This window comes from Peribacillus sp. N1 (genome assembly GCF_054600815.1).
The window spans coordinates 1,211,098-1,268,768 of record NZ_BAAHZO010000001.1 but is presented as its reverse complement, the minus strand read 5'-3'; the positions used below and the strand labels follow the sequence as shown (position 1 = coordinate 1,268,768).

The 57,671-nt window shown below is 40.7% G+C and carries 53 protein-coding genes, 1 pseudogene and 3 riboswitches (2 of these 57 only partly in view); of the genes and pseudogenes, 41 read left to right on the top strand and 13 right to left on the bottom strand.

Features of this window, described 5'->3' with window-relative positions; genetic code table 11:
- The 9 genes from kamA to ACYP5M_RS05980 form a co-directional block, all read left to right on the top strand.
- Positions 1-845 carry the 3' portion of a lysine 2,3-aminomutase gene (kamA, locus tag ACYP5M_RS06020; RefSeq protein ID WP_101225269.1) on the top strand. 559 nt of this gene lie to the left of the window's left edge, so 845 of the gene's 1,404 nt are visible here — the last part of the coding sequence; the start codon falls outside the window, past its left edge; the stop codon is at positions 843-845.
- A 1-nt stretch (position 846) separates the two neighbouring features.
- Complete coding sequence (locus ACYP5M_RS06015) at positions 847-1,122, top strand: YokU family protein (protein WP_434167173.1); 276 nt, start codon at positions 847-849, stop codon at positions 1,120-1,122.
- A 429-nt stretch (positions 1,123-1,551) separates the two neighbouring features.
- A complete protein-coding gene (locus tag ACYP5M_RS06010; RefSeq protein WP_101225334.1) occupies positions 1,552-1,794 on the top strand; it encodes a YozE family protein in 243 nt (80 codons plus the stop codon).
- A 15-nt stretch (positions 1,795-1,809) separates the two neighbouring features.
- Positions 1,810-3,576: an ATP-binding protein gene (locus tag ACYP5M_RS06005; RefSeq protein ID WP_434167172.1), complete on the top strand. Its 1,767-nt coding sequence runs from the start codon at positions 1,810-1,812 to the stop codon at positions 3,574-3,576.
- Between the two features lie 150 nt (positions 3,577-3,726).
- Positions 3,727-4,434: a hypothetical protein gene (locus tag ACYP5M_RS06000; protein ID WP_137017690.1), complete on the top strand. Its 708-nt coding sequence runs from the start codon at positions 3,727-3,729 to the stop codon at positions 4,432-4,434.
- 179 nt (positions 4,435-4,613) lie between these two features.
- Complete coding sequence (locus ACYP5M_RS05995; RefSeq protein ID WP_064505166.1) at positions 4,614-4,784, top strand: YozD family protein; 171 nt, start codon at positions 4,614-4,616, stop codon at positions 4,782-4,784.
- Positions 4,785-5,025: 241 nt separating this feature from the next.
- The gene (gene deoD / locus ACYP5M_RS05990) at positions 5,026-5,730 is read left to right on the top strand and encodes a purine-nucleoside phosphorylase (protein WP_034307509.1); all 705 of its coding nucleotides are present in this window, start codon (positions 5,026-5,028) and stop codon (positions 5,728-5,730) included.
- A gap of 277 nt (positions 5,731-6,007) precedes the next feature.
- Entirely contained in the window at positions 6,008-7,468 is a 1,461-nt protein-coding gene (locus tag ACYP5M_RS05985) for a lmo1851 family serine protease (RefSeq protein WP_452445250.1), read from the top strand.
- Positions 7,469-7,581: 113 nt separating this feature from the next.
- Positions 7,582-8,472, top strand: coding sequence for an LCP family protein (locus tag ACYP5M_RS05980; protein WP_452445249.1), 891 nt, complete (start codon positions 7,582-7,584; stop codon positions 8,470-8,472).
- Between the two features lie 91 nt (positions 8,473-8,563).
- On the opposite strand, the gene mtnA is transcribed toward ACYP5M_RS05980, so the two are convergent.
- The 3 genes from mtnA to ACYP5M_RS05965 all read right to left on the bottom strand — a co-directional run bounded on the left by mtnA (position 8,564) and on the right by ACYP5M_RS05965 (position 11,913).
- A complete protein-coding gene (gene mtnA, locus ACYP5M_RS05975; RefSeq protein WP_452445248.1) occupies positions 8,564-9,610 on the bottom strand; it encodes an S-methyl-5-thioribose-1-phosphate isomerase in 1,047 nt (348 codons plus the stop codon).
- A gap of 14 nt (positions 9,611-9,624) precedes the next feature.
- The gene (mtnK, locus tag ACYP5M_RS05970; RefSeq protein WP_452445247.1) at positions 9,625-10,827 is read right to left on the bottom strand and encodes an S-methyl-5-thioribose kinase; all 1,203 of its coding nucleotides are present in this window, start codon (positions 10,825-10,827) and stop codon (positions 9,625-9,627) included.
- A gap of 78 nt (positions 10,828-10,905) precedes the next feature.
- A riboswitch (SAM riboswitch) is annotated at positions 10,906-11,059 on the bottom strand.
- A gap of 71 nt (positions 11,060-11,130) precedes the next feature.
- Positions 11,131-11,913, bottom strand: coding sequence for a carbon-nitrogen family hydrolase (locus tag ACYP5M_RS05965; RefSeq protein WP_434167167.1), 783 nt, complete (start codon positions 11,911-11,913; stop codon positions 11,131-11,133).
- Positions 11,914-12,012: 99 nt separating this feature from the next.
- Here ACYP5M_RS05965 and ACYP5M_RS05960 point away from each other — a divergent pair, with 99 nt between their 5' ends.
- The 7 genes and pseudogenes from ACYP5M_RS05960 to ACYP5M_RS05930 all read left to right on the top strand — a co-directional run.
- A complete protein-coding gene (locus tag ACYP5M_RS05960; protein ID WP_452445246.1) occupies positions 12,013-13,185 on the top strand; it encodes a pyridoxal phosphate-dependent aminotransferase in 1,173 nt (390 codons plus the stop codon).
- 131 nt (positions 13,186-13,316) lie between these two features.
- Positions 13,317-13,470, top strand: a riboswitch (SAM riboswitch).
- 105 nt (positions 13,471-13,575) lie between these two features.
- Positions 13,576-14,808: a 2,3-diketo-5-methylthiopentyl-1-phosphate enolase gene (mtnW, locus tag ACYP5M_RS05955; protein ID WP_101225240.1), complete on the top strand. Its 1,233-nt coding sequence runs from the start codon at positions 13,576-13,578 to the stop codon at positions 14,806-14,808.
- Positions 14,809-14,814: 6 nt separating this feature from the next.
- A complete protein-coding gene (locus ACYP5M_RS05950; RefSeq protein ID WP_427572321.1) occupies positions 14,815-15,468 on the top strand; it encodes a 2-hydroxy-3-keto-5-methylthiopentenyl-1-phosphate phosphatase in 654 nt (217 codons plus the stop codon).
- A 3-nt stretch (positions 15,469-15,471) separates the two neighbouring features.
- Positions 15,472-16,101 (top strand): methylthioribulose 1-phosphate dehydratase, encoded by a 630-nt coding sequence (locus ACYP5M_RS05945; protein ID WP_434167164.1) that lies wholly within the window; start codon positions 15,472-15,474, stop codon positions 16,099-16,101.
- 24 nt (positions 16,102-16,125) lie between these two features.
- Complete coding sequence (locus ACYP5M_RS05940; protein WP_402937665.1) at positions 16,126-16,659, top strand: cupin domain-containing protein; 534 nt, start codon at positions 16,126-16,128, stop codon at positions 16,657-16,659.
- Between the two features lie 438 nt (positions 16,660-17,097).
- Positions 17,098-18,024 carry a CobW family GTP-binding protein gene (locus ACYP5M_RS05935; protein ID WP_402937663.1) on the top strand — a complete coding sequence of 309 codons (927 nt, stop codon included), beginning with the start codon at positions 17,098-17,100 and terminating at the stop codon, positions 18,022-18,024.
- Positions 18,025-18,089: 65 nt separating this feature from the next.
- Positions 18,090-18,236, top strand: a pseudogene (locus ACYP5M_RS05930) (DUF2188 domain-containing protein); the annotation flags it as partial.
- A gap of 57 nt (positions 18,237-18,293) precedes the next feature.
- Here the strand turns inward: ACYP5M_RS05930 and ACYP5M_RS05925 are convergent.
- Positions 18,294-18,536, bottom strand: coding sequence for a DNA alkylation repair protein (locus ACYP5M_RS05925; protein WP_101225235.1), 243 nt, complete (start codon positions 18,534-18,536; stop codon positions 18,294-18,296).
- Positions 18,537-18,645: 109 nt separating this feature from the next.
- Here ACYP5M_RS05925 and ACYP5M_RS05920 point away from each other — a divergent pair, with 109 nt between their 5' ends.
- The 6 genes from ACYP5M_RS05920 (at position 18,646) to ACYP5M_RS05895 (ending at position 23,759) form a co-directional block, all read left to right on the top strand.
- A complete protein-coding gene (locus ACYP5M_RS05920) occupies positions 18,646-18,912 on the top strand; it encodes a hypothetical protein (RefSeq protein WP_434167161.1) in 267 nt (88 codons plus the stop codon).
- A 118-nt stretch (positions 18,913-19,030) separates the two neighbouring features.
- Positions 19,031-19,993 (top strand): WD40 repeat domain-containing protein, encoded by a 963-nt coding sequence (locus tag ACYP5M_RS05915; RefSeq protein WP_434167160.1) that lies wholly within the window; start codon positions 19,031-19,033, stop codon positions 19,991-19,993.
- 5 nt (positions 19,994-19,998) lie between these two features.
- Positions 19,999-20,685, top strand: a complete 687-nt coding sequence (locus tag ACYP5M_RS05910) for a response regulator transcription factor (RefSeq protein WP_434167159.1) — start codon at positions 19,999-20,001, stop codon at positions 20,683-20,685.
- Positions 20,682-22,097 (top strand): sensor histidine kinase, encoded by a 1,416-nt coding sequence (locus tag ACYP5M_RS05905; RefSeq protein ID WP_459734780.1) that lies wholly within the window; start codon positions 20,682-20,684, stop codon positions 22,095-22,097. Before ACYP5M_RS05910 ends, ACYP5M_RS05905 begins: the two co-directional genes overlap by 4 nt.
- A gap of 19 nt (positions 22,098-22,116) precedes the next feature.
- On the top strand, positions 22,117-22,554 hold the full coding sequence (locus ACYP5M_RS05900; protein ID WP_434167157.1) for a FixH family protein: 438 nt from the start codon (positions 22,117-22,119) through the stop codon (positions 22,552-22,554).
- 458 nt (positions 22,555-23,012) lie between these two features.
- Entirely contained in the window at positions 23,013-23,759 is a 747-nt protein-coding gene (locus ACYP5M_RS05895) for a CAP domain-containing protein (protein WP_452445244.1), read from the top strand.
- A gap of 200 nt (positions 23,760-23,959) precedes the next feature.
- On the opposite strand, the gene ACYP5M_RS05890 is transcribed toward ACYP5M_RS05895, so the two are convergent.
- Positions 23,960-24,427 (bottom strand): Hsp20/alpha crystallin family protein, encoded by a 468-nt coding sequence (locus ACYP5M_RS05890; RefSeq protein WP_452445243.1) that lies wholly within the window; start codon positions 24,425-24,427, stop codon positions 23,960-23,962.
- 158 nt (positions 24,428-24,585) lie between these two features.
- Between ACYP5M_RS05890 and ACYP5M_RS05885 the strand changes: the two genes are divergently transcribed.
- Entirely contained in the window at positions 24,586-25,359 is a 774-nt protein-coding gene (locus ACYP5M_RS05885) for an SDR family oxidoreductase (protein ID WP_434167155.1), read from the top strand.
- Positions 25,360-25,407: 48 nt separating this feature from the next.
- Here the strand turns inward: ACYP5M_RS05885 and ACYP5M_RS05880 are convergent, their stop codons facing one another.
- Both ACYP5M_RS05880 and ACYP5M_RS05875 read right to left on the bottom strand, forming a co-directional pair.
- Positions 25,408-26,763, bottom strand: coding sequence for an MATE family efflux transporter (locus tag ACYP5M_RS05880; protein ID WP_101225226.1), 1,356 nt, complete (start codon positions 26,761-26,763; stop codon positions 25,408-25,410).
- A 609-nt stretch (positions 26,764-27,372) separates the two neighbouring features.
- The gene (locus ACYP5M_RS05875; protein WP_232783017.1) at positions 27,373-28,485 is read right to left on the bottom strand and encodes a mechanosensitive ion channel family protein; all 1,113 of its coding nucleotides are present in this window, start codon (positions 28,483-28,485) and stop codon (positions 27,373-27,375) included.
- 193 nt (positions 28,486-28,678) lie between these two features.
- Between ACYP5M_RS05875 and ACYP5M_RS05870 the strand changes: the two genes are divergently transcribed.
- Entirely contained in the window at positions 28,679-29,767 is a 1,089-nt protein-coding gene (locus ACYP5M_RS05870) for an undecaprenyldiphospho-muramoylpentapeptide beta-N-acetylglucosaminyltransferase (protein ID WP_459734779.1), read from the top strand.
- Positions 29,768-29,819: 52 nt separating this feature from the next.
- On the top strand, positions 29,820-29,963 hold the full coding sequence (locus ACYP5M_RS05865) for a DUF2639 domain-containing protein (RefSeq protein ID WP_101225224.1): 144 nt from the start codon (positions 29,820-29,822) through the stop codon (positions 29,961-29,963).
- Between the two features lie 43 nt (positions 29,964-30,006).
- On the opposite strand, the gene ACYP5M_RS05860 is transcribed toward ACYP5M_RS05865, so the two are convergent.
- The 4 genes from ACYP5M_RS05860 to ACYP5M_RS05845 all read right to left on the bottom strand — a co-directional run bounded on the left by ACYP5M_RS05860 (position 30,007) and on the right by ACYP5M_RS05845 (position 32,929).
- A complete protein-coding gene (locus tag ACYP5M_RS05860) occupies positions 30,007-30,690 on the bottom strand; it encodes an LrgB family protein (RefSeq protein ID WP_101225223.1) in 684 nt (227 codons plus the stop codon).
- Positions 30,665-31,057: a CidA/LrgA family protein gene (locus tag ACYP5M_RS05855; RefSeq protein WP_434167154.1), complete on the bottom strand. Its 393-nt coding sequence runs from the start codon at positions 31,055-31,057 to the stop codon at positions 30,665-30,667. Before ACYP5M_RS05855 ends, ACYP5M_RS05860 begins: the two co-directional genes overlap by 26 nt.
- A gap of 205 nt (positions 31,058-31,262) precedes the next feature.
- The gene (locus ACYP5M_RS05850; protein WP_101225221.1) at positions 31,263-31,817 is read right to left on the bottom strand and encodes a GNAT family N-acetyltransferase; all 555 of its coding nucleotides are present in this window, start codon (positions 31,815-31,817) and stop codon (positions 31,263-31,265) included.
- Between the two features lie 332 nt (positions 31,818-32,149).
- On the bottom strand, positions 32,150-32,929 hold the full coding sequence (locus ACYP5M_RS05845; RefSeq protein WP_101225332.1) for an undecaprenyl-diphosphate phosphatase: 780 nt from the start codon (positions 32,927-32,929) through the stop codon (positions 32,150-32,152).
- 207 nt (positions 32,930-33,136) lie between these two features.
- On the opposite strand from ACYP5M_RS05845, the gene ACYP5M_RS05840 reads away from it, so the two are divergent.
- Entirely contained in the window at positions 33,137-33,457 is a 321-nt protein-coding gene (locus ACYP5M_RS05840; protein WP_034311189.1) for a DUF4870 domain-containing protein, read from the top strand.
- An 87-nt stretch (positions 33,458-33,544) separates the two neighbouring features.
- Here the strand turns inward: ACYP5M_RS05840 and ACYP5M_RS05835 are convergent, their stop codons facing one another.
- The gene (locus tag ACYP5M_RS05835) at positions 33,545-33,673 is read right to left on the bottom strand and encodes a hypothetical protein (RefSeq protein ID WP_452445241.1); all 129 of its coding nucleotides are present in this window, start codon (positions 33,671-33,673) and stop codon (positions 33,545-33,547) included.
- A 288-nt stretch (positions 33,674-33,961) separates the two neighbouring features.
- Here ACYP5M_RS05835 and ACYP5M_RS05830 point away from each other — a divergent pair, with 288 nt between their 5' ends.
- From ACYP5M_RS05830 to dapF, 4 genes are all read left to right on the top strand, one after another.
- Entirely contained in the window at positions 33,962-34,756 is a 795-nt protein-coding gene (locus ACYP5M_RS05830) for a hypothetical protein (RefSeq protein WP_434167152.1), read from the top strand.
- Positions 34,757-34,845: 89 nt separating this feature from the next.
- A complete protein-coding gene (locus ACYP5M_RS05825) occupies positions 34,846-35,418 on the top strand; it encodes a beta-class carbonic anhydrase (RefSeq protein WP_101225218.1) in 573 nt (190 codons plus the stop codon).
- Between the two features lie 157 nt (positions 35,419-35,575).
- Complete coding sequence (locus ACYP5M_RS05820) at positions 35,576-36,877, top strand: NCS2 family permease (protein ID WP_101225217.1); 1,302 nt, start codon at positions 35,576-35,578, stop codon at positions 36,875-36,877.
- Positions 36,878-37,059: 182 nt separating this feature from the next.
- Positions 37,060-38,046 carry a diaminopimelate epimerase gene (gene dapF, locus ACYP5M_RS05815; protein WP_459734778.1) on the top strand — a complete coding sequence of 329 codons (987 nt, stop codon included), beginning with the start codon at positions 37,060-37,062 and terminating at the stop codon, positions 38,044-38,046.
- A gap of 417 nt (positions 38,047-38,463) precedes the next feature.
- Here the strand turns inward: dapF and ligD are convergent, their stop codons facing one another.
- Positions 38,464-40,311, bottom strand: a complete 1,848-nt coding sequence (ligD, locus tag ACYP5M_RS05810) for a DNA ligase D (RefSeq protein ID WP_459734777.1) — start codon at positions 40,309-40,311, stop codon at positions 38,464-38,466.
- A 150-nt stretch (positions 40,312-40,461) separates the two neighbouring features.
- Here ligD and ku point away from each other — a divergent pair, with 150 nt between their 5' ends.
- The 11 genes from ku to ACYP5M_RS05755 all read left to right on the top strand — a co-directional run.
- Positions 40,462-41,304 (top strand): non-homologous end joining protein Ku, encoded by an 843-nt coding sequence (gene ku / locus ACYP5M_RS05805; protein ID WP_101225214.1) that lies wholly within the window; start codon positions 40,462-40,464, stop codon positions 41,302-41,304.
- A gap of 505 nt (positions 41,305-41,809) precedes the next feature.
- Positions 41,810-42,460 carry an MOSC domain-containing protein gene (locus ACYP5M_RS05800; protein WP_452445237.1) on the top strand — a complete coding sequence of 217 codons (651 nt, stop codon included), beginning with the start codon at positions 41,810-41,812 and terminating at the stop codon, positions 42,458-42,460.
- A gap of 111 nt (positions 42,461-42,571) precedes the next feature.
- Positions 42,572-42,670, top strand: a riboswitch (SAM riboswitch).
- A gap of 105 nt (positions 42,671-42,775) precedes the next feature.
- Positions 42,776-44,623 carry a bifunctional homocysteine S-methyltransferase/methylenetetrahydrofolate reductase gene (locus tag ACYP5M_RS05795; protein WP_459734776.1) on the top strand — a complete coding sequence of 616 codons (1,848 nt, stop codon included), beginning with the start codon at positions 42,776-42,778 and terminating at the stop codon, positions 44,621-44,623.
- Positions 44,616-48,065, top strand: coding sequence for a methionine synthase (gene metH, locus ACYP5M_RS05790; RefSeq protein ID WP_459734775.1), 3,450 nt, complete (start codon positions 44,616-44,618; stop codon positions 48,063-48,065). Before ACYP5M_RS05795 ends, metH begins: the two co-directional genes overlap by 8 nt.
- Positions 48,066-48,167: 102 nt before the next feature.
- The gene (locus ACYP5M_RS05785; RefSeq protein ID WP_459734774.1) at positions 48,168-48,935 is read left to right on the top strand and encodes a polysaccharide deacetylase family protein; all 768 of its coding nucleotides are present in this window, start codon (positions 48,168-48,170) and stop codon (positions 48,933-48,935) included.
- Between the two features lie 75 nt (positions 48,936-49,010).
- Complete coding sequence (locus ACYP5M_RS05780) at positions 49,011-49,781, top strand: dioxygenase family protein (RefSeq protein WP_459734773.1); 771 nt, start codon at positions 49,011-49,013, stop codon at positions 49,779-49,781.
- Positions 49,782-50,157: 376 nt separating this feature from the next.
- The gene (locus ACYP5M_RS05775) at positions 50,158-53,010 is read left to right on the top strand and encodes a 2-oxoglutarate dehydrogenase E1 component (protein WP_459734772.1); all 2,853 of its coding nucleotides are present in this window, start codon (positions 50,158-50,160) and stop codon (positions 53,008-53,010) included.
- 1 nt (position 53,011) lies between these two features.
- Positions 53,012-54,289 carry a 2-oxoglutarate dehydrogenase complex dihydrolipoyllysine-residue succinyltransferase gene (gene odhB, locus ACYP5M_RS05770; RefSeq protein ID WP_459734771.1) on the top strand — a complete coding sequence of 426 codons (1,278 nt, stop codon included), beginning with the start codon at positions 53,012-53,014 and terminating at the stop codon, positions 54,287-54,289.
- A 230-nt stretch (positions 54,290-54,519) separates the two neighbouring features.
- Positions 54,520-55,272 (top strand): DeoR/GlpR family DNA-binding transcription regulator, encoded by a 753-nt coding sequence (locus ACYP5M_RS05765; RefSeq protein ID WP_459734770.1) that lies wholly within the window; start codon positions 54,520-54,522, stop codon positions 55,270-55,272.
- Positions 55,272-56,192 (top strand): 1-phosphofructokinase, encoded by a 921-nt coding sequence (gene pfkB, locus ACYP5M_RS05760; protein ID WP_230175707.1) that lies wholly within the window; start codon positions 55,272-55,274, stop codon positions 56,190-56,192. Before ACYP5M_RS05765 ends, pfkB begins: the two co-directional genes overlap by 1 nt.
- 4 nt (positions 56,193-56,196) lie before the next feature.
- Positions 56,197-57,671, top strand: partial view of a PTS fructose transporter subunit IIABC gene (locus ACYP5M_RS05755; protein WP_434167144.1) — the 5' portion only. The gene runs 418 nt beyond the window's last position; only the first 1,475 of its 1,893 coding nucleotides appear in the window; the start codon lies at positions 56,197-56,199; its stop codon lies beyond the right edge, outside the window.

Below are 57,671 nucleotides of genomic sequence, written 5' to 3'. Positions count from 1 at the left end.
ATACGATCCTTGAATATATCCTCAAAAACTTAAGGGAAATTCCTCATGTTGAGATAATCAGGATAGGTACGCGCGCTCCTGTTGTTTTTCCTCAAAGAATCACTGAAAATTTATGTGCCATTTTAAAAAAATATCATCCGGTTTGGCTGAATACTCATTTCAATACCTCGATAGAAATTACCGAGGAGTCAAAGAAGGCATGTGAGATGCTTGCTGATGCAGGTGTACCTGTGGGCAACCAGGCAGTTATTTTAGCGGGGATCAATGACAGTGTCGCAATCATGAAAAAGCTGATGCATGACCTTGTTAAGATTCGTGTCCGCCCTTACTATATTTATCAGTGCGATCTGTCGGAAGGCATCGGTCACTTCAGGGCTCCCATTTCAAAAGGCATTGAAATCATCGAGGGGCTCCGAGGCCATACATCCGGGTATGCTGTTCCTACCTTCGTCGTCGATGCTCCTGGAGGGGGAGGGAAAATCACGCTTCAGCCGAACTATATCCTTTCACAATCTCCAACCAAAACGGTGCTGCGCAATTTTGAAGGTGTGATAACCACATATCCCGAACCTGAGCAATATACACCAGGACTTGCAGATGAGTACTTCAAAGGGGTATATCCTGATATGGAAGAAAAACAATCAGATATAGGTGTATCTGGTTTAATGACCGACAAGCAATTCAATTTAGTGCCTGAGGGACTGAAGCGAATGAATCGACGGGAAAATTACGTGACCAACCCAGAGCATGCTTCATTGAAAAACCAACGTGAAAAGCGGGATTTGTTAAAAGAAAAGAAATTTCAGGCACAGCAAAAAAAGAGCACGCCTAAGGGAGATGAATAGCATGGAGACGTGTCCATGGTGTGAGAAAGGGAAGCTTGCATCAGTGAATGGAACTGTGTATTGGGAACTGCCGGATGGTACGAGGGCAGTTGAAATTACGGAGACCCCTTCATCTCATTGTGGGAGTTGCGATGCATTTTTTCAAAGTGATGAAATAGTGAAGGAAATTGAAAATCAACTATTTTTAATTGATACTAAACAGCTTGAAAAACAAACGACGTACAGTGAGCTAATGAACATGAAGAGGCTATTGAAACGTAATTACTTTGACTTTTAGCGGCTGGATGCATGTACGTTTCCATATATGAATGTATAAATCCCCTCATTTGGACAGAATTAGTGCAAACCACTATTTCCATCTTAGATGAAGGGGATTTTCCTTTTCAGATAATGAAAATAATAAGGTTTTTGAAGTGCATTTGATTGAAAGATTGGGTTAAGCCAGAATTAAGCACTTCGTTCCTTTCTTCATGAAAAAAGTATAAAAAAAGATTTTCCATCTTAAAAGGATGGGGATTAATATGGAAGGGAGTGCGATATTTAATTGTAATTCCGTAAGAAAATGAATGCATTTTTTGTTGAAAAATCGTGGATTTCTATAAAGTGGTGAAGAATAGACCAAATTCTATTTAAAAAAGTGGACGGAAGCGGAAGTTTCCGATATATTAAAGCAGAAATCATAGTTATTTTAGGGGGGCTCAACATCATGAGACCATTTTATTTATATTTAATGAAATTTCGACAACCAAAGGAAATTGATGCAATCACTAAATTTGCCAATCATGCCTATGAGGATCATGGCTTCCCAAAACAATCGACTGATTATAATGAACTGAGCAGTTATTTAGAATTGAATGCAGACTATCTCGATAGTATGTCACTATTCGATCAAGCTTGGGAACAGTATGTCCAAATAGAAGAAGGGCTCTTATTAGGAGATCAGGAATAGGGGAGGATCGGAAGGATGCTTAAAAGCCTTCAAACCCGAATTTTGCTTTATTCATTACTTATTGCAAGTGTTCCTCTTCTGATATTGGGGATCATATCCTATGGATCACAACGGTCCCTGCTTGAGAAGGAAGCAAAAAATGCCCTGAATGCGGGTTCACTGAATATTGTAAATGAAACATATAGCTATTTGAACGAACGGATCAGTGATGTGAAGTTAATGAGCGCAAATTCGGTAATCAACAATCCTGGCCATTCAAAAGAAGAGAAGTCAGAGGAACTAAAAAGGTTTATCGATGCAAAAGGAAATTATTACGGTGTCTTGCATTTGGATATGGAAGGCAATGTCATTGCAGATACATCCAATAAAATGATCGGGGACAACCTCGCGCAGAGGATATGGTTCAAAGAGGCCATAGAAGGTCATGAATTCCTTTCTGACATTTATAAAACCCGGGCATACCCAGAACCGATAATAGCTCTGAGTGCTCCGGTATATGATAATGCAGGGAAAATGATCGGTGTCGTATCTCCAGCTTTCCGATTGGAAGGACTTTGGGAGCTGATGGAGAAAAAGGCTAACGAAATTAGCGATAAATACCCCGTGAACTTTTTCATGATCAATCAAGAAGGCATCATGATTTCGAAAAAAGACCCGCATGGAGTCATGCATGCTTCTGCCTTGAAAGAAATGGGATTAACGAAAGGTAAGCTGATGGAAGCTTCGTTATCGGATGAATTGTACAGCGCAGAGAACGGGGAAAAAATATATTCCATCCAGCCTGTCCAAACGATTGCAAAAACGGAGAATAAATGGTTTGTTGTTGTGGGTGCAGATAAGAAACAAGTGTTTCAGCCTTTGAATGACCTTTTAACACGGTATCTGACAATCTACAGCATCGTTTTTGTTTCTATCATTCTGGCTGTCTATTTACTAACAAAGACCCTTGTACGGCCAGTTCAAGAACTTGTCGAAGCGACAGAGGATTTCATTGGAGGAAAGGAATTCATCATTTCCGATAAAAGAAGCTTCGAGGAAATGGAAAAATTGAACCTTGCCTTTCTAAGAATGATGGAAACGATAGAAGATCGTGAGAAGGAAATCGTCCGAACTGAAAAATTGAAATATGTCGGCCAGCTTGCTGCCGGTGTCGCACATGAAATCAGGAACCCACTAACGACGATAAAGGGCTTTTTCCAATTATTGAAGAGCCAGGATCATGATAAAACATTAATAGAAAAATATAGTGATGTCATGCTTCATGAAGTGGACCGGGTTAATGTATTCGTGACACAACTTCTTGATTTGGCAAAACCGCATCAGCTGGAATGGGAGAAAATCGATTTAAAGGATTTCCTTGAAGAAATAATAGATACCTATATCCCTTCAATTCCGAGTTCTCATGTAAGACTAATTAATGGAGTGACACACTCTGTCGTTGTTTATTCAGACAGGAACCGGTTAAGGCAGGTTCTCTTGAATGTCTTGAATAATTCTTGTGAAGCCATCGAAGCTAGGGGGCAGATTGAATTGCATCATACTTCCGAGTCCCATTATGTAAGATTAGTGATCAGCGATGATGGGAAAGGCATCAGTCCCGAAAATTTAAAAAATATCGGCATGCCCTTTTATACCACTAAACCGGATGGAAACGGATTAGGTGTGGCGACGTGCATTCAGATAATGGAGGAATTAAAAGGGAAATTCCAAATTGAAAGCGTCCACGACGAAGGAACGAAAGTGACGCTCATCATTCCCACTGCGAACCGTCTCATTAAATGAGGCGGTTTTTGGCTTTAGTGCCATTTAATAAATGGGCCGGTTCCTTAGCTAAATGAGCAAAATGCCCTCTCTTTTCCATTAACCTCCATGTTTGTTTGTGCATATAATTTACTAATCAAACGATAAGGACCATATTGGGGGATGTCTCTTATGGGCAAAAAAAAACAGCCGAAATTTAAATTAGGCGATACAGTCGTAATAACAATGTATGGGACAGTCGGGAATATAACCGATGTAAAATTTCTCGATGGTGCTTATGTGTATGAAGTGAACTATAGTGAAGGTCTTTATATCGAAAAAACATTGCAATCGATAAATGAATATGAAGGTGAAATCCTTTATCAAAAAGAACAAATAGATATTGAATATAAATTTTTATTAGGTGACTTGGTCCAGGTGGATGGGTATGAACAGGATTATTTCAAGATTATCGGCTATCGAACGGAAATTTGGCGCTATAAGGAAAATGCCTGGGAGGATGTAATCTATGAGTTATCCAGAATCTCTGATGGTGAATGGCTTGAAGCGCATGAGGAAGAACTGACTTTGATAGCCGATGCTAAACGTGCAGATGGAATCATTAAAAAGTTGGGTCTGCTACTTCCTAAAAAGAAAAATGAGCTTGCTATCATTGCTAAACAAAACAACCCTGGTAAAGGTGAGCGAGAAATGACAATGACAAAAAATGAAAAAAAGGAAATGATTGATGGACTGTTGGATTTATATAATGATTATTGTAAGCTCTACGAACATTTTGGCGATGATGAATATCGCCACATCATGAAGATCGCCCTTGCTAAAATTGAAAAGGCGGCAGAGGAAATTTATCCAGATCATAAAAAGAAGCAAACGAAGTGAAAGGTATCCTGAATTTTTAAAGGAACAATTTCCAAATTCCCTATAGAAGCTTCCATTCAAATTGAACACGGATGGATCATGATAAATATAGGCCCTTCAAATGATTTTCCATAATGGGATGCCTTACTGGTATATTTGTCTCTACACATTCATAGACCTTTAAATAAGGGGGCGATGATTTGCGAGAAATTGAGGTTTTTATTGATACAGAAGAGATAGCGGAATTCTTTTTTCAAGAATTGATAAGACGGGGCTATCTTCCAACAGAAGCTGAAGTTGAAGATCTTGCTGACATCACATTCGAATATCTTCTTGAAAAGTGCATAATTGATGAAGAAGTCGATGAGTAACCTGTCATAAGACGGTTAACAGCTTCCTATCCCTTAATTTCATTAACCTTAAAAAAAAGACGGCGGACCTCCGCCGTTTTGTTGCGGTTCAAAGGAAGGGTGCCAAAGTCTTTTCATGACTTCCAGTTTCCTTATCTTTTTCAAGTTCTAGGATAAGGTTGGATTTTCCTAACTTGTGGTTGATATGGTATAGTAGTTTTTGAATATCATTTCAACCACAAGTTAAGGAGGACATAGTCGTATGAGCGTACATATTGGTGCAAAAGAAAATGAAATTGCGGAAACGGTCTTACTTCCTGGGGACCCGTTGCGTGCAAAATATATTGCTGAAACATTTTTAGAGGATGCTAAACTTTATAATGAAGTCCGTAACATGTTTGGATATACAGGGACATATAAAGGGAAACGAATTTCTGTACAAGGTACAGGCATGGGTGTCCCATCCATTTCGATTTACGTGAATGAATTGATGAATAGCTATAATGTCCAGAAGCTGATTCGTGTGGGAACTGCAGGAGCGATTCAGAAGGATGTAAAAGTCAGGGATGTTATCCTTGCAATGAGTGCTTCCACCGATTCCCAAATGAACCGCATGACTTTCGGCGGGGTGGACTTTGCCCCAACGGCGGATTTCGAATTACTAAGAAAAGCTTATGACGCCGGCACAGCTAAGGGATTGCAATTGAAGGTCGGTAATGTTTTTACGGCCGATCAGTTTTATAATGATAATAGTGAATTGGAAAAATGGGCAAAATACCAAATCCTTGCGATAGAAATGGAATCAGCAGCGCTTTACACGCTTGCTGCTAAATTTGGCCGCCAAGCATTATCTGTATTAACCATTTCCGATCACATTTTAACCGGTGAGGAAACGTCGGCGGATGAGCGCCAGTCAACCTTTAACGAAATGGTTGAAGTGGCTTTGGAAGCAGCTATCCAGGACTGATAATTGGATGTAAATGACAGGCGGGTGACCAGGAATAAGTGAAGCTGTATAATGACAGTTGGATACAGGCTCAGTTATTCCTTGGTAGCCCCATTTTTGTAATGTCAATAGATGCCTGTAGTCCATGGAGCGTTTAACGTTTGCGAAGGCGTAAAAAAATACATATGGGCATAAGTTGTTATTTTTGATAACAATTATTTTTCGATTGTCATGAAAGCTGTTAAAATAGATAGAAATCGTTTATATCGTCATGAAGAATGAAAGTGGTGAGGCTTCAGTGGAAGAAGAAAATCAAGGACAGCCAAAAGAGGCAGGGAAATTCATTAAAATAAAAAAGTTTACGTTCATTATGGGGATTTTCTTAGTCATATTTCTAACTGCAGGGATTACTACAATAGCCTTGACCTTTGGAGATGAAAAAGTAGAGTCATTAGCACCGGATAAGCATGCGGAATTTGAAAAGCTGTATACTACATACGATAAGATAAAAGATAACTATTATGAAGAGGTTGATGAAGAAAAGCTGGTTGACGGCGCAATTAATGGAATGATCAAATCATTGGATGATCCCTACTCTGCTTATATGGATAAAAAGGAAGCATCGAGTTTCCATGAAAGCATCTCTTCATCTTTTGAAGGAATCGGTGCCGAGATTCAGGAGCAGGATGGAAAAATCATGGTCGTCTCACCGATAAAAGGGTCCCCAGCAGAAAAAGCGGGGGTAAAGCCGAATGATATCATTTTAAGTGTGGACGGTAAAAGCGTTGAAGGGCTAAGCTCTTCTGAAGCTGTCCTGAAAATCAGGGGCGAGAAGGGCACGAAAGTGGATCTATCCATCTCAAGAGCTGGTGAGTCGGCACCGATTGAGCTCACCATTAAACGGGACACAATTCCGATTGAGACGGTTTATGCGGAAATGCTTGATGATGGAGTTGCCAAGATTCAAGTGACCAGTTTTTCCGAACATACAGTCCAAGAGCTGAAAACGGCGCTTGAAGAAATGTCCAAGAAGGATATGAAGGGTCTCGTATTGGATTTGCGGGGAAACCCGGGGGGACTGCTTGATCAAGCAATAGAAATGGCAAGCCTGTTCATACCTAATGGGGAAGTGGTCCTTCAAGTTGAGGATCGCAGCGGGGAAAAACTAGTCGAAAAATCGAAGAATGATGGAGAACTGAAAATCCCGGTAGTCGTGTTGATTGATGACGGAAGTGCCAGTGCTTCTGAAATCGTTGCAGCGGCTGTCAGTGAATCTGCGGACATCCCATTGATTGGGGTCAAGTCATTTGGGAAAGGGACAGTGCAGACTGCCGAAGACTTTAAAGATGGATCTAATTTCAAATATACGGCAGCTAAATGGTTGACTCCTGAAGGTAATTGGATTCATAAAAAAGGGATCAAGCCGGATATTACAGTGAAGCTTCCTGATTATGCCAGCCTTCCGTACATTTCGCCTGACAAGGAATTGAAAGCATCCGATTCTTCGAGTGAAGTGAAAGCTGCTGAAGAGATGCTGAAGGAAGCAGGCCATGATCCGGGTAAGATAGATGGATTCTTTGATGAAGCAACAACGAATGCTGTCACAGCTTTTCAAAGGGAACAAAAAATTAAAGAAACTGGCACCATTAAAGATGATACTACCGTGAAATTGATGCAGGTCATCCAGGAGAAAATCCTTAAGAATGACACACAAGTGAAAAAGGCGGTAGAAGTATTAAAGAAAGAAATCAATAAGTGATTTGCCCGAAAAGCCTGTCAGCGATTATCGTTGGCAGGCTTTTTTGTCGTTTAATGCATAATATTCCAATATTGGGAAGAGAATAAGGGGTAATTTTCCGATGAGGTGAGGTAATGAAAGAAAAGGTATTGTTCATATATCTATTGATCTTGATTCTGGCAGGCTGCACTTATGCCCCTTTACCCAAACAAAATGGAAATGCAGGTACGGAAAAAAAACTAACCAAAGAAGAGAACCAGGAAAGTGTGAAAACATTTCTGTTAATTGGTGTCGATACAAGGGGAGAGGGAAAATCTCGATCCGATGCGATTATTCTGGCAAAATACTTTCCTGAGCAGGAAAAATTGAAACTGGCTTCGATTATGCGTGATAGTTATGTTAAAATCCCTGGGAATAAAACAGGATATAACAAAATAAATGCAGCTTATTATTATGGTGGAAGGGAACTTCTCAAAAAAACCATACAGGAAAACTTCGGTGTCAAGGTCGATCATGTGGCGGTAATTGACTTTCAGGGATTCGTGAAGATGGTCGATTTACTTGCACCTGAGGGGGTAGCGGTGAATGTGGACCAGGAAATCATTGATGATATGAGCATTCAAGCAAGCGTCGGTAAAAATGTTTTACATGGCGAGGAAATATTGAAATATGTCCGTTTTAGACATGACGATGAAAGTGATTTTGGAAGGGTTGAGCGACAACAAGAAGTAATGGTTCAATTAAAAACAGCCTTTATAAATCAAATCTCGTCCTTCGAAGGGATGGCAGCCCTTCCTAGTATAATCGAACAAGGACTCTCGTACTTGGATACGGATATTGGACTGAAAACAATAATGGAAATGGGGCCAAAAGCCGTCTTCCATACACCGGACACCGTCGAAACCTTAAGGGTTCCAGTGGAAGGAAGCTTTAAAGATGAAATATATCCCCAGTCCGGAGCCGTTTTGGAAATAGACTACACTAAAAATAAGAAGGCACTTCAAGAATTCTTTTCAAAAAAATAAAAATTGTATTATGGACCTCGCAAGAATAATCACAAAAACGAGAGGGATAAGTAACCCTTCTCGTTTTTTATCATCAATAAAGCAACCTGGATCATTTAACAAAAAGCGGAATGTTTTTAATGAAATCCGGGGTTATGATGCCATTTTCGGTAATGATGCTTGTAATTAGATGATTCGGTGTAACATCAAAGGCTGGATTGAAAGTCTTCACGTTTTCAGGAGCGATCCTAACACCTTGAATGAAGGTGATTTCCGCTTCATTCCTTTCTTCGATCGGGATGGAAGTGCCGGACTCGAGAGTGAGGTCGAATGTGGTTGATGGAGCGGCCACGTAAAAAGGGATACCAAAGTGCTTGGCTAATATCGCCAATCCCAATGTCCCGATTTTATTGGCTGTATCTCCATTAGCCGCAATTCTGTCGGCACCGACGATGATTCCATTTATTCCTTTCTGATGAATCGTATGGGCAGCCATATTATCAGAAATTAATGTGACATCAACCCCCGCTTGCATCAATTCCCAAGCAGTCAAACGCGCCCCTTGCAGGACAGGCCTGGTTTCACATGCATACACTTTTAGCGGAAAGTCCTTTTCTTTTGCCAGGTGGAAGGGAGCCAAGGCTGTGCCATACCGAGCCGTGGCAATTCCCCCAGCGTTGCAATGCGTTAGAATGGAATCTCCTCTAGTGAATAAGGATAAACCATGTTCCCCGATTTTCCTGCACATTTCTTCATCTTCAGCAAAGATGGCTTTAGCCTCCGATATAAGTGCTTCCTTGGCAGTTGAAATGCTTTGCGCATCTTCCAGAGTATTTTCCATCCTCCTTAACGCCCAAAAAAGGTTGACAGCGGTTGGCCGTGATGATGCGAGTTTTTCAATATGCCTTGATACATTTTTCTTGAATTCGGCTAATTCAGCGGTTGTTTCCTGTTTCGCACCAAGTGCAACACCAAATGCTGCCGTCAGTCCAATTGCTGGGGCACCGCGAACTTTTAATGTCAAAATGCTGTCATACACATCATCAACAGAATGAAGTTCAATGAATTCTGTTATGGAAGGAAGGGCTTGTTGATTTAATAATGTAATATGGGTATCAGCCCATTGTACCGAATAAGGTAATGGTGCATGTGTTGTCATGTGCAGGTCTCCTTTTAAATGGTTGAATAAGATGGCAGTGTACGTTGCTTCAAGGCTTCAATGACAGCTGAAACATCCAATTCTTCCCGTTTTTTAATTAAAAAAACACCGATTTCCAATGTAGCCGTTTTGGCAGCGATCCTTGTTTCTTTATCTTCATTGACATTTAAATCGGCAACGTGGGAAAGTCCGATGGTTCGCCGAATCAGTTCACAGCCGGCAAAGCCGAATGCATCTTTTTTGAATTTTGTCAGTAAATAAGGCAGATAACCTTTCACATGACGAAATGGGCTTTTATTTTGACCTTCCCATAATTCGGAATAAGTTTCTTCAAAGGCATTCCAAAATTCATTAAGGTGTGTGAAAATCTCTTCCTTTCCAACGCTATTACGTGTGACTGCCTGAAAGAGAAGGTTGGCAGTGTATTGACCAAGGTCAAAACCAACTGGACCATAAAAAGCGAATTCTGGATCGATAACCTTTGTTTCAGTTTCACTTGCAAATATACTTCCAGTATGTAAATCTCCATGAAGCAAGGCTTCCTGCTCGGTTTCAAAGCTTTGTTTCAGCTTAGCGACCTCAAGGATCACTTCTTTATCATTCCATATATTTTTGGCGGCATCAGTCAATTCCACCTCGAAATCTCCCGGGAGTTCCTCAAAAAATGGATCCGTGAAAATGAAGACCTCAGTGATTTTGCAGAGTTCGGGATTCGTGAAATGTCGGGCAACTTCCTTTTTGGCAGAGGGTTCTAAATGATAATCGGATGTATAAAATGCCGTTTTCGCAACATATTCACCAATATGCTGTGAAAGCAATGGATATGAATCGCCTTCAATCAATCCTGTTCTAACGATTTTCAAATGGGATAAATCCTCCATGACCGTGATGGCAAGCTTTTCATCAGAATAATAGACTTGCGGTACGAATTCTGGGCAATAACTTCTGAAATGAATCAGCGCATTCGCTTCAATGGCAGCCCTTTTCAATGTCAGCGGCCAGCCTTCGCCAAGTACCTTGGCATAAGGAACCGCTTGTTTAATGATAATTCCTTTATTTGTGACTGTGTCTGTAATATGAAAAACATAATTTAAGTTTCCATCGCCGATTTCTTTACATGTTAAACTTGCATCCGCATTGACCAACCCAAGTTTTTTTGCAAGGGTTATAGCTGTTTCGTTTGTCAATCTCTTAAAATTTGAATGGTTTTGAGTCATTCTTTTCCCCTCCGGATTCAAAATAAGAATAAAAAAGCCTCTTTCATATAGAAAGAGGCAGAAGTTTTGGCTTCGGACCTCTTATCTTCCAGAATATGAATTCTGGTGGAATTAGCACCGTGCTCTGTGGATTTTATAATCCGGCGGTGAATCCGCCCCATTTCACAATGGTATTACAGTCGGTTGCTGGGCTTCATAGGGCCTTTATCCCTCAGCCTGCTCTTGATAAGAGTAAATGTTTTCTGAAATTTTAATCTTCGGGAAAATAATATCAACTTTTTAAATAGTTTGTCAATGGGTAATTTAATAAAAATCAGGACGGCGATCTTCGAATACAGGTATTTTGTTACGTGCTTCCGTAACTTTATTGAAGTCCAAGGTGCCTGTCAGGAGTTCGTTTCCTTCTCCGGCTTCACTTATGATATTTCCCCAAGGATCAATAATCAGGGAATGACCGGCAAATATATTATTGACATCAGAGCCTGAGCGATTAACGGCTACTACATAGGCTTGGTTCTCGATGGCACGGCTAATCAATAAGGCTCTCCAGTGATCGAGTCTCGGCTTTGGCCATTCAGCCGTAACGAATAGAACTTCGGCGCCTTTAGCGGTATGGGCTCGCTGCCATTCAGGAAAACGGATGTCATAACAAATGAAACCAGCACATATTTTTTCATCAAGAGTAAATAAACCATCCTTTTCTCCTGGCTTCAGGAAATGATGTTCATCCATTAACTGAAATAAGTGAAGCTTATCATATTCTTTTATGAGATTTCCCTGTTTATCGATGATGATCATGGTGTTATAGATTCCCTTGCCCGTTTTTTTCGCAATGGAACCGCCTACGATGTGAATCTCGTGTTTCCTTGCCTGTGTTTTAAGAAATTCAATCGTTTTTTCCGCCTCTTGATCAGCAATCTCATTTAACCTGCTTAAGTCGTATCCGGTTGTCCAAAGCTCTGGTAAAATGACGATATCGGGTTCTGACCGTGCTGCTTTTTCCAACCATTGTTCCGCAACCTGAAAATTGATATCCGGTTGCCCGAATGCTATATCCATTTGAATACAAGCTATTTTCCACTTCATCGTTTAAAACCCCCACATGTAAAAAATGCTTTACAAGACTATGATAAACATATATCATTTGTGTCTAGAATTTCAAGAAATTTCAGAGAAGGTGTATAAATGGTGCAATTCGAAAAATCCAGACAGCTTCAGGACCTGCCCAAGCAGTTTTTTGCCTCACTAGTCGCAAAAGTCAATGCCATCACGGAGCAAGGACATGATGTCATTAATTTAGGCCAGGGAAACCCTGATCAGCCGACACCAGACCATATCGTGAAAAGCTTGCAGTCTGCCGCTGAAAAAACGATTAATCATAAATATTCGCCATTCCGGGGGCATCAATATTTAAAAGATGCTGCTGCCGTCTTTTATGAACGTGAATTCGGTGTCAAGCTGGATCCGAACAGTGAAGTGGCGATTCTCTTCGGGGGAAAGGCAGGTCTTGTCGAACTGCCGCAGTGTTTATTGAATCCGGGTGATACGATCCTTGTTCCGGATCCCGGCTATCCGGATTATCTTTCCGGTGTTGTTTTAGCCCAGGCAAAGACCGAATTCATGCCCTTGACAGAAGAAAATGATTTTCTTCCAAAATACAGTGACATACATAAAGAAGTGCTTGATAAAGCCAAAATGATGTTCTTGAACTATCCGAACAATCCCACAGGTGCTTCTGCAACTGAAAGTTTCTTTGATGAGACCGTCTCTACTGCAAAAGAGCATTCAATTTGTGTGGTCCACGACTTCGCTTATGGGGCGATAGGATTCGACGGAAAAAAACCGATAAGCTTTCTCCAGTCAGAGGGAGCGAAGGAAATAGGAATAGAAATATACACACTATCGAAAACATACAATATGGCAGGGTGGAGAGTCGGCTTCGCAGTGGGGAATAAGAGTGTCATAGAAGCTCTTGAACTATTACAAGACCATCTTTATGTGAGTCTGTTCCCGGCGATACAAGAAGCTGCTGCAAGCGCTTTGCTTGACTCGCAGAGCTGTGTAGAGCAGTTAGTGCAGATGTACGAGGGACGAAGGAATGTTTTCATTGAGGGATTAAGGGCAATCGGCTGGGATGTCAAAGCTCCTGCGGCATCATTTTTTGCCTGGCTCAAGGTACCTAAAGGTTTTACGTCCGAGAGTTTTGCAGACTATTTATTAACGCATGCCCACGTTGCTGTTGCCGCAGGGAATGGATTTGGTGAATTTGGCGAAGGTTATGTCAGGGTAGGGCTGCTGACTTCGGAAGAACGGCTGAAAGAGGCTGTGGAACGGATAAGTAAATTAAAATTATTTTAACCACAATGATATATCCGATTAATTCACCCTTAAATAGTTAAAACTTATTGACAAAGTAGGGATTACCTGTCAGAATACAAAATAAATTCTTAATCTTTCGATACTTGGATGCAAATTTATATATCAGCGTTTTCTTATTTTGAGCAGGTGGAGGGACTAGCCCTATGAAGCCCAGCAACCGACCGTAATTCCATTGTAAAATGGGGCGGAATTCTTCGCCGGATTTTTCTTGAAATCCACAAGGCACGGTGCTAATTCTTGCAGCCAATGGCTGGGAGATAAGAAGATGGCTTATTAAAGCCTCTTCTTTATGAAGGGGCTTTTGCCATTTTGAGACCATTTCAGGTTAATGACATCGGGAGTTTACTAACGTGATATAGGAGTGATCAAATGAGCGAGATAGTCGCTACTTATTTAATTCATGATTCTAAGGGAAATCATGAGAAAAAAGCAGAGAGCATTGCCTTAGGTTTGACTGTCGGGACATGGACGGACCTGCCCCATTTAGTCCAGAAACAACTGGAAAAACATAAGGGACGCGTCGTATCGGTGACACCACTTTCCGAAGAAGAGAGGGCAAACAGCTACTTTAATCGTAAAGTATACCGTTCGCTTATTAAAATTGCCTATCCGGCAAGGAATTTCTCCAATGATTTACCTGCAATCCTAACGACGGTCTTCGGCAAACTTTCATTGGACGGGGAAATAAAACTTATCGACTTGGATTTTGTCGGTGATATTCAAAAAGCCTTTCCCGGGCCGCAATTTGGCATTGAAGGCATTAGGAAAAAGATTGGCGTATTTAACCGGCCCCTGGTGATGAGCATCTTTAAAGGTGTATTAGGAAGAGACCTAACATTCCATAATGAGCAACTGAGGCAACAAGCATTAGGAGGTGTCGACCTAGTTAAAGATGATGAGATCCTCTTTGACCAGGAACTGACTCCATTTTTCGATAGAATAAAAACGGGAAAAAGAATATTGAATGATGTCTATGAAACCACTGGCCACCGAACTTTATATGCAGTCAATCTATCAGGGAAAACATTTGAATTATTGGATAAGGCAGAGCAAGCGGCTGATGCAGGGGCAGATGCCTTGTTGTTCAACGTTCATACATATGGTTTGGATGTATTGCAGGCCTTGAGTGAACATGATCGTATCAAGCTGCCGATCATGGCGCACCCCGCATATAGCGGGGCATTGTCAGCTTCATCATTTTATGGGGTCGGCTATCCATTATTGCTTGGTAAATTAGTAAGGTTATCAGGTGCGGATTTATCCTTGTTCCCGTCCCCTTATGGAAGTGTCGCACTTGAAAAAAAGGAGACCTTGGCGATTGCTGAAGCTCTGACAAAAGATGAACTTTCATGGAAAAAAGCCTTCCCTGTTCCCTCTGCTGGCATTCATCCGGGCATGGTTCCGGATCTAATCAAGGATTTTGGAATCGATAGTGTGATTAATGCCGGAGGTGGAATTCACGGGCATCCTGATGGAGCAGATGGCGGGGCAAAGGCTTTCCGATCCGCTGTGGAAGCCGTACTTGCAGGAAAGGAACTATCTGAAGCGGCTGCTGAGGATGAAACACTAAAAAAAGCTCTTGTGTTATGGGGAGGCCTATAAGAAATAATGAAACCGATCATCTTTTGTGATTTTGACGGAACGATCACCAACTCGGATAATATCATTTCCATCATGAAGAAATTTGCGCCTCCGGAATGGGAAGCGTTGAAAGACGGTGTCCTTCAGCAAAAAATCAGTATATCTTCGGGAGTAGGGGATATGTTTTCCCTGCTTGATAGCGGCTTGAAGGATGACATCATCCAATATGTAAGAAAGACGGCCGGCATTCGTCCAGGGTTTTATGAATTCGTTGAGTATACGAAACAAGCCAACATCCCTTTATATATTGTAAGCGGGGGCATGGATTTTTTCATTGCACCGCTTTTGAATGATATCTTGCCAACAGAGTCCGTTTATTGCAACCGTGCATTTTTTGATAAGGAAAAGATTTATATTGAGTGGCCGCATTCCTGTGATGATCAATGTAATAATGGATGCGGTTGCTGCAAGCCATCCATTATGAGGGAAATTGCGGGTGCGGAAGATTTTAAATTCGTTATTGGAGATTCAGTAACGGATTTTGAAGCTGCAAAACAGGCGGATTTTGTCATAGCCCGTGACATACTGCTTGAAAAATGCGATAGCGAAGGGATTCCACATCAAGGTTTTGAAACGTTTTTTGATGTAATTGATATTATTAAGCAGCAGATGGGTGGGTAAAGCGTGAATAATCATTCTAAAGAATGGCAGGAGCTGGCAGATATTAAAGCTGAACTGGCCGAAAGGGATTGGTTTATGGGAACTAGCGGGAACTTGTCCATTCGGGAGCCCAAAAACCCTTTCTTTTATATTACGGCAAGCGGTAAGGATAAAAGGAAGCAATCGGATTCGGACTTTTTACTGGTGGATTTAAAAGGAAAGCCAGTTGAAGAAACGAACCTAAGACCATCGGCCGAAACTTTACTTCATACAGTCATTTACCGGAAAACGAATGCGAACTGTGTACTCCATGTCCATACAGTTGAAAATAATGTGATATCCGAATTGTACGGGGATGAAGGCCAAGTTTCTTTTCGTAATCATGAAATCATTAAAGCGACCGGTCGGTGGGATGAAGATTCGGAACTTCGGATTCCAATCATATATAATCATGCTGACATTCCGCTGTTATCCGATAAGTTCGAGCCACATGTCGAAGAAGACTCTGGCGCCGTGCTGATCCGCAATCATGGTATTACGGTTTGGGGTAAAAGCGGACTCGAAGCAAAGAGAATACTTGAAGCTTGCGAATTTTTATTTCAATATCAACTGTTGCTTAATCAACAAAAGGCATTTGCAGTTTCTTTAAGATAAACACTAATGAAGGAGGAATGAATGATGGCGACGATAAGATTCCAGGAAACAAACGAGGTTATTGAAAACGGTGAACAGGTAAAAGGATTTTTAGAAACACAAGGGGTTATTTATGAGCAATGGGACATTTCTAAATTACCGGCCCATCTCGTGGAAAAATACGATCTAACAGATGCTGAAAAGGAGGAAATCCTTGTAGCATTCCAATCAGAGATAGCGGAAATCTCCGAAAGAAGAGGCTATAAAGCGCATGATATCATCACATTATCCGATGCGAATCCGAACTTGGATCAAATGCTTGAAAACTTTAAGCAGGAACATCACCATGAAGATGATGAAGTGCGTTTCATAGCAGGCGGTACGAGTATCTTTGCGATTGAAGGCAAAGATAAACAGTGGTTTGACGTGCGCCTTAATCCAGGTGATCTTATTAGTGTACCAGAATCAACAAGACATTATTTCACGCTTGCAGAAGATAGGAAAACTGTTGCTGTCCGCATTTTCGTTACAGCGGCAGGATGGGTGCCGATTTACGAAAAAGACGAAGTTCAAGCATGAATCAATGTTAAAAAACCAGCTTACGGGCTGGTTTTTTTATGTAGAAAAAAGGGAAGTCGGAATGGTCTCACCTAACCTTGATTTTATAAAAAAACATGATTAATCCCTTTGTGTTTTTTCTATTTTATAGGAAAGAAATCTCGCAAGATTGAAGAAATTTGCGACACTCCTGCCGAATAACTGGCTAGCCGAGACCCCACAGACGCTTGCGTCGAGGAGGCTCGGGAGACAGTCGGATGAAAGGGAGCGGATTTCTGAAATCGACTGGACGTTTTTAAATAAAAAACTGCAGTCGAACTCGCATTTCTTCGAATTTGCCTAGTCTGAAACCAGCTTACGGGCTGGTTTTTTTATGTGAATCCGGCAAGTGCTTTAGTAAGGTAATTATGATAAAATTTAACGGAATCGAATTTAACCGGATCATAGGAGCAGATAAGAATGAAAACAACCGAAGTGTACATATTGGGCGGCTTTCTCGGCAGCGGGAAAACGACGCTTCTTCGAAATATATTAAAGCAGGAAAGTGACGCGGGCAGAAAAGTGGCCGTGCTTTTAAATGAGCTCGGCAGTGTATCGGTTGACAGCGGACTCATTGGTGATGGAGTGCCTCTGAAGGAGTTGTTTGACGGGTGCATCTGCTGCACAATTCAAGATAAACTGGAAGTTCAGCTTCATGAATTGCTAACCGAAAATGACTTGGATGCGGTTTATATTGAAACGACGGGCGCTGCTCATCCAGTTGAAGTATTGGATGGCATCATGTCCCCGATCTTCGCCAAAAGGCTGGAGTATAAAGGGATTATCACCGTGGTCGATTTATTAAGGTGGCGCGATCGCGAGGAACTGTCTCCGCAGCTTCGACAGCTGCTTGCCGAGCAAATCCACCATGCCGATTTCATACTATTGAATAAAGCGGATTTAGTAAGTGAGATGGAGGCCGCACAGCTGATATATACGATACAGGCACTGAATACGGATGCTGTATGTTTATTGACGGAGTATGCAGATGTTTCCTTGAAATCATTGCAAGGGATGCAAAGAAATCGGCAAAATAGCCATCAAAAGCTTGATGTACATGACAATTTGCATTTAACTGCAGTCGTTCATACCTTTGAAGGTGCGGTGGCACAAACCGACTTTGAAGAGTGGCTTAGGTCCCTGCCGGAAACGGTATATAGAATGAAAGGATACATTTCTTTTACACATTCACAATACCCCCATTTATTTCAATACTCATACGGAATGCCGATGTATATGAATGAAATGATGAAAATGCCATTGAATATCGTCATCATCGGGGAAAAGTTGGATGAGGAAATGTTGATCGGTCAGTTGAAAGCTTTGGAAGCGAGAGCGGTCCGATAAACGTTTACCGCCCATAAAAGAAGGGAAACATATAAGAAGACTTTCTTATCAAGGAGGCGGTATTAATGCCATGGAATAAGAACGATTACCCAAATTCGATGAAGAATCTAGATAAAGATGTCAGGGAAAAGGCTATAGAGATCGCGAATGCATTATTGGATGAAGGATATGAGGATGGAAAAGCCATTCCAATTGCCATAGACCGGGCTAAGATGTCGGTGGGAAAAGATTGAAAAAATGGTCAGACCCATTTGAGGGTCTGACCATTTTTATTCTTGCATTCCAAAGGCGGCAAATGTCTTTTCGTCTTCTATTAATCCGCACGCAGCACATTGCACCCGAACTTCAGGACCATTATATGCTAGATGGAACGGCTGAAGGGAATCGTTCGAATATTGTTCAACAATCTCACCGGATTGCGGATCCTTTTTAACGGGGGTTGCTACTTGCTGAATGAGATTGAAGCGAGATTTATTTGTCCGGCAATTCGGACAGCGGTATACTTGAGACACTGTACTCACTCCTTTTTTGAATTTTAAAAAGCGTAATCGTATTATTAAGATAGTCTTTACGAACTTGATCAATAATATGTATGAATTAGTAATGGATGGAAGGGATACTATGAAGGAAAATATCAGGCAAGAAGAATTACTGGTGGCTTATTTAAGCATATGGAACAATCGTAAGGTGACCGATGGAGGTGGAAGGGAAGTTTTGCCGGAACTCATCCGCCGTGAGCTTTTGGATGAAAATGCCCATCCCCGTGCCCGAAAACCAGTATTGGAGAAATTTTACCTCTCCATTAAACGCGTGATGGAATCTTCGCTTTCGGAAGAAATGAAAAATGCAATCGTCATGCTCTATATTACTGAATTGGAAAGATTATGATTCCAGATTGTGATACGGGTGCTTGTTAGCAAATATTCTTATCCGCTTCATACTTTTTTCACAAATCATTGTTAAAATTTTAAAAAAATAGATATTTAATGAATAAGGAGCTTAAAATATGAAGTGGGGCATTGGGCTTTTTCTTGCCATCGTACTGCTTACTGGGTGTATTAGCGGTAATGCATTTACTAAAATCAATAAAAGTGAATCTTTCCTGGCGACTGTCAATATCAAGGATACTTCTCTGACTTTTATAGATGAAAACTATCATCCATTTGCAAAATGGGATATTTCAGAACCATTTACCGGAGCCCTGCTCCTGGCAGACAAAGATACTATCCTGCTTTATGGAAAAGAGATGAAGAAAGTCCAAGTTTACTCTTTATCAGCAGGAAAACTGATAAACAGTTGGGAAATTGGGAAAGGAATCGTCAATATGCAATTGTTACGTGATGGAAAAAGCATCGTGGCGGTCAATCAAGCGAATCACTCCATTTATTTTTTAAATGCTGATGGGGAGGTACAGGATATTGTCAAGGTTGGTAAAAGCCCCTTGACCGTTCTTCAAGGAGAGCAAGCAAATCGCTTGTATGTTATTAATTTTGGTGATACCAAATGTTCAGTGATAAATCTTGAAACGAAAAAGGTCGATTTCGAATTTCCCGTACATAGTTCCAGCACCGGCACGTTATTAAGGGAAGAAAAGGATGAAATATGGATCGGAGGACATGGTGATGGGGACCAAGTGGAAGAAGATCTATATATTTATTCGGCAAAAACGGGAGAGTTGAAGAAGAAACTGAAGGCCCCCACCATGCCGATAAAGTTCCTGGAGAATGCTGAAGGCATATTTGTCCTAAGTCATGGTACAAGCTCCTTATATAAATTGAATGATCAATATCAGGAAGTGAAAAGCAAAGTGGTCGGCGTCAACCCCTTTGAAATGGCGAACTTCAATGAAGATGTGGTCGTGGCGGGATATGATAGTGATGAAGTGTATGTAATGGATGCTGAAACAGTCGATGTTAAAAAAACGATAAAAGTCGGCGAAGGTCCGTTCCAATTGATGTTGAGGGAGTAGATGACATGCATGCTTACACCATTTTAGTCGTGGATGATGAAGAAGATATGCGAAATCTAGTTGAAATGTATTTGCTGAACTCAGGTTATCGATGCCTTCAAGCTGCGAATGGAAAAGAAGCTATAAGGATGGTTGAAACAGAGGAAGTGGATTTAATCCTATTGGATATCATGATGCCAGGTATGGACGGTTTCTCCGTTTGTGAAGAGATTCGTGATAATTGGGAGATCCCTGTGATATTTGTCAGTGCGAAAGGTGAAGAATGGGATATGGTGAAAGGGCTGAAGCTTGGCGGCGACGATTATATCGTCAAGCCGTTCAATCCAGGAGAATTGGTAGCAAGGGTCGAAGCTGTATTGCGAAGGACAGGGAAATTATCATTGAAAGAAGAAAATCAAAACCATGTCCGATTCGGTAAAATTAGCTTGAACTTACAATCCAGAACGGTTTTGGTTGAAGGGAAGGCAATCAATTTAACCTTGAAAGAATTCGAATTGCTGTTATTTCTCATGCGTCATAAAAGCCAGGCACTCAGCCGCGAACAACTGCTTGAAAATGTATGGAGCGGGGAGTATGGAGGATCTTTACGTACTGTGGATACCCATATCAAAACGTTACGAATGAAATTAAGAGCGGCTGATTACATTCAAACCGTCTGGGGAATCGGTTATAAGATAGAGGAAAAGAAATGATCAATAAATGGCGAACCCTCTCATTTAAATTATGGCTCACCATCATCACCGCCATCATCCTTTCCGTTCTGTTCGCATACTCACTTTCTCAATATTATTATAAAAATCTATATGTGGAGAAGCTTAAAACAGATTTAGTCAATGAAGCGTCATTGCTAGGGGCGGATTATACCGGCGGTGAAATCAGTGATGACTTCAAGGAAAAAGTTGAATGGTTTAACAGTAAGAATGACAGCGAGGTCTTTGTCGTCAACAATCCCAGGGAATTGAGTGCCTGTCTGCCTTTTGAAATCAATTATGATACTCTTATTTCTGAAGAAGAACGGCAAATGCTTTTAGATGGGAAAGCCGTTGAAAAAGAAGGATATGAGAAAAGGTTTGAAAAGAACATCGTAGCTGCGATCATACCCCTGATTGACGAAGATCGCCTCGAAGGTATCATCTATACATATATTCCAGTAGATTCCATTACGGTCTTACTTAAGGAATTTGCTGCAAAATGGTTGGCAGCGATCCTATTATTCTTGATAGTCGCGATATTTTTTACTACAAAATGGTTGAAAAGGCTAATCAGTCCGATTAAGGAAATCGAGACTGCAGCCCATCTCGTTTCAGAGGGGAATTATGACATACAGGTCCATGTAAGGAGCCATGATGAAATAGGTAAACTGGCAATAGCCTTTAATGATATGGCCAATTCCATCCATTTGGAAGAAGAAAGAAAAAAAGAATTTCTTGAAAATGTAGCACACGAGCTCAGAACCCCGCTTAGTTACGTAAAGGGATACACGCAGGCCATATTGGATGGTGTCGTGAAAAATGATGAAGAACAACGGAAATACCTTCATCTCATTTCAAGGGAGGCCCTTAGGCTGCAGCGGCTTGTGGGTGATCTGATGGACTTAACAAAAATGGATAGTGATCCATTCTTGTTAAATAAAATCCCAATTGCCTATGCTCAATTCATAGAAGACGTACTTGTGAAATATGAACCGATAATAAAGGAAAAGAAATTGGACTTGCAGTTGGATCTGGATCCAGACCCGATTATTTTTGGGGATGAAGGAAGGATGGAACAGATCCTGCATAACATTTTTGATAATGCCATTCAGTACACGGATTCTGGAGGGGCGATTCATATTACCCTAATTCAGCATAAAGATGATTGCGAACTGCTGATAACTGACACGGGTAACGGGATTCCGGAAGCGGATCTGCCTCATATCATGAATCGTTTTTACCGAGTTAACAAAGCACGCAGCCGTTTTGATGGCGGTTCAGGGCTTGGACTGTCCATTGTCAAAAAATTGGTGGAATTACAAAATGGTAAAATCGAAATAGAAAGCAAGGAAAAAAGGGGAACAAAAGTCAAGGTCATCCTACCGATTATAAAAGAAGAATGGAATTCATAAAAAGGGGATACGTTCAAAAATGAAAAAAATCATGTTATTTTGCATGGCGTTAATTTTTTTGGCTGGATGCGGCAAGGAAGAGGAAATTCCGAAAATGTTAAATGTCGATTTAGCTGTCAATCCAATTCAGGGTAAAGTGAATGAGCCTGTGAAATTTCAGGCAAAAGTGACATATGGGGACGAAGCCGTGACAGATGCGGATGATGTCAGTTTTGAAATTTGGCTTGCAAATAGCGATGATCATGACAAGATCGCAGTGAAACATAAAGGGAATGGCATATATGAATTGGAAAAGAATTTTGATGAAGAAGGAACCTACTATGTATATGCTCATGTAACTGCAAGGGATATGCACAACATGCCAAAGAAAGAATTCGTAATAGGCAAACCAAGCACTCCTGAACAAAGTGGCGAAAAAAAAGAAATGGACGAGATGGATGATGAAGAAATGAAATGATGAATGACCATCAAACTCAAAACAATTCGGAAGTGAATCCGAATTGTTTTTTTTTTGAAAAATGGACCAAGGCAATAGGGTAGAAATGATCGGGACAAAAGACGGAGCGTCGAAGTTAAATCGAAAAATTTGTAACATAAAAGTAATGAAAGTCATATTAAGTTGGTTAAATACGATATGTCAACAAAAAGTTATTAGTATTCAATGGAAATGGTTCTATGTAACTACCATTGACAAGTAAGGGCTGGAAAAATATGAGTATATATACCACTGAAAGAAACATAGATAGGTAAAGCATTCTTGCAAGTTTTCTCTGAAACTAGGATAATAATATTTTCTCTTTCGTATCCTGTTAAATTCGATGGAAATTGCTGGTGCATTTATTACAAAAAGTGCATGTTATGATAATTCCAGAAGCAAAGCACAACACAAAACGAACATCACAGGAGGAAATACGAATGAAAAAGAAAATGTTTATGTCAGCAGCAGCGGCTGCAGCTATTATATTCACAGGAGTAGGAGCTAACCAAGCTGAAGCAGCCAACTGTGATACTGTGAAACAAGTAACTTTTAAATCTACTAATAAAGAGGATATGCAAAAAGTCCTTAACCAATACCTAGCTAAATACAATATCACTTTACCTGCAGCGCAGGCACAACAAAAGCCAGTTCAAACGCCAGTTCAAAAACCAGTTCAAAAACCAGTTCAAAAACCAGTTCAAAAACCGGTTCAGCAAGAAACTGGAACAACGAACCAAGCAAAACCTGAAGCAAAACCAGTAACACCTAATAAATCAACTGATGAAAAACAAGAGACAAGCTCTCAATTAAGTGCTTTTGAACAAGAAGTTGTTAAATTAACTAATGCAGAACGTGCAAAACAAGGTTTGGCAGCTCTTAAAATCGACACTGAGTTGAGCAAAGTTGCACGTATCAAGTCTCAAGACATGAAAGATAAAAACTACTTTGATCACAATAGCCCAACTTACGGCTCACCATTCGATATGATGAAACAATTCGGAATCAGCTATACATCAGCTGGTGAAAACATCGCACAAGGTCAACAAACACCTGAAGAAGTGGTACAAGCTTGGATGAATAGCCAAGGACACCGTGAAAACATCATGAATTCTAGCTTTACTCATATTGGAGTAGGTTACGTTGAATCTGGTAACTACTGGACTCAACAATTCATCGGAAAATAATAGATTAATAGAAAAGTGCATCCCATTAACATGGGGTGCGCTTTTTTTTTGCGAGAATGGATCAGATTATTCCTTTCCATGGAATAAAATCAATTGTGACATCGATTGGTTCTCTATAATGTACCCAAATCTAAAAAAATTGAACCAAGAAATAACTGGAACCGCACCTTATCATCAGCGAGGTCCCGGTGTGTAGCAACTTATATCTCGGATACATCGATTTCTGAATACTGTGTATTGAAACTTTTCTGAAGACGTATTTCCAATGTTGATTCTTTATATTGGGCTGATGCCCCTTTTTTCTTTACAGGTGCGGGGAGTGTTATGACATGCCGATCTGACTCTTCAGGAATCCCCTCGATGATGGATTGGTTAGATGTATGGTAAAGTTTCATTTTCTTTAGCCAAGATTCATCTTCTATTGGAATTCTTACGAAGACATATAAATGCGTTTCAAATACTTCGGCATATAAAGGATGTTCAGATCTGGCATTTTCTTTTTGTGAGCGGCCATCATTTTGATTCATCATACCTTGCATATTTTCAGGTATGACTTGTGAAAATACTTTTTCAATGAATGATTGTACATCACTTTGCTGCATATTTTTCATGAAATCCTTTTGGTTCGGGTTATTCTTAAAAGAAAAAAGTGAATTCCAAGGAAACATATTGAATTCCTCTCTCCTGCTTATGGTCTGACAGGTTTATTTGTTATATTTTATGCAGCTAAAGCCCATAGGTTCTTTTATATAATTACTAAATTATAGAAAACGGAATAAACTTATGTATAATTAAGTAAAATCCATTAGATAAAGAGGGTAGGCCTGTGGATGAAAAAGTAGCTTTTATTACTGGTGGAGCAACGGGAATCGGCAAAAGGATGGCATTTTCACTCGCGGATAATGGAATGGCCATTATCATTACTTATCGAAAAAGTAAAAAGGCAGCTTTAGCATTAGTGGATGAATTACAGGAAAAATACCATGTAAAGGCACTTGCGATTCAAGGTGACTCGTCAAGTGAAGAAGATTGCCGGAATATTTTGCAAAAGATTTTGGAGGTCTTTGGCCATGTTGATATCTTCATTCATAACGCAGGGCCATATATGCATGATCGTAAACACATGACTGAATATGGCAGTGATGAATGGAAGTACATCATGGATGGGAATTTAAACGGTTTTTTCTATTTTGCGAAGGAACTTATTCCGCAAATGCGAAGTAGAAACTGGGGCAGAGTCATTACATTAGGGTTTGAACGGTGTGAAACTGCACCAGGATGGATTTATCGTTCTGCTTTTGCCGCGGCAAAGAGCGGCTTGACCTCCTTGACAAGAACTTTAGCTGCCGAAGAAGCTATACATGGCATTACCGTGAATATGGTCTGTCCTGGTGATATAGTAGGTGATTGGAAAGAGGGGGAAATCAGGGGCGCGAGAGCAGAAAAGGATGGTACGGTTCCAATCGGCAGACCGGGTACAGGCGAAGATATAGCGAGGGTCGTCACGTTTCTTTGTGATGAGGAGTCAGATTTCATTACCGGCAGCATCATACCGGTAACAGGCGGAAAGGATGTTCTCGGGAAAATATATAAAGCCTAGCGTGAGAATGAAAAAGGGTGAGGCCGGTAATCCAGCCCCACTCTTTTTTTACGCCATTTTTTTATATTTCACTTGCTGTATGAACCGTAAGCGAGCCGCCAAGCCTATTGCTCCGAGAGCCAAGCCGGTAATTAGGCCAATCCAATACCCAAAGGCTCCCATATCTGTATACTTTGCGAAAACATAGCCAATGGGAAGCCCGAGAATCCAGTAGGAGACCAGTGACATCGCAAATGTGACATTAACATCTTTATAACCACGCAATATACCCTGAATAGGTGCCTGGAGGGCATCCGATATCTGAAAGAAGATGGCATATATTAAAAAATGTGAAGTCAGCATCATTACCTCATGATCTTTTGTGTATAAAGAAGCCACAGGTTCACGGAAGAGGAATAGGATGGTCGACAAAACGAGCGACATTGTCAAGGCCATCGAAATGCCAATCCAGCTATACACTTTTGCATCTTTATAACGGTTTGCCCCAATTTCAAATCCAATGACGATCGTCAAAGCCATGGATATACTTAGCGGTATCATATAAAGCAGGGAGGCAAAATTCATGGCAATCTGATGCGATGCTATTGTGACGGTATCATACTTACTCATCAAGAGGGTGACGGCCGAGAAAATGCTTGTTTCAAAAAAGATAGCCAGCCCGATGGGTACTCCAATCAATAATAAGGCACGCCATTCTTTCCAGGAAACCCGGAAAAATTCATTGAAAACCTTATATGTCGAAAACGGGTTGATTTTTATTACAACAAGGATGGCCACCAAGGCAATTAACCAATAAGTAATGGCAGTGGCGTACCCCGAACCGACACCGCCAAGTTCGGGGAATCCAAGCTTCCCGTAGATTAATAGGTAATTAAAAAGGACGTTTACCGGGAGTGCACATAAGGTGATTATCATGGATATCCTGGTCTGCCCCAGAGCATCAATGAAGGCCCTTAACGCATTATAAACGAATAAAGGAATGATACCGAGTGAAAGTGCAATCAAATAATCATGAGCAACCATGTGGACACTATCTTCAAGGTCCATGGCATTCAATACGGGGTTCAAGGAAAACGCCCCAATGATTAATATGAATAAGGCTAAAGTGACAGCTAAATAAATGGCCTGCATCACGGAATAGGAAACGGATTTAGACTGCCTGGAACCGACCAGCTGTGAAACCACCGGCGTTAAGGCAATCAATATCCCGCTCAGCCCCGTGTATACGGGTGTCCATAGCGAACTGCCGATGGAGACGCCAGCAACGTCCTGAGTGCTGTATTGTCCTGACATCATCACATCAAAAAAGGTCATGGCATACATGCTGATTTGGGTTATCAGGATAGGTATCAATATATAAAATAACAGGCGGATCTTTTGTGATTTAGTATAAGTCTGATTCATTAAAGTACCTCAATATCAATATTTGCAATTTTCAACACAATGAAAGAATTATATCACATAAGCATGTGATGTTTTAAGAGTTTTTATTTGAAGCTAAAAAAGACTTGCCGTTTTGGGCAGGTCTCAGCTTGTAGACAAAAGGGGTTCTGAATTAAAAAATTCAGAACCCCTTTTGATTTTTCACTTATTTAAGTTAATAAGTGCAGAGCAAGTATACGTGGATTCCACACATGTGAAAGAGTGCGATATGGAAAGTGCCTCATATCTCAATGTTCGGGGAAAATTAAACGACACTTTAAAGATCTAAAGTAACCATTTCAAGTTGATCTCGCTGAATAGAATCATGTTTAGAAAGCATCCTCATCACCTCAAGTGTTAATTAGTCTATTTTAAAACAATAAAGACTTTAGGCAAAAGGGTTCTATCTAAAAGTTAAAACAAAGTTGATTGGAGCGGGTGTGCGAGGCTCCTCCTGGACGCGGAAAGCGAGTGTCTTACGTTATAATCAATGTCAAAATTTGTACAAGCCATAAAAAAATGTAGACAACCTCGATTTTCATCGAGGTTGTCTACATTCTGAGACTTTCCGTTTTTGGGCAAGTCCTTTTGTCAGTCGCGCATGGATTCAAAATCATTCATGGCTTCCATATTTGAGTCTTTTTGAAGAATGAAGGCTTGGGACGGAATGGCAATTTGTACATCTTCCTGTTCCAATATCTCCATTATTTTAAAGTTCACATCTTCTTTGATTGATAAATATCCTCCAAAGTCCGTCGCTTTCGTGAAGAAATAAAGGTAAAGATTGAAACCGGAATGACTGAACTCATCAAATTTAACCAAAATCGTTTCCGGATGGACTTCAGGATGATCAATCAGCATTCTTTCTATGTCTTTAATGACATTTTCCAATTTTTCTTTTGGTGTCGTGACATTCACACCTAAATGGAAGGCAATCTGTCTTTTTCCCATCTTGGACCAGTTGATGATCGGTTCATTCGAAAGGGTCGCATTTGGGACTGTAACTAAAGCTTGGGCAAAAGTCCGAACTTTGGTGCTTCGGAATGTGATGTCTTCAATGGTTCCCTCAACACTTGGAGTTTTGACCCAATCTCCTATGGTAAAAGGTTTTTCGGTAACGATGACGATCCCTCCAAAGAAGTTGCTGACTGTATCTTTAGCGGCAAGAGCGAAAGCCAATCCACCCAATCCAAGCCCTGCAACGAATCCATCGACATTAAATCCCCATTCTTCAGCAATGATGGAGGCACCAAAAGCAATGATGATTAATTTTATGATTTTCGTAAAGAACGGCATGACGATTTGATCGACTTCAAGCCCGAATTTACTTACCAATTTCGGAAATAAAATGGTTAAGATCGAACTGATATTGAAAATCGTCCAAATTATTAAGAAGACAAAAAATGATCTGTATATTTTCGATCTTAATTCAACCGAAGGTGAGTCAATCGGAAAATAGTGCAGTGAAATGATAACACCAATCAAAACGATAAGCCATCTTACCGGCTGTTCTATAGCGAGCATTAAGTTGGCGGCAAATTCTACTTTACGTTTTTCTGCAATTCGTAGAAAGAACTTGAATATATATGTAGTAAATACTTTCCGAAGCAAAAGGAAGATTAGAAAAATGCCAATGGATATTCCTAATTTGGTCCAGGCTTCGATTCCATCAAATTGATCGAGTGATTCAGAAACTTCTTGCAATGTATTACTCCTCCAATGTATCTTGTAGTATTGTAGAATACTAAGATTATAATATATTCATGCTGAAAAAGGAAAAATAATCGATGATTACATTCCTCACGGGGATTTTGCTGTTCACTGAATACTTTTTCAAGTTATTAATGGCAGGGATATATGGTAATATGGATGCAAAGTGATTTTTTAAGTTTGGAAGGTGGAAATATTGACTAAGAAAATAGTATTTACCGGAGGCGGTTCTGCCGGTCATGTATCTGTTAATGCAGCAATCATCCCGGAATTTTTAAAGCATGATTGGGATGTTACTTATATTGGTTCAAAAAAAGGCATTGAAAAAAATATCATCGAAACGGAATTTCCCGAGGTCCGTTATGAAACGATTTCCGTAGGTAAATTCAGACGTTATCTATCAGTTGAAAATATGAAAGACCCTTTCCGGGTCATAAAAGGGATTTTTGATGCACGAAAAATATTAAAAAAGACCAAGCCGGATTTCATTTTTTCTAAAGGTGGATTCGTTTCGGTTCCAGTCGTTTTGGCAGGCAGGATGCTGAGAATACCGATTGCGATACATGAATCGGATTATACGCCTGGTCTGGCTAATAAGATTGCCATGCCACTTGCATCGAAAATTTTCACCACTTTCCAGGAAACGGAAAAAGACCTTCCGAAAGATAAGGCCATGTATCTAGGCGCTGTATTGCGCGATGGGATTTTTAAGGGACGCGCTACAGCTGGTAAGACATTCTGTGGATTCACGAATAACAAACCGGTGTTACTCGTTATGGGCGGGAGTCTTGGGGCCGTTAAAATCAATAATATGATTACAGATAACCTAGATGCTTTATTAAAGGATTACCAGATTATACACATTTGCGGGAAGGGAAATGTGAAAACGGAGTTGAAACAAAGGGGATATGCTCCTTTTGAATTCGTACATGAAGAATTATTCGATCTTTTGGCGGCTGCTGATGTCGTTGTGTCAAGGGCAGGTTCAAATTCAATCTTTGAATTCCTTGGTTTGCAAAAGCCGATGCTGCTTATCCCTCTAAGTGCCAATGCATCCCGCGGAGATCAAATTCTGAATGCGTCAAGCTTTGAAAAACAGGGCTTTTGTAAAGTCATTCAAGAAGAAGAGTTAAATGACCGGATTTTTAATGCTACATTAGCGGATTTATTGGAACAATCGAATGAATATCAGGAAAAAATGCGTCAGAAACGCCCATTCAAAACGGCAGCTGAAATGTATGAATTATTACTTCAAGTAATGGCTGCAAAAAAATAAGTATCAATCCCCTCTATGAAGCATATCTTTTTCGAACAGAGGAGGGGGTAGAATGGCTTATGAATATTCCAAAGGATGGTTCATTCAGCAGCTAAAAGCTGCAGGGATAAGCTATCATCCAATTGAGAAAAAAAAGCTGGAGCTGTATAAAACCTATATTCTTAGGCGATTATACGACGATTTGCAAAAAAGATAAATCATAAAAAAGAACCGCAACGTCGTTGACGTTGCGGTTCTTTTTATAGGAAATTACTTATAAAAGGAAAAAAACAGGAAATAAGAATACCTGCGATAGCCATTGCCGCACCTGCGACAGCCCCGGTGAACTCACTTTCCTGGGCAGCTTGAGCAGTTCCGAGACCGTGAGCGATCGTACCATAAGCGATACCACGAGCGAAGGGCATCGTAATGTTTAGTTTATCCATCATTTTTGGAGCGATCATCGTACCCAGCACCCCAGTCAAAATGACGAAGGCTGCTGATATATTGGAATTTCCGCCATAAAGTTCAGTGATTTCAACAGCGATGGGCACTGTAATGGATTTAACCGCCAATCCTTGGAGTATGAATTGCGGAAGAGAAAATGCTTTAGCGATGGCGAAGGCAATGATCAATGTGACCATAAGACCAAATATCATGCCGCTAATTGCCGGCATTGCATATTTAACGATTATCTTTCTATTCTTATAAAGTGGTACGGCCAAAGCAACGGTAGCCGGTCCCAGGAAATAGGTTATGATGTCTTTTCCCGGTGAATAATCTTCGAAGTCCAAACCGCTGATCAGCAATACGAGAATTATCGTAACAGTACTGAAAAATACGGGCGTCGTAAAAGGTGATGGATGTTTAGCATATATTTTCCTTCCAATGAAATAGGCAAGGATGGTTATCAAGATGCTATATGTTGTGATGAGCGCTGTCATGCTGCTTAACCTCTCCTCTATGGGATAGCTTCTGAACAGTCCAAGCTGAAACGATGAATCCAAATATCAAGCTGACTCCCAATGTAAGTGCCAATGGCAAACCGAATTTAATGAAAAGCCATCCCATTGTCATTAAACTGATTGAAATGGGGATGAAGAAAAAGGCTAGGTGCTTTACCAAAAATCCTGAAGTAAGTTCAATCCATTCGACTTTTATAACCTTCGTCTGTAATAAAACGAATAACAGAATCATGCCGATGACGTTGCCTGGTACGGGTAATTGAAGTAAATTGGCTAAATAATAGCCGAGCTTGCAAATGATGAGCAGGAAGATAAGCTGCACGATAAAAGCAAATGTTTTTTTCATGATTAAGTCCTTTCAATGACGCTTTGAATATATTGATGAATTGGTCAATTGTATTCATTATAAAAAAATATCCCTAAAAAGAATAGGGATTTGCAGCAATCTATCTTAAACATCCTATGTAAATGGAAAAAAGAGCTTTCCAGGTTTGGAAGCTCCGGCCATTATATGAAAAGATAAACAAATCCAAATTGAAATGTTCTTCGCTTTATGCTTCAAGTAACTGCTGTTCGTCATCATCATGCTGTCTAAGGATATGAAAGGTGTATAAATCTTTAGGGATTTCATACAAATCGTAGATATCTTCTTCATGATTGATTTGATCATAAAGGGATTTTCTTGTTTCGTTGGCATTGACGGCATAGGGAAGCTTTTCTGCAGCTTTTATAGAGCGGATATTTTTTTTGCGAATACGCATGAAGACCGTTTCCAAACCGAGCTCGAAAAAAAGCTCTTTGAAGAAAGCGTCTTTTGCAATGGCATTATAACCTTTTCCATGATAAGGCTTGCCAAGCCATGTGCCTAAGAAACCTGCACCATTTTCAATATCATATAAAGAAATACAACCGATGGGATTTTCCCATTCATCCAAGATTGTTCGTGAAATGAGTTGCCCAGCATCTTCGGCTTCGATCGTTTGCTTAGTGATGAAAACATATTCTTCATATGAATCTACCTTATGGCGCACGAAAGGGAAGACATCTGGATGCGTCATTTGTTCATAAAGAGAAAAACAATCTGTGAAATCTCTCTTTTTTAACATTTCCGTCCCTCCGTTTGAGGGCAGTTCTTATGCGTAGTCGCTGCCCACCCTCGAAATTTTTTAAGTCGTTCATCAAAAAATTTCGGGGTGGGAATCGAACCCACTAGAACCGGAAACCGGTGGCGCACCATTTGCCTTCCCTATTTTTATTGTCAGAAAATATGCAAATCTAAAGTACCTTACGAAGGTATAATACTAAAAAAAAAACGGTTTGGGAATAGGTTTTTTGCCTTTTTTTTTCGTCAAATTTCAACTTTTTCTTGAAGGGCGAAATCGGTAGGCAAACGTCTGCATTTTTCCTTGAAAAACTGGTTTTTCGCCCGCCTTTTTCTTTAAAATTCACCTGTGAATTGCATGAATAAAATGATTGCGCCGAGGGCCCATACATAAATGGAGAATATTTTCAGTGAACGCTTTTTTAAGAAATCGATCATCCATACTACTGCAATATAACCAAAGATTGCTGCGGCCAGGGTTCCGACGAAAAGCGCAGTGAGTGGAAGCCGTTCAACATCTCCAGTAAAAATCGGTTTCATCTGAAATACGATGCCCCCCGTAATGGCAGGAATTGAAAGCAAAAAGGAAAAATAGGCTGCAGTGGCCCTATCCAATCTGCAGAAGAGACCGGCGGCTATCGTTAGGCCGGAGCGCGAAAGAGCCGGCATGATGGCAGCAGCTTGGAAGGTACCGATAATCAGCGCATCTTTAATGGAAATTTCATTAAGGGATTTGGCCCCTTTTTTCACTCCGTCCGCTACCCATAAAATCAGTCCGGTCGCTAAAAATTCCCAGCCAATGGTGACACCTGTTTTTGAAAGGCCATCAAACCAATCCCCGAGTAAAATGCCGGCAATCACTGCAGGAATCGTCCCAGCAATGAGAAGCAGAGTCATTTTGGAGAAAGGATTTTTCAAAATGGCAATTATGTCATTCTTATAGACGACCAATAACGCCAGCAATGTTCCGATGTGGAGCATGGTATCCAGAAAAATTCCGGCCTCGTCAAGATGGAAAATATGCCGTCCTAAATATAAATGTCCAGTACTTGAAATAGGTAAAAACTCAGTCAAGCCTTGAATGATCCCAAGGATGAAGGCTTGAAATTCATTCAGCAAAAAAACATCACTCCATTCTAGAAGGTATAGGACAATCCATTATTTAAACTGTATGCACAAGAATGATGAACATGTCCGGATTTTATTTGCTATATCAAGAAAAAGCAGTCCAATTTTACCTGTTTTCGAATAAAATGAAAGGAAAATGAAACTATTTTTCATTTGATTCGTAATTATTCATATGAGAAAGGAGGAGAAGACACTATGCCTACTAAAGATGAAAGAGTGTTTGCTGCCCTTATTTATGTGATCAGCTTTTTTACAGCATTTATCGGTCCTTTGGTGATTTGGTTATTGAAGAAGGACTCGTCACAATTTGTGGATTATCACGGAAGGGAATACTTGAATTTTTTCATTTCCTACACCGTATATTCAATAGTCGCAGGGATACTCACTATAGTATTGGTTGGATTCTTGCTATTGCCGGTTATCGGGATAGCTTTAGTCGTATTCACCATCATAGCTGCTGTTAGGGCTTATGAGGGAACGGATTACAGGTTCCCGTTGATTTTCAGGATATTATAGAATGATGTAAAAGGATTCCGTTCATTCGGAGTGTTTTCAGACTGCAGGCAAACTCGAGGAAAAGCGAGTTTGCCTGCAGTTTTTTATTTAAAAACGTTCCAGTGGAATGAAGAAATCCGCTCCCTTTCCGCTGACTGCCTGCCAAGCCTCCTCGCCTAGCGGCTGCGGTGTCTCGGCTAGCCAGTAATTCGGCAGGAGTGTCGCAAATTTCTTCAATCCAATAAGGAATCATTAAAAAGACATTAGTCTTGTTTTTAAAATTGGGTAGAAGCCATTTTGTCTACAATAGGATTCCGTTCAATTCGGAGTCCTTTTTTATTTGAACCGTGTTGGGAAATGCCCTTCATTAAAAAGGGAATAGATCACATTAAAGCGAATAAAGTATTATGAAAACTACTTCCATGCACTTTTAGGAAGTGGATGCCGGGCGGATTGTTGTACTGCTAAAATGGCCGCCCTTAAGGCGGCAATCTTTCTTGTAAGCGGTGAGGAGCAGAGCGGGATATGAATATACGTGAATTTTATCAGAAAACGAGCAATTCAAATTTTCATGCATCTTGGATATCTCTTCTTTTGGCATTTGTATTTTTCATTTGCCATATTTTTGCGATGATACCGGGCAATATATTATTGATCACGTCTCCTTTTATTTTCTTTAGCATTGTCCAATTTATCAGTCATCGGATATATGAAAATAGAATGAAGGAATTGCCTGATGAACTCGTCGGGACGAATTCCGGGTTATTAAAAAATGAACATGTTTTATTGACTTTTATGCCAGCACCGACATTGCGCCTGCTCCTTTTTGCGCCTGATGGGTCACTGATGGGCGAGATACGGGATTTGAATATGAAGTGGTTCATGTGGATGATACCCAATTTCTTGTCGATGCTCATGACCAAGCGTTATGAACTGGTGGACCATGAAGGGCGTTTGCTGGCTAAGTACCATATCAAAAGGGGGCTTTTCAATAAAATGACGATCATGGATGACCAGGGCGGCATTATAGGATCGTATCAAGAAAATAGGTCATTCGTGAAAATCAATGGAATGATCTATAAGGCAGACGGTACGGAATGGATGCCCATTGAAATGCCGGGGAGCGTTAATTCATTCGAGATTGTCACAAAAGACGGGGAAAAGATCGTTTCATATCAAGAAGGCTGGATGCCTTTGGAGTGGGGGAAACGATTCAAGACTAATACACCCATACTTTCTTTTTCATCAAATGTTGCTGAAATTCCTAAAATCATCGTCTTTGGGTTCTGTGCAGCCACTCTGAATCATCGTTCAAATTGACTATGGTTACCCTTTAGCAAATCTTTTAAATATTTGATATAATAATAGGAGATACATAGATTAAATACATAATAAAAAGGTGGTAAATTATGAGTTTACTTAATGAGATTCTTGATTATAATGAACAGTTTGTAGAAAAAGGTGAATATGTTAAGTATAGAACGGACAAGTTTCCTGAGAAACGTATGGTCATCATAAGCTGTATGGACACTCGGCTCGTTGAACTATTGCCAAAATCCTTGAATGTCAAAAATGGCGATGTCAAAATCCTGAAGACTGCCGGGGCAATCGTCTCCCACCCATTCGGAAGTGTGATGCGGAGTATCCTTGTTGCTATTTATGAGCTAAAGGCAGATGAAGTATTGGTCATACCTCACCATGACTGCGGAATGGCATCAGTCGATGCCGATTCTGTAATGGACAAGATGATCGAACGTGATATACCAAAGAGCACCATCGATACACTGGGAGCTGCAGGAATCGATATCCGCAATTGGCTTCGCGGATTTGATGATGTTTATGAAAGTTGTAAGAACAGCGTCGAAGTGATTAAAGGACATCCTTTGATCCCTAAAAATATTCCTGTGCATGGTCTAATCATTTCGCCTGATACAGGGAAGCTGGAATTGGTAGTAGATGGATATTCGCAAGAACAAAAATAATATATTCATCGAGGCTGTCGGGATCATTCCCGGCAGTTTTTTTTCAAATTTTTATCATTGCTATTTATTTTTATCCTTTTTTTTGTTAAAATCGCCAAGTGTAGTTTGTCACTAATACAAACGGGTGGGCGAGGGATAAATTTAATAAGGATACAACATGAAGAAATTAAACTTGGAAACGTTTTTTCATTTTTCCGACTATGGAACGAATGGAAAACGTGAAATCCTTGCTGGAGTGGTCGGCTATTTTACGATAGTCTATATTCTCATCGTGAATTCCCTGATTTTATCGGAAGCGGGCATACCGATTAATGGTGCAGTGATCGCCACGATTCTTTTATCTGCTTTAAGCTGTGTCATGATTGGACTTTGGGCGAATGTCCCAATCCTTCTCGTTCCAGGAATGGGCGTAAATGCCCTATTTGCTTATACCATGGTTCAAGGAATGGGTCTATCTTGGCAATCGGCTCTTGGTGCTGTGTTTATCTCCGGGGTAATTTTTGTAATCATCGCTTTTACAAAATACTCTAAGTTAATCAGTGATTCGATTCCAAGTTCGATAAAAGAAGCCATATCTGTCGGTCTTGGCTTATTCTTGATGCTAATCGGTCTTGAAAAGGGCGGGATAATCACTGGAGGTTCATCATCAATCGTCGCACTCGGAGATTTAAGCGATCCAGCGGTGTGTGCAACGGTGTTGACCTTTTTATTGGCAATCACGCTGTTCATCAAGAATGTCCCCGGTAATTTCATGATTACCATCCTGGCAGGCAGCCTCATTGCCTATTGGTTCGGGACGGTTCAACTATCGGATATCCATTTTTCAGGCATAGACACAGCTTCCTACGGCGATCTTTTCTTTTCATTATCGTTCCTGGAAGCAAACCGGATTGAATTCTGGATAAGTGTATTTGCGATGACGATGGTTCTTGTTTTTGAAAATATTGGTCTTGTACACGGGCATGTAGACAGTATCAACCGCCAGGATGCCTATAAAAAGTCGCTGCAGGCGACAAGTGTGTCCGTTCTATTATCAGGCTTATTCGGTTCTAGTCCTACCGTTGCAACAGTAGAAACGGCAGCTGGAATCGCATCAGGAGGCAGGACTGGTTTTACTTCAGTGGTGACAGGCGTGCTATTCATTCTATCACTGTTATTTATACCGGTGATTAAAGTAATCCCTGACAGCGCCATTGCCCCCATCTTGATTATCATTGGCATTTTGATGCTCGGAAACATAAAAAAGCTGAATTTCAGTGATTTAACCGAGAGCATACCTGCAATCATGATCATCACGATCATTCCTTTCACATACAGTATTGCCGATGGAATGGCATTCGGTTTCATCCTGTACCCTTTCTTGAAGCTTGTAACCGGAAAAGCAAAAGAAGTGTCAGCCCCGATGTATGTGAGTGCCGGAATGTTTATCGTCTATTTCATCATCGGTATGATCGGTTAATTATTCAAAAGAGCGGTTGGAATGAGTTAATTCTTATTCCAACCGCTCTTCTTATTTGTTTTTTCGTTGGAAAAAATGGATTTAATGTGATTTACGCGATGACACATCCATCTTGAAAATGCTATGATATAGAATATTAAAAAATGATAAATGAAAAGCAGCATATTAGAGGATGTGACAGGATGATTATTGAAGGTTTAAAAAGCCATGGTTCAGGAAATGATTTCTTAATCATTGATGAATTGACTACAACCCTGACGTTTACTGAAGAAGAGCGGAAAAATTTCGCGAAGGCCCTATGCAATAGGGAGAAGCTTGGAGCGGATGGTATTTTGTTCGTAATGAAAAGTGAACATGCCGATTGCCGGATGCGTGTCTTTAATGCGGATGGTTCTGAAGCCTCGATGTGCGGCAACGGACTTCGCTGTGTTGCACGTTACGCGAACGACGTTCTAGGGCTAGATAAAATGATCGTGGAAACCATGAAGGCAGATCTACTCGTGGAAAAAACGGAAGATATTTATGAGGGCATTCCGACTTTCAAGGTGGAAATTTCACCAGTAAGTTTCAATGTGAAGGATCTACCTCTTGTATTGGCTAAAGAACAGCTGCAAAACGAACCATTGTCGGAACTTCATGATACACTGCTATTTTCGGCATTGGCGGTTCCTAATCCACATTTGATCACACTCGTCGATAGTGATGTTTTACAAAGTGATTTGCAGGAAGAACTTTCAACAAAGGTCAATCAACCAAATGAACTTTTCCCTGATGGTGTCAATGTCAGCTTTGTGAAAGAGCTGGAACCAGGGAGCATTTATGTGCGGACATTCGAACGGGGAGTAGGCTTCACGAATGCATGTGGAACGGCGATGTCGGCTTCAAGCCTTGTAACATACTCTGTTGGTTTAAACGCGTTGGAAAGTGAAATATCTGTCTACAATAACGGCGGAAAAGTGAAATGTGTCGTCCATCATGATGAAGAAAGCCAAAAGTATTCAATTGATTTAATCGGGAACGCAACTTATGAATTCAAGGTATCGATTGAAATAGATTTAGATCAGCCTGAAAAATTTGAAATGCTTGAAAAAGAGGATTTTGAATTGGAAACAAGCTTATATGCCAAGCTTCAGGATGAAGTGCAAAGTTATTTGAAAACAAAATTATAAAGAAATCTTCAAACTGTAGGCAAACTCGAAGAAAAGCGAGTTTGCCTGCAGTTTTCTTATTTGAAAAAGTTGCAGTTGATTTCAGAAATCGGTCCCCTTTCCGCCGAGTGTCTGCCAAGCCTCCTAGGCTCAAGCGCCTGTGGGGTCTCGGCTAGCCAGTTATTCGGCAGGAGTGTCGCAAATTTCTTCAATCCAGTGAGTTTTCATCTCATATAAAACAGTAAAAAATCATGTAGTGAAAGCCAGTCTTGTATTCTCTGTATTAAATTGAGAAAGGGTTTCGGGATGGGACCATTTCGAATCCCATTAGGTTGACAAACCCGAAGAAAAGCGAGTGCCCTACGTTCCAACGCTACATTTTACATTCCCTCAAGGTTGCCTAATAAATAAAGCGACTTCTGACTCTTTGGGTTTACTTCAGTTGTTGGTTTTTTTTTGTTTTAGGAACGACAAAACTTCCAAAAAGGCTGGTCCATTATCGACAAGTCTGTAATCCACAAAAGCACATCCATCCCTTTTTATTCTGTTTGGGATGGTTTCAATCGTATAGTCCTTTAACTGGAGATTTTCGTCCACTTCTTCCCAAAACAAAGGAGTAGCCACACCTGCGAAAGAATTTCCCCGTGGGGAATAAGGCTGGATGATGGTTTTTCCTTCACTATGCTGTACAAAGTCCAAGTAAAGTCGATTGTGCCGATTTATTTTCATTCTTTCGGTTGTAAAATCATTTGGATTGGAACTTGTTAAGTAGTCACCGAGAAAGTCGGTGAATATGCGTGTCTCCTGATAAGTAAATCTGTCTTCAGGCAGTGGGATGTGAATTTGCAGTCCTTTATTACCTGAAGTTTTTACAAAAGCTTTAATCCTTAATGATTCCATCACTTTTTTAATTTCCTGTGCGGCCTTTATTGCAAAGGAGAAAAATTCGATTGATGGGGGATCCAAGTCCAAGACGATTTCGTCAGGTCTTGTTTTACCCGCTTTCTGAAATGGGGCATGGAATTCCAATGCAAGCTGATTACCAAACCAAAGAAGCGTTTCAATATCGTTACACAGCATGTATTCGATATCCTCATCCATGAACGTTTTAATAAAAGCCGGCGCATAATCAGGTTTGTTTTTCTGGAAAAATCTTTCTTTATCCAAAGTGCCATGAGGATAGCGGATCGTCGTAAGCAGTTTATCCTTCAAGTAGGGTAAGAAGAAAGCTGAAACCTCTCGTAAATAATGAAGGTATTCAACTTTTACCACCTGTTTACCTTCAGTTATCCAAAGCGGTTTATCCCTGGAAGTTATTTGTACCGTATCTGGAAATGTGTATTGACCTAGCACAAATTTCTCCCAGGTACATTCATCGGGAGTCGTTTGTAAAAGCCATTGCGAAAACTGGGGTTCACGCAATTCATTTTCCTCGTATACGTGTAAGAATTGAACTTCTATGCAAATGGATGGATGGATATAAAAAAATTGTGCGTCTTCGTTTGATGCATTTTGCTTTATCAGTTGATGCAATATACTTTTATCTTGAGCACTCAGTCCATTTTTAACACTTCCGATTTTCGTTACGGCACCTTCCTTGAAAACTGCGAGGGAAACATAACCATTTTCTTTGTGCAATGCTGTAATGAAACAAGAAACGGTTTTCCAGTTTTTCACCTTAATCCAAGATGTAGTACGTTTTCCTTCTTGCCAAGTACCCCTAATTTCCTTGGCGACAACCCCTTCGCCATCTAATAGGGTGACCTTATTCAAGGCACTTTCCAAAACGTCAAAACTTTCTATTAATTGTATCAAAGCCTTATCGTTGGGATCAGGCGGAATAGGAAAGCCAAGTTTTGCCCCCATATTCAACATCAATTCCCTACGTTCTTCCATAGGTTTAGCTGCTAAGTCTTTTCCGTTGTTGCGAAGCAGGTCAAACGCTATAAACCGGCATGGGGAAAAGCGGGATTTTTCGGATATTAGGGATTGTTTACCAAGGCGTCCTCGCCACTGTATTTGAAAAAAGTCCGCTTTCGCTTCATTGGTAAGCCAGACCAATTCTCCATCCAACTGAAGCGGGAGATATTCTTCCAGGTCCAGTTCTTTGATGTAAGCAATGATTTCTGGGAATTGTGGTGATAATTCCTTCTCGTTCCGACTTGAAATGCTTATGGTATCGGAGTCTATCGTTAAAATAGCCCTAAAGCCGTCATATTTGACTTCATAACGCCAATCCTTGGAGCTGGGGGCTTCTGGGTAATATGTTGGCAGCATCGGTTTCATTTTTGTATCACCTCCGCAAATAATTGATTAACATTATTTTGCCAAAAAAACGAAGTGTTAGAGTTGGCAATTGTTTTTTCGGTTTTTTTTGAACAAAGGGGAATAATAAAATTGTTCTTCTCTTTAAAAATAAGTTATGAGGTGACGAATATGCATACGATGTGGAAGGGGAGCATATCATTCGGTTTGGTGAACATTCCGATAAAACTTCATGCTGCAACGGAGGATAAGGATATTTCTTTAAGGACGTTGCATAAGGAATGTCATTCACCGATTAAATACGAAAAAGTTTGTCCGGTATGCCAGAAAGAAGTGGGTAAGGATGATATAGTCCGCGCTTTTGAGTATACAAAGGGAAAATTTGTTGTATTGGAAGACAATGAACTAGAGCAACTGAAAAAACAAAACGAAGAAAAAGCCGTGGAAATTGTGGATTTCGTTAAAATTGAAGAAATAGATCCCATTTATTTCAATCGGAGTTACTACATGTCCCCTAATGATGGAGGGATAAAAGCTTATTCCCTTTTGAGGCAGGCCCTCAAGGAATCGAATAAGGTAGGATTAGCAAAAATCATCATTCGCTCTAAAGAACAAATGGCGGTAATCCGAGTCGTTGATAATACCTTGGTGATGGAAACGATTCATTATCCGGATGAAGTCCGTTCCACAGCGGATGTTCCGAATATCCCCGCCAATGATACCATTGCAAAAAAAGAAATCGATACTGCCGTATTATTAATAGATCAATTAACGACCACTTTCGATCCGACAAAATACACCGATGACTATCGAACCGCGTTACTTGAATTGATTGAATCAAAGAAAACGGGACAGACGACGATTACAGCCAAAACAAAAGAACCAGTTTCCAACAATGTAACCGATTTAATGGAGGCATTACAGGCATCCATTGACCGTACGAAACATGATGAACCGGAAAAGAAAAAGACGACCCGAAAGAAAGCGGCACCAAAAAAAAAGAAACAAGCTTAAACAGGAAGCTGAGCGGAAGACATATGGTGTCGCTCGGCTTTTCTGCTTGTTTTAGCAAGGAATCAGGCCTCTTATAAGGGAATGAAAGTGACTTTACAGGGAGGTATTTGAATAGGGAATGAAAGTGAAAATAGGTAAGTGAATCACGATTTAAGGATTAGAATGGAACTAAAAGAAAATGATGGATGATAATGAAGGCAAAAAAATTCGCTCCCTAAAGAGCGACAATGAGGAATTCAATCGTGAAAATCAACATATAGGCGAACAGTTGTAGTTTTCGACTATATATTGTGTTCATATTCTACCATATTTAATTCTGAAATAGCAACAAAATTACTGAAACTAACCTATGAATTTTTCTGGAAATCAATGATATTTCGCCCATTTAACGGCTCATGTGGCTTTTTCACTTCATATATTTTTAAAAACTACTGAATATAATGGATTTTTAGTATAATTTATACATATAGGATGATATAAATTAAATATGAATGGAAGATGCAAAATGGAAAATGGAAAAATCAAATCACTTCAGGCCGGAAAGCCGAAACATGAAAGTTTTTCGAATGTCGATATCTTTTCAGCCATGGATAAACAAGCACAGGATAATGTGACAGTGACTAAATCAGGCATAATTGGTGATGGGGTAGGTAATGAAAAGTTCCATGGAGGTCCTGATCGGGCTTTGTGCTTTTACCCCTTTGAGCATTATTCATTATGGAATGAAAGATTCTCTAAAAAGCTGGATATCCCAGCATTCGGTGAAAATTTAACCGTAGCGGGGATGAGAGAAGAAACCACGTATATCGGCGATATTTATCAAATAGGCGAAGTGATTGTTCAAATTAACCAGGGGAGGATACCTTGTTCGACCATTTCCCACTTCAATCAAGAACCTAAGTTTTTGGAACTAGTGCTGAAAACGAGTTTCACTGGTTATTTTGCAAGAGTACTTCAAGAAGGAACGATAAATAAACAAAACGAGATCGTACTAATAGATCGTTTGCAAGAAAAAATTTCAGTTCATTATGCAGCAGAGGTAATCCTTCATAAACGAGATGGGCTGGAAGGCGCCAAGGCTTTACTTACTCTGGACCCATTAGCGGAAGACTGGAAACAAAGAATCTTGAAGAGGGTTCAGGCTGCAAAAGATTGAATCATTTTTGCAAAAGTGAAAAAAATGTCGATCAGGTATTGAAATTGACAGATTATTAATGTAAATTAAATATAATCTAATTTTGAAATCTTGTGAAAATTATATAAATGGATCTTATCGAGAGAGGTGGAGGGACTGGCCCGAAGAAACCTCAGCAACCAGCTTAGGCAAAGGTGCTAAATCCAGCAAGCAGAGCTTGATAGATGAGGAGAATGTTTCAAAAAACCTTCTTCTTTGAGAAGGTTTTTTTTTCCTTTTCTCTCATACTCATAAAATACGACAAAAACAGGACTGTTTTTGAGAGAGGGTGTAATGATGAATTTTCGTAAAGAAGTGAAAGAAAGAATGTTAGTTGGGGAAGGGGCAATGGGGACCTTATTGTACTCAAATGGCATCGATCAATGTTATGAGGAATTAAACTGCACGAATCCGGATCAAATAGAGTCTATCCATCGTGCCTATCTGGAAGCTGGTGCAGATATCCTTCAATCGAATACATACGGAGCCAATTTCAACAAATTGAAACGGTATGGACTTGAAGATGAAGTAAGCAGAATCAATCGCCAGGGAGTCATTCTTGCTAAAAAAGCGGCAAAAGGAAAGGCTTATGTCTTCGGTACCATAGGGGCACAACGGAGTATCAGGAAATCGGATTTAAGCATGGAAGAGATTAAACGGGGGTTTCGTGAACAGCTATACAGTCTGTTGATGGAAAATCCTGATGGGATTCTCTTGGAAACATTTTATGACCTGGAAGAGCTGGAAACCGTTCTGCAAATCGTAAAAAATGAAACTGGACTGCCGATCATCGCAAATGTTTCGATGCATGAACTGGGTAATCTCCAAAATGGAATCCATTTAAATGAAGCCTTTCAAAAACTCGAGCAATTGGGTGCCGATGTTGTTGGGGTGAATTGCCGTCTTGGTCCACATCATATGATCCGGGCCTTGGAAGAAGTGAGTTTGCCAAAGCAAGCATCGATTGCCATATACCCTAATGCCAGCCTCCCTGATTATGTGGATGGAAGGCTCGTCTATAAAGCCGTGCCGGAATATTTCGGTTCAAGTGCCCTGGAACTTCGTGAGCAAGGTGCCGCTATCATAGGCGGGTGCTGTGGAACGACGCCACTGCATATTCAAGCTGTAAAGAATGCGATCGGAAGTTTTGCTCCCGTAAAAGAGAAAGTTACGAAATCCCGTGAAATAGAAATAATTGAAGTGAACGAAAGAGAATTGGAACTTCCACTGTACGAAAAGGCCAAGACGGAAAGGACGATCCTGGTTGAACTTGATCCACCTAAAAAGCTGGGAATAGAGAGCTTCATGACCGGTGCAGAGGTTTTGAAAAAAGCAGGGGTCGATTCCATTACACTAGCGGATAATTCACTTGCCTCACCAAGGATATCGAATGATGCTCTGGCTAACCTACTGAAGAACCAATTGAATATTAATCCGATGGTGCATATAACATGCCGTGATCGAAATTTGATTGGCCTGCAATCACATTTAATGGGTCTGCAGACGGTGGGGCTGAATGAATTATTGATCATCACCGGAGATCCTTCAAAAATAGGGGACTTCCCGGGTGCCACTTCGGTTTATGATTTATCTTCCTTCGACCTTATAAGCATGGTCAAACAATTTAATGAAGGTCTTTCCTATTCCGGTCAAAGTCTGGGGCAACGGGCAAATTTTAAAATTGCGGCAGCGTTTAATCCGAATGTGAAATATTTGGATAAAGCAGTACTGAGAATGGAAAAGAAGATTTCCTGTGGTGCTCAATCCTTTTTGACACAGCCAATTTATTCGGTGGAGCAAATCGAAGAAGTACATGAAGCTACAAAACATTTAGAAACCCCGATTTTCATCGGTATCATGCCTTTGACAAGCACCCGGAACGCAGAATTCATCCATAATGAGATCCCAGGCATCAAATTGCCTGATAACGTAAGAAGGGCGATGGCTTTAGCGGGGGATGACCCTGTAAAGTCAAGGATTGAAGGGGTTAATATCGCGCGGGAACTGGTGGACGCGGCAAGGGAAAAATTCAAGGGCATATATTTAATCACTCCGTTCCTTCGCTATGAAATGACGGCGGAACTTACGAAATATATTAGAAAAGTCGATAGTAAACAGACATCAGAGGTGGCAGTACATGAATAAAAAAGCGATTCAAGATCAGTTAAATTCCAAGATTCTCCTACTTGATGGGGCGATGGGAACCATGCTTCAAGCGGAGGATTTGACAGCAAATGATTTTGGCGGGGAACAATTCGAGGGCTGCAATGAATATTTATCACTGACGCAGCCGGAAATCATCCAATCCATTCATGAAAAATATTTAGCGGCGGGCGCAGATATCATTGAAACAAATACCTTTGGAGCGACCAGCATCGTTCTTGAGGAATACCAAATAAGCACGATCGCCTACAAGCTAAATAAAATTTCAGCTGAGCTTGCCGTTAAAGCTTGTGAAAAGTATTCCAATGAGGAATGGCCAAGGTATGTAGCTGGCTCTATGGGCCCGACTACAAAAACGCTTTCCGTAACGGGCGGAACGACTTTTGATATTTTAACCGATTCTTATGAAGAACAGGCACTGGGTCTCTTGGATGGCGGTGTAGACTTGCTGTTGGTGGAAACCTGTCAGGATATGCTTAATGTCAAGGCTGCCTTTTCTGGAATCAAAGCAGCATTTGCAAAAACAGGAAAAGATGTGCCTGTCATCATATCAGGAACAATCGAACCGATGGGCACGACACTTGCTGGCCAGTCCATAGAAGCTTTTTATTTATCGGTTGAACATATGAAGCCCGTAGCTGTCGGCCTTAATTGTGCAACGGGGCCGGAATTCATGATAGACCATATCAGGACACTTGCAGATATATCAAACAGCGCCATCAGCTGTTATCCGAATGCCGGGCTCCCTGATGAAGAGGGCCACTATCATGAGTCACCTACTTCCCTGGCAGAGAAAATGAAGCAATTTGCCGAAAAGGGATGGGTCAATATCATTGGCGGATGTTGTGGTACGACACCAGAGCATATTAAAGAACTTTCCAGGGTCCTCGAAGGCATGAAGCCCCGTACTATTACGGAAACTGCCCATGGTCATGCCGTATCAGGCATAGAGCCGCTCATTTATGATGATTCAATGCGTCCTTTATTCGTAGGTGAAAGGACGAATGTTATCGGTTCCCGAAAGTTCAAGGAGCTGATACGCGGCAAGCATTACGAGCCAGCAGCCGAAATTGCACGTAACCAGGTGAAAAAAGGCGCCCATGTCATTGATATTTGTCTTGCTGATCCTGATGGGGATGAGCTTGGCGATATGAAGGAATTCGTAGAAGAGGTCGTCAAAAAAGTGAAGGTCCCATTGGTCATCGATACTACGGATGAAGTTGTACTTGAACAAGCATTAAAACATTCACAAGGAAAATCGATCATTAATTCCATAAACCTTGAAGATGGTGAAGAGCGCTTTGAAAAAATAGTACCCTTAGTCCATCAATATGGTGCTGCCGTTGTCGTAGGAACCATTGATGAAATAGGGATGGCCGTCGATGCTGAACGGAAATTGGAAGTGGCAACACGGTCTGTGGATCTGCTCGTCAATAAGTACGGTCTAAACAAAAGTGACATCATCTTTGATCCGCTTGTATTTCCTGTAGGCACAGGAGATGAACAATATATCGGGTCTGCTTTAGAGACGGTGAATGGAATAAGGGCGATTAAAGAAAAGTTTCCAGAATGCCTAACGATACTTGGCATTTCTAACGTTTCTTTCGGTCTGCCAGCGAGAGGAAGGGAAATATTAAATGCAGTTTTCCTTTACCATTGTACAAAAGCGGGGCTCGATTATGCCATCGTGAATACAGAAAAACTTGAACGTTTCGCTCTGATTCCGGAAGAGGAAGTGAAACTGGCTGAGGCACTCCTGTTTGAGACTTCAACAGAAACTTTAGCGATTTTTACCGAATTTTATCGTGGAAAAAAAGCTGAGAAGAAGGATAATGGTGTAATCCTGCCATTGGACGAACGTCTAGGTAACTATATTATCGAAGGAACGAAAGAAGGATTAATTGATGATTTAAATGAAGCGATTGAGCGCGGTGATACCCCATTGGAAATCATCAATGGACCATTGATGGATGGGATGAGTGAAGTGGGTCGGTTGTTTAATGACAACCAACTTATTGTCGCAGAGGTGCTTCAGAGTGCTGAAGCGATGAAAGCGGCAGTATCTCACCTTGAACCACTTATGGAAAACTCTGAAGATAGCGCTAAGAAAGGGAAAATCCTTTTGGCGACTGTCAAGGGAGATGTGCATGATATCGGGAAAAACCTAGTGGATATCATCCTATCGAATAATGGCTATGAAGTCATTGATTTAGGGATCAAGGTCGCACCGCAACAAATCATTGAAGAGGTTCGAAAACATGAGCCAACCATCATTGGCCTTTCTGGGTTACTTGTCAAATCTGCACAGCAAATGGTTTTAACCGCTCAGGATTTAAGGCAAGCTGGAATAGATACCCCAATATTAGTGGGTGGGGCAGCATTATCACGTAAATTCACCGATTTTAAAATATCACCTGAATATGAAGGACCGGTTTTATATTCCAAAGATGCGATGGATGGTTTGGCTGTAACGAATATTTTACATGACTCTGACAAAAAAGTGGTGTACTTGGAAGAGTTAGTCGAGAAACGAGAAAGGTCGAAAGCGAATGCCGCCATTGCCGCCACGCTGGAAAAACCTGTCCGTAAGCAGTCCACAGCTGCTCCTTTAAGCGATGTTCCTGTTCAAATACCGCGTGACATCAAACGTCACGTCCTGAAAAACTATCCATTGGATGTCATCCAGCCATATATAAATAGGCAAATGCTGATTGGTCATCATTTGGGGTTAAAAGGTAAAGTTTCCGAACTGCTTAAGCAAGGGAATGAAAAAGCAGTGCAGCTCAATGATCTCGTTGATGAATTGATTGAATTCCTTAAGACGGAACCGGATTATGGCTTGCATGCAGTTTATCAATTTTTCCCTGCTCAAAGCGAAGGAGATAGGCTATTGGTATACAACCCGGACAATCATCAAGAGGTTTTGGAAACTTTCGATTTCCCAAGGCAAGATACGAGTCCGCATCTTTGTTTAGCGGACTTCGCGAAACCGGTCTCCTCCGGGCAAATGGATTATGTTGGTTTCTTCCTGGTCACTGCCGGAAAAGGAATCAGAAAATGGGCAGAAAAACTTAAGCTTGAAGGAGATTTCTTGAAAAATCACGCCCTTCAATCACTTGCTCTCGAAACAGCAGAAGGGTTTGCGGAAAGAATTCATCAATTAATGCGTGATGATTTAGGCATAAGCGATCCGATTGAAATGTCCATGAAAGAGCGATTTGCCGCTAAGTACACCGGACAAAGGTTTTCTTTTGGTTATCCTGCTTGTCCTAATCTGGAAGACCAGGAGAAGCTATTCCGCCTGTTACAACCTCAAGATATTGGTGTGGAATTGACTGAAGGATGCATGATGGAACCAGAGGCTTCCGTTTCCGCCATTGTTTTTGCACATCCTGAAGCTCGTTACTTTAATGTCGATCGATAATTCATATTATAAGGCAGCGGTATTTTTTACCGCTGCCTTATTGCGCATGAATCCCCTATATTGGCACATCTTAATGGTCAAAAGGAAGGGGATGCAACACCTATGAAGAATAAGCTTAATTTATTTCTTTCCATGGCGGGTTCTTTCATTATTATTTTGTTCCTTATGGCTGTGCAAAACGTTCAAGTACATGCAATGGTACCTGAAGAGATGACACCGCTCCTAAAAAGTAAGGAAAATCAGAAAATCGCCTATTTGACTTTCGATGACGGTCCATCTTTGAATACCATCAAGATATTGGATATTTTGGACCGCTATCATGTTAAAGCCACATTTTTCGTTAAAGGCAACGAAGAGCCATACGCAAAGGAATGCTATCAGGAAATGATTTCCCGCGGTCATTCGATTGCCCTTCATTCATATACACATGATTATTCCATCATTTATCGATCGACTGAGGGTTTCTTTCAAGACTTGAATAGACTTGAAACCATGCTGCAAAAGGAGTATGGGTTAAAAAGCCGAATTGTGCGCCTTCCTGGCGGCTCGAATAATCGTCTACGGCATCAGGCTGCCACTAAATCCATCATCAATGGGATCCTTCAACAACTAAAGGACAAAGGGTATATATACTTTGATTGGTCCATTGACTCGACAGATGGCTTCAGTCCGTCAATAAGTGAACGACAAATCATTACTGCTGTACAAAAAGGGACGAAAGATCAAAAGCATGTTAATATCTTATTGCATGATATCAATAGTATGAAAAATACAGTGAAAGCATTGCCTGATATAATTGAATTCCTAAAAAAAGAAGGGTATACCTTTGATACTATTGATGAGACAACCCCAAAAATGCAATTTAATTGATGAACACATTGTTTATCTATAGTAAATTAAGGTATAGGATATAGAGATTACATTGTGAAAGGATTTATCGTTTCTATGATGCCATCATTGTTTTTATCACATGGAACACCGCTATTAGCTTTGGAAAAGAATAACTACACTTCTTTTTTGAAGGATTATATGCAAGCTATGAAGAAACCTGCTGCCATCGTTATTTTGTCAGCACATTGGGAAAATGAAGATCAAATGATTTCTGCAGTAGGGAAGCATGAAGTCATTTATGATTTTGCAGGATATCCTGAAGAAATATTTCAAATAACTTATCCTGCCAGGGGATGCCTTGAGCTTTCAGATCGAATTTTAACCTTATTGTCCAAGATAGGTGTATTGGGGGAACTTGATGAAAGGCGCCCCCTGGATCATGGAGCATGGGGGCTTTTGCATATCATGTATCCCGAAGCTGACATCCCGACCGTATCCATGTCCATCAGTCCTGCGCTGCCATTGGACAAGCAGTATGAAATTGGGAAAGCATTGAGAGAATTAAAGGAAAGTAATGTCCTAATCATAGGAAGCGGTGGAATTGTCCATAATTTCACCCAAATTCAGAAAGATATGCATGTTGCAGAAGGATGGGCAATCGAGTTTGAGGACTGGGTCGAAGAGAATATCATGAAATGGGATTTGCAATCTTTGTTCAATTATGAAAAAATCGCCCCTTACAGTACAGAGGCTGTGCCTTCCAAAGAGCATTTCATTCCATTGGTCATCGCAATGGGGTCAGGAGATGACAACAAAAAAGCGGCTCTCCTGCACAGGAGCTTTCAATATGGCAATCTGAGTTTAACAGCTTGGAAGTTTGATTGAGGTGAAAGGGTTTTCAAACTAGTTAAATTTACCTGAAAAATAATCATTATACAAAAATACAAAATTCTTTTTTTAGCGAAAAAAAGACTTAAATGAGCAAAAAAGACAATTAAAAGCGATTTTTGACGAATTAAACAGAAATATAGTTTAAAAAAGGTTGCATAAAGTGGTTTAACCTTTGGATATTTCGACAAAAACATGTTAATATAACATCTGAAAACGTTTTATCCTTTAAAATTTTATTATTCAATAACCAAAGTTATTTATTATATATCTTATATATATCATATATTTGGGGAAAATTTAGAAGAAAGAAATTTGGGGATGGATAAAACGAAATGAAAAAAATTATGAGAAAAATTTGGGGGTTTACAAAATGACCATCAATGATTCTAAGGTATTAGACCACTGGAAAGCTTTTTCGGGTCCAAACCTTGGGTATGTCATGGAGCAATACGATTTATTTCTAGCCAACCCGGAAGAAGTGGATCCGGAACTGAAAAACTTTTTTGAAGTAGCAGGTCCTCCTTCATTCGATGTATCGGCAGAAACAACGACTGTAAGTGCATCAACTGTACAAACTGGAGAAGTTCTTCCAATGAAGAAAATTATGTCTGCAGTTAATTTAGCTGAAAATATCCGTGCATACGGGCATCTTGCTGCAAATATTTATCCTTTAAAAGAAGAAGCTCTGGACACTGAACAAATTCACTTTGAAAAATATGGCTTGACTGCAGATGATTTAAGGAAAATACCGGCTGACTTAATTTGTCCGGAATCACCTGAAGACGTTAAAGACGGATACGAAGCCGTACAATACCTAAAACAACTCTATACAAAAACGATAGCCTTTGAATTTCATCATGTTAATGACTTGGATGAAAAGCAATGGCTTACTGATATGGTCGAATCTGGAAACATGTTCCCGGAAGTAGGAAAAGAGAAAAGAGAACTATTACTTAAACGATTGAATGAAGTAGAAGGTTTCGAGAAATTCCTTCACCGCACATATGTAGGGCAAAAACGTTTCTCTATTGAAGGACTGGATGCTTTGGTTCCGATTTTAGATGAAATGATTTCACAAACTGTTCAAAACGGAACGGGGAATGTGAATATCGCCATGGCTCACCGAGGACGTTTGAATGTGCTTGCACATGTATTAGGAAAGCCTTATGAGGTCATTTTCTCTGAATTCCAACATTCACCGAATAAAGATTTGGTTCCTTCCGAAGGTTCGACAGGCATTAACAATGGATGGACAGGTGATGTTAAATATCATTTGGGTCTGGATAAACAGATTACTAAAGCTAATATACAAAAAGCAAGGATTACACTTGCAAATAACCCAAGTCACTTGGAAGTAGTCGGTCCAATCGTGGAAGGGTATTCTCGTGCGGCTCAAGAAGACCGTACAGAAAAAGGATTCCCGGTGCAAGACATTTCCAAATCCCTTGCAATCCTGATTCATGGTGATGCAGCATTCCCAGGTGAAGGAATTGTACCTGAAACGTTTAACTTAAGCCGTTTACGCGGTTATCAAGTTGGCGGCGCCATCCATATCATCGCCAACAACATGATCGGTTTTACAACGGAAAGTGAAGATTCACGTTCAACCTTATATGCTAGTGATTTGGCAAAAGGCTTTGAAGTGCCGATCGTGCATGTGAATGCAGATGATCCAGAAGCATGTATGGCTGCTGTGAACCTTGCTAACCTATACCGTGAAAAATACAATAAGGATTTCTTGATCGACCTGATCGGTTACAGACGTTTCGGCCATAACGAAATGGATGAGCCATTGGTGACTCAACCTGAAATGTATGCATTAATTCATAAGCACCCAACCGTTAAAGAGCTTTATGGGAAAAAACTTATTGAAACTGGCGAGTTCACTGAAGCTGAAGTTAAAGCGATTGCTGAGCAAGTGGATACGAGGCTTGCAGATGCATATGCGAAAATTTCCGGAAATAAACCGGAAGCTTCTAAAGAGTGTAATCCTCCCGGGATTATTGAAAAAGGACTTCCAGCCATTGAAACGGCAGTTCCGAAACAAGAACTTGTTACAATTAACGAAGAACTTGTTAAGTGGCCGGAAGGATTCACTCCTAATAAAAAATTAGGAAAGATTTTATCACGTCGCTTGGATTCCTTTGGTGCTGACGGAAAAGTTGATTGGGCTCATGCTGAGACATTGGCATTTGCATCCATATTGAGTGACGGCACACCAATCCGTTTGACAGGACAAGATTCAGAGCGTGGAACATTCGCACAACGTAATATCATGTTACATGATAGTGTTAATGGCAAAACATATTCACCACTTCACACACTTGAAACTGCCAAAGCATCATTCGCTGTTCATAACAGCCCGCTTACTGAAACGGCAGTTCTGGCTTATGAATATGGTTATAATGTATTTGCACCTGAGACACTTGTATTATGGGAAGGGCAATTCGGTGACTTCGCTAATACAGCACAAGTGATCTTTGACCAATTCATCGCGGCAGGCCGTGCAAAATGGGGTCAAAAATCAGGTCTTGTCATGCTGCTTCCACACGGTTATGAAGGACAAGGGCCAGAGCACTCAAGTGCACGACTGGAACGCTTCCTTCAATTAGCAGCTGAAAACAACTGGACAGTTGCCAACTTAAGTTCGGCAGCTCAATACTTCCATATCCTTAGAAGACAAGCTAAGATTTTGGATCAAGAGCAAGTACGTCCGCTAGTCATCATGACACCGAAGAGTATGCTTCGTAATCAAGTAATGGCTTCTACAGCAGAAGAATTCAGTGAAGGCGCATTTGAATCCTTCGTAGAAACCAAAGCTTTGGGCAAAAAACCTAAATCGGTTGAACGCATTGTTTTTGCATCAGGTAAATTGGCGGTTGAACTTCGTGAAAAAGCTGCAACTGAAAAAAATACGGATTGGTTGCAAATCATCAGTATCGAAGAAATTTATCCATTCCCATTCACTGGAGTTCAAGAAGCCCTGAAAAAATATACAAATCTTAAAGAAATCTTCTGGGCTCAAGAAGAACCTAAAAACATGGGTGCTTGGACATTTGTTGAACCTCGCCTAAATGCAGCGGCTCCTGGCAATCTTTCAGTAACATATATAGGAAGGAAGCGCAGATCAAGCCCGGCTGAGGGAGATCCACTTGTCCATAAAAATGAACAACAACGGATTATGACTCAAGCAATTACACGCAATAATGAGGGGGAGAAATAAAATGGCTGAAGTAAAAGTACCTGAATTAGCAGAATCAATTTCTGAAGGATCTATTGCGCAATGGTTAAAGCAACCCGGTGATCACGTTGAAAAAGGAGAATATGTCCTTGAACTTGAAACGGATAAAGTGAACGTGGAAATCATTTCAGATTATACGGGTACACTTTCGGAACATTTAGCGGAAGAAGGCGATACTGTCCAAGTCGGACAGGCTATCGCCATCGTTGATGAAAATGGATCAGCTGCAGCAGCTCCAAAAGCGGAAGCTCCTAAGGTTGAAGAAGCTAAAGCAGAACCAGCTAAGGCTGAACAAGCGGCTCCTGCTAAAGAGGCTCCTAAAGCAGAAGCGAAAGAAGCATCATCCACTCAACAAGTTATTGCTTCACCAGCTGCAAGGAAATTGGCTCGTGAAAAAGGAATTGACTTGACTCAAGTGCCTGTAGCCGACCCACTAGGTCGTGTACGTGTACAAGACGTAGAAGCAGCAAGTAATGCTCCTGCAGCACCTACAGCACCTGCGGCAGCTCCAAAACAAGCTCCTGCAGCTAAACAAGCATCCGCTCCTGTTGAAGTGAATGATGACCGCATTGAAGTGGTTAAGATGACACGCCGTCGTCAAACCATTGCCAAACGTCTAGTTCAAGTACAATCCGAAGCAGCCATGCTTACTACTTTTAACGAAGTCGATCTTTCTGCAGTCATGGAATTGCGTAATCGCCATAAGGATTCTTTCGTGAAAACAAATGACGTTAAACTTGGTTTCATGTCATTCTTCACTAAAGCGGTCATTGGCGCATTGAAAAAATATCCGCTATTGAATGCTGAGATCCAAGGCGACCATATCCTGAAAAAGAACTTTTATGATATCGGTGTAGCTGTATCCACAGATGAAGGTCTTGTTGTTCCGGTAGTAAGGGATGCTGACCGCAAAAGCTTTGCTGAAATCGAGAAGAACATTTCCGATTTAGCTGTTAAAGCGCGTAACAACAAACTGGGACTTTCAGATTTATCAGGTGGTACTTTTACCATTACAAATGGAGGGACTTTCGGTTCCCTATTATCAACACCAATCTTGAATGCCCCTCAAGTTGGGATCTTGGGCATGCATACAATCAAGACTCGTCCAATCGCTGTTGGAGATCAAATCGAAAACAGACCAATGATGTACCTTGCATTATCTTATGATCACCGTATCGTAGACGGAAAAGAAGCTGTTGGTTTCTTAGTGGCTATCAAAGATATGCTGGAAGATCCAGAACAACTTTTACTTCAAGGCTAATAAAATAATAAGAAACCCCCCTGTCATCATGACATGGGGGTTTTTTGTTTGAAGAACTGAAAGGATATTTTCATAGAAAAAGAGATAATGGGGTTCAAGAAAGGTTTTCTCAATTGAAGTTGAATGTTTTTGAAGGTATTTTTGAATGAATTTGAGTATTTTTAAACGTTTGTGATTGATTATTCCTTCGTTTTCATATATGATGATGATATTAAAGTGAGGTGGGCGAATTGTTGACAACTGAAAGGCACCAGTTCATCTTATCGATCCTTAAAGAACATGGAACGGTAAAGCTGCAGGAGCTTGTAGATCAGCTACAAGCCTCGGAGTCGACCATTCGGAGAGATTTAGTGCAACTCGAAGAAATGAAGCTCTTGAAGCGTGTGCATGGCGGGGCCTCTTTACTTCAAAGAAAAGGCCTTGAACCAACAACTATTGAAAAACAAAACAAAGCAAGAGCTGAAAAACAACTTATAGCAAAGCTGGCGGCTTCATTCATAGAGAAAAATGATTGTATATATCTTGATGCAGGCACGACAACTGCGGAAATGATTCCTTATTTAAAGGATAAAAATATAACGGTGCTGACAAATGGTCTTATGCATATTCCAAAACTCATCGAATTGGAAATCAAAACAGTGTTAGTTGGCGGAATGATTAAATTTTCGACAAATGCGGTTATAGGAAGTAATGCTGTACAGTTTTTGAATGAATACCGTTTTGATAAATGTTTCTTGGGAATGAACGGCATCCATCAAGATCTGGGTTTCACAACACCCGATCCGGAAGAAGCTCTACTGAAGAAGATGGCGTTAGGCCTCTCTAACGAAACTTATGTGCTTGCTGACAGTTCAAAACTGAATGAAGCTACTTTCGCTAAGGTGGCAGATGTAAGCGATGCCATAATCCTTACTGACAGCAATGATGAAGAGGCTGTTGCTCAACTCGATAAAAATCCAAAGGTAAAGGTCGTGACCATTTAATGATTTATACAGTGACACTCAACCCATCCATCGATTACCTTGTCGAGGTGGAAAGTTTTCAAATGGGCAAGGTGAATCGAACCAGTTATGATGCAAAATTCCCTGGAGGGAAAGGGATCAATGTTTCCCGAGTGCTTAAAAGGCTGGGCAATAGTACGACAGCTTTAGGATTCATCGGTGGACAAACAGGTGAATTTGTAAAAAGGTTCTTAAGACAGGAAGAGATTTTCACGGACTTTACAGAGATAGCTGGAGATACAAGAATAAACATCAAATTGAAGACAGGGCTGGAGACCGAAATTAATAGCCAAGGGCCAGTCATTTCAAAAGGGAATTATCAACAATTATTTAGTCAAATTGAACAGTTGAATAATAATGATATCCTCATTTTGTCAGGAAGCATTCCTCCAAGCGTTCCATCGGATGTATACGAAGCCATGGCAAGGTCATGTTCCGATAACGGCATTAAAGTGGTGGTGGATACGAGTGGCAAGGGATTACTGAATGTCCTTCCACACCGGCCATTTTTAATAAAGCCGAATCACCATGAACTGGGTGAGCTTTTTTCCACAGAAATAAGGACGGTTGATGATGCTAGAGAATATGGCACTAAATTGGTTGAAGCAGGAGCACAAAATGTTATTGTTTCAATGGCGGGACAGGGGGCCGTGCTTTGCACCGGTGGAGAGTCATATTCCGCAAATGTTCCAAAAGGGAACGTCATCAACTCAGTGGGTGCCGGTGATTCCATGGTCGCAGGTTTCATCGGGACATATGAAAGGACAGGGGATATTTTATCCGCTTTCCGCTTCAGTCTTGCTGCAGGAAGTGCTACAGCCTTTTCATCCGATCTCGGTACACTGGATAAAATTGAAGAGTTATTACCGCAAATTGCCATCAATCAACTAACAGGAGGCTGACTCTATGAAAATTACAGACTTGTTAAAATTGGATACAATCATAATAGATTTGCAAAGTGTTACAAAGCAAGCAGTCATTGATGAACTATCAGGAAAGTTGGCCGAGGCAGAAAGGTTAAACGATGTGGAGGGTTTCAAAGCTGCCATCTTAAAACGTGAAGAGCAAAGCACAACAGGGATTGGTGAGGGGATAGCCATACCGCACGCAAAAACAAATGCTGTAAGGGTACCAGCCATCTGTTTCGGCAAATCGGTCAGTGGTGTGGATTATGAATCGCTTGATGGGCAGCCAGCTCATTTGTTCTTTATGATTGCAGCAAGTGAAGGAGCGAATGCAGATCACTTGGAAACCCTTTCCCGGCTTTCTTCGTTACTGATGGATGATAAATTCAGAGCCCGCTTGATTTCTGCTTCTTCCGGTGAGGAAGTGTTGGAGATAATCAACCAAAAAGAAATGGAGGCTTATGAAGAAGAAAGGGAAGAGGAGCAATCAAGTAATGATGCCAGTGGTAACGATAAAGGAGGTAAAATCCTTGCCGTTACAGCATGTCCAACAGGAATTGCCCATACTTATATGGCTGCCGATGCGTTAAAGGCCAAAGCGAAGGAAATGGGAATCGATTTCAAAGTGGAAACAAATGGTTCCACAGGAATCAAAAATGGTTTAACCGCTGCAGAGATTGATGAGGCGGATGCAATTATCGTCGCAGCGGATAAGCAGGTGGAAATGGATCGTTTTAATGGAAAACATGTCATTATTGTGCCTGTTGCCCATGGAATCCGGAAGACCGAGGAGCTGTTAATCAGAGCCGTGAATCAGGATGCACCTGTTTACAAAGGAACTGGAAATGATAAAAGTGATGAAGGTGATTCAGCTAAAGGAGGATTGGGGATTTACAAGCACTTAATGAATGGCGTAAGTAATATGCTTCCATTTGTCGTCGGGGGCGGAATCCTGATTGCGCTTTCTTTCTTTTTCGGGATAGAGGCAGCCGATCCGGCAAATCCGGAGTATAATCCGATTGCCAAAGCATTAAGTGATATTGGCGGTGGAAATGGTGCTTTCTTCTTACTTATCCCTGTCCTGGCTGGATTCATTGCTTCAAGTATTGCCGACCGTCCAGGTTTTGCTCCTGGTATGGTAGGGGGATTATTGGCAGCACAGGCCAATGCCGGTTTTCTTGGCGGACTGATTGCCGGTTTCCTTGCAGGTTATGTCGTATTACTTTTAAGAAAATTGTTTTCCAAGTTACCGCAAACACTCGATGGCATTAAACCAGTTTTACTCTATCCTGTTTTCGGAATGTTAATTACAGGGTTTATCATGATATTTCTTATAAATGAACCAGTAACAGCAATTAACACGGGCCTGACCAATTGGCTTCAGGGCTTATCCGGAACGAACGCAATATTCCTAGGCCTGATTCTTGGGGGTATGATGGCTGTGGATATGGGCGGACCTTTAAATAAAGCAGCATT

Bases quoted from the DNA above. Each gene is read 5' to 3' on its own strand.
- ACYP5M_RS06015 (WP_434167173.1), top strand. From the start codon at position 847: ATGGAGACGTGTCCATGGTGTGAGAAAGGGAAGCTTGCATCAGTGAAT.
- ACYP5M_RS06010 (WP_101225334.1), top strand. From the start codon at position 1,552: ATGAGACCATTTTATTTATATTTAATGAAATTTCGACAACCAAAGGAA.
- ACYP5M_RS06005 (WP_434167172.1), top strand. From the start codon at position 1,810: ATGCTTAAAAGCCTTCAAACCCGAATTTTGCTTTATTCATTACTTATT.
- ACYP5M_RS06000 (WP_137017690.1), top strand. From the start codon at position 3,727: ATGGGCAAAAAAAAACAGCCGAAATTTAAATTAGGCGATACAGTCGTA.
- deoD (WP_034307509.1), top strand. From the start codon at position 5,026: ATGAGCGTACATATTGGTGCAAAAGAAAATGAAATTGCGGAAACGGTC.
- ACYP5M_RS05980 (WP_452445249.1), top strand. From the start codon at position 7,582: ATGAAAGAAAAGGTATTGTTCATATATCTATTGATCTTGATTCTGGCA.
- mtnA (WP_452445248.1), bottom strand. From the start codon at position 9,610: ATGACAACACATGCACCATTACCTTATTCGGTACAATGGGCTGATACC.
- mtnK (WP_452445247.1), bottom strand. From the start codon at position 10,827: ATGACTCAAAACCATTCAAATTTTAAGAGATTGACAAACGAAACAGCT.
- ACYP5M_RS05965 (WP_434167167.1), bottom strand. From the start codon at position 11,913: ATGAAGTGGAAAATAGCTTGTATTCAAATGGATATAGCATTCGGGCAA.
- ACYP5M_RS05960 (WP_452445246.1), top strand. From the start codon at position 12,013: ATGGTGCAATTCGAAAAATCCAGACAGCTTCAGGACCTGCCCAAGCAG.
- mtnW (WP_101225240.1), top strand. From the start codon at position 13,576: ATGAGCGAGATAGTCGCTACTTATTTAATTCATGATTCTAAGGGAAAT.
- ACYP5M_RS05950 (WP_427572321.1), top strand. From the start codon at position 14,815: ATGAAACCGATCATCTTTTGTGATTTTGACGGAACGATCACCAACTCG.
- ACYP5M_RS05940 (WP_402937665.1), top strand. From the start codon at position 16,126: ATGGCGACGATAAGATTCCAGGAAACAAACGAGGTTATTGAAAACGGT.
- ACYP5M_RS05935 (WP_402937663.1), top strand. From the start codon at position 17,098: ATGAAAACAACCGAAGTGTACATATTGGGCGGCTTTCTCGGCAGCGGG.
- ACYP5M_RS05920 (WP_434167161.1), top strand. From the start codon at position 18,646: ATGAAGGAAAATATCAGGCAAGAAGAATTACTGGTGGCTTATTTAAGC.
- ACYP5M_RS05915 (WP_434167160.1), top strand. From the start codon at position 19,031: ATGAAGTGGGGCATTGGGCTTTTTCTTGCCATCGTACTGCTTACTGGG.
- ACYP5M_RS05910 (WP_434167159.1), top strand. From the start codon at position 19,999: ATGCATGCTTACACCATTTTAGTCGTGGATGATGAAGAAGATATGCGA.
- ACYP5M_RS05905 (WP_459734780.1), top strand. From the start codon at position 20,682: ATGATCAATAAATGGCGAACCCTCTCATTTAAATTATGGCTCACCATC.
- ACYP5M_RS05900 (WP_434167157.1), top strand. From the start codon at position 22,117: ATGAAAAAAATCATGTTATTTTGCATGGCGTTAATTTTTTTGGCTGGA.
- ACYP5M_RS05895 (WP_452445244.1), top strand. From the start codon at position 23,013: ATGAAAAAGAAAATGTTTATGTCAGCAGCAGCGGCTGCAGCTATTATA.
- ACYP5M_RS05890 (WP_452445243.1), bottom strand. From the start codon at position 24,427: ATGTTTCCTTGGAATTCACTTTTTTCTTTTAAGAATAACCCGAACCAA.
- ACYP5M_RS05880 (WP_101225226.1), bottom strand. From the start codon at position 26,763: ATGAATCAGACTTATACTAAATCACAAAAGATCCGCCTGTTATTTTAT.
- ACYP5M_RS05865 (WP_101225224.1), top strand. From the start codon at position 29,820: ATGGCTTATGAATATTCCAAAGGATGGTTCATTCAGCAGCTAAAAGCT.
- ACYP5M_RS05860 (WP_101225223.1), bottom strand. From the start codon at position 30,690: ATGACAGCGCTCATCACAACATATAGCATCTTGATAACCATCCTTGCC.
- ACYP5M_RS05855 (WP_434167154.1), bottom strand. From the start codon at position 31,057: ATGAAAAAAACATTTGCTTTTATCGTGCAGCTTATCTTCCTGCTCATC.
- ACYP5M_RS05850 (WP_101225221.1), bottom strand. From the start codon at position 31,817: ATGTTAAAAAAGAGAGATTTCACAGATTGTTTTTCTCTTTATGAACAA.
- ACYP5M_RS05840 (WP_034311189.1), top strand. From the start codon at position 33,137: ATGCCTACTAAAGATGAAAGAGTGTTTGCTGCCCTTATTTATGTGATC.
- ACYP5M_RS05830 (WP_434167152.1), top strand. From the start codon at position 33,962: ATGAATATACGTGAATTTTATCAGAAAACGAGCAATTCAAATTTTCAT.
- ACYP5M_RS05825 (WP_101225218.1), top strand. From the start codon at position 34,846: ATGAGTTTACTTAATGAGATTCTTGATTATAATGAACAGTTTGTAGAA.
- ACYP5M_RS05820 (WP_101225217.1), top strand. From the start codon at position 35,576: ATGAAGAAATTAAACTTGGAAACGTTTTTTCATTTTTCCGACTATGGA.
- dapF (WP_459734778.1), top strand. From the start codon at position 37,060: ATGATTATTGAAGGTTTAAAAAGCCATGGTTCAGGAAATGATTTCTTA.
- ligD (WP_459734777.1), bottom strand. From the start codon at position 40,311: ATGAAACCGATGCTGCCAACATATTACCCAGAAGCCCCCAGCTCCAAG.
- ku (WP_101225214.1), top strand. From the start codon at position 40,462: ATGCATACGATGTGGAAGGGGAGCATATCATTCGGTTTGGTGAACATT.
- ACYP5M_RS05800 (WP_452445237.1), top strand. From the start codon at position 41,810: ATGGAAAATGGAAAAATCAAATCACTTCAGGCCGGAAAGCCGAAACAT.
- ACYP5M_RS05795 (WP_459734776.1), top strand. From the start codon at position 42,776: ATGAATTTTCGTAAAGAAGTGAAAGAAAGAATGTTAGTTGGGGAAGGG.
- metH (WP_459734775.1), top strand. From the start codon at position 44,616: ATGAATAAAAAAGCGATTCAAGATCAGTTAAATTCCAAGATTCTCCTA.
- ACYP5M_RS05785 (WP_459734774.1), top strand. From the start codon at position 48,168: ATGAAGAATAAGCTTAATTTATTTCTTTCCATGGCGGGTTCTTTCATT.
- ACYP5M_RS05780 (WP_459734773.1), top strand. From the start codon at position 49,011: ATGATGCCATCATTGTTTTTATCACATGGAACACCGCTATTAGCTTTG.
- ACYP5M_RS05775 (WP_459734772.1), top strand. From the start codon at position 50,158: ATGACCATCAATGATTCTAAGGTATTAGACCACTGGAAAGCTTTTTCG.
- odhB (WP_459734771.1), top strand. From the start codon at position 53,012: ATGGCTGAAGTAAAAGTACCTGAATTAGCAGAATCAATTTCTGAAGGA.
- pfkB (WP_230175707.1), top strand. From the start codon at position 55,272: ATGATTTATACAGTGACACTCAACCCATCCATCGATTACCTTGTCGAG.